Source organism: Clostridium vitabionis, from assembly GCF_015351765.1.
Classification (GTDB): domain Bacteria; phylum Bacillota; class Clostridia; order Lachnospirales; family Lachnospiraceae; genus Clostridium_R; species Clostridium_R vitabionis.
In genome coordinates this window covers 230,687-288,357 of the sequence record NZ_JADKQA010000001.1, presented here as the reverse complement: position 1 = coordinate 288,357, position 57,671 = coordinate 230,687, and the positions used below count along the sequence as shown (strand labels likewise).

Here is a 57,671-nt window from a genome sequence, read left to right as displayed (position 1 = left end):
TATGCGCGATCGCGCCTGCCGGCGCGCTGTTCACAATCAGGCGGGCCAACGCCCCGAGTTCTCCGGTTCCATTATTGATACCGACAAGGACAGCAACGCCGAAAAGCGTAAAGACCATATGGAATACCGTCCCTGACTGCTTCCTGAAGTATTCCCGCTGATCCTTGATATGGGGGTAATTCAAAACCAGAAGGACGGCAAACCCAAGGCCGAAAGCGAGATTCGACGGCAGCCTCCCCGCGAGAAGCAGAACCATCAGGGTCAGGGTGAAAATACCGTCAAACAGCGCGATCTTTCGCCCAAAGGGATATTCAACGCTCTCCCTGATCTCCTCTTTCATCTTCAGAAATTCTTCCCGGGTCAGCCCCGCCCCGTTTTTCTTTTCATACAGGGCAACAGGGACGCAGAAGAGAAGCATCAGGACAATCATAAAAATCAGCGCCGGGCGGACAAAGCGGAATACGTCGAATGCTTCTGCCCCCACGTAGGAACTACCTTCCACCAGGCCAGGAGCCCAGGGAAGAAGGCAGAGCGTGCCTGATGCCAGGCTTTCCATCAGCAGAAGCGCCTGTGGTCGGATCTTCATCCTCTCATAGATCGGCTTCATCGGGGGAATGGTACAAAGCGCTGTCGTCGCGCCGGAACCATCGAGCTGCGTTCCCATGCCGACCAGGCAGGTGATCACCAGGACGCCGAGCACGCTATTTCCCAGGAAACGCATGATGAACTGCACAAGTGCCTTGAATACTCCGGCATCATGCAGGAGGCCGAAGTACAGGATCGCGAAAGCCATCAGAAAAATCGTATTTCCCAGCGCTTTCATTCCGTCTCCGATAAATCCATTGACTTCTCGGGGCCCGTATCCCATCAACAGGGCAGCAAGAATCGGGACTGCCGAGAAAATCACTCCGGGAGGCGCCACCTCCCGGAACAGCAGCACAATAATCAATACCATCATGGCGACGGCCACGGCTATGGAAAAAGTCATTTTTTACTCCTTAAACTACAATTTGACAAATGCAATATGTTATCTCTATCTGAAAGCATCGGATTGCTTGCTGATTTGCTTATACAAATCGTAACAGAAACAGCAATAATGCAAAACGGCCAACCTGCACATCGAAAATCGCAAAAAATGTGCAGACTGACCGTTTACCAATCCGTTTTCTCCCCATATTCTATTCGATAAGATATTGAAAAATACCCCGGCTTACCTCGCGGCTTCTGCCCAAAGGTAGGAAAGCTCGAGGGGATCTTTTCCCAGGTATTTCTCAATATATGTGGCCACCGCTGCGGAAAATGCGCAGGTCATCCGGAGATTATCGTCGTCCAGGCTCCCGCCCAGCAATTCTTCTATCCTGTTGAGCCGCCCGAGCAGGGTATTTCGGTGAACATACAGCGCCTTAGCAGTCCTGGTTGCGTTGCAACTATTTTGAAGATAGGCTGCTAGCGTCCTGGACAGCTCCCCGCTGTTCCGCTGGTCATAGCGGAGAAGCTCTGCATAGCGCGGTGAACAGAGAAAAAGCAGGTTGCCTTCGTGATATCCGCCGGAGTTTCTGAAACACAGATCAATGATGTGATAGATCTGGTACCGCTCGCCCAGGATGACCCGCTGTTCCGGACGAAGCTTGGCTGCGATGTTCAGCTCTGCGCAAGATTGCAGATAGGCCTGCCGGATGAAAAATAGGTCTCTCGAGAAACTCCCGATACAGAAACGGGCATCATACTCCTGCGCCAGAGGAACGAGCTTGTCCTCTTCTGCCCGGATTTCCCGGTAACTCTCCCGGCTGTTGAGGATCAGGATGCGGTTCTCTCTCGCGGAGACCTTAGCCCCGGGAAAAACAACCCGTATAGCCTGCATCAGGGCGGTATCCATCGTGATATCATTTCCTGGATCCATCGGGACAGCCAGGAGCCACTGATACCACTGCCCCGGCTTGAGGCCAGCTTTTTCCGCCCTCCGGTTTAATTCCTCCTCACTGTGCAAACGGCGCTCAAAGATGTCATCCAAAAGCAGGGAAAAACCGCTGTCCTCAGGATGCCGCCCGGCCTTCTGGAGGGAAGCGTACTGGCGGAACAGGGGAAGGAGGGATTGAAAATTATCAAGAAGCAGATGATCAACTTCACCGGACTCTGACAGGATCAGGATGCGTCCGACCTTCATCCTCTGCTTTCGCATCTCGCAGAGGATGCCATAGGTCAGATGATCCAGGACAAAATGCATGGCGCTGATCTCAGGCTGCGGCTTTCCCTCAATGCGGGTGGCATGCCGGCGAATCTGTGCCACGAGTTCTTCCGGCATTTCCCCATGAATCAACAAGTCCATGATATACCGGTTTTCAAAAGCGTATTCCACCTCGGAGGCAAGAACCCGGCCTTCCGCATCCAGCCAGAACATCGGTTTCTGCAGAAGAGCCGAAAAAAGCTTCAAAATCTGCGCGATCCCGTCTCCCCGGACAATGGCATCGTTAATCTCCGACACCTGTCTCTCCCATTGAAAATAGTACGACATGAGCCGGTTCCCAATCTCCATGGTGGACAGGCTGGAGACAGCCCAGAGGCTGTTCCCCTTGGCTGCCAGCGGTTCGAGAGGCCCGATATCGCTTCCCTCCGATTGGATAAACATCAGCGGAAAGTTTCCCTTCCATCTCTCAAGCAGCGGCAGAAGCCTCTCCTCATTGCCAATATAGAGGCATCCCTCCTCCGGTTCCGTGTCGGGAAGGGCCATCACGATATTACGGACAGTGCTGTCCTTCACATGATCGATCCACTGGCTTTGCAGTGAAGTGTGCAGCTGATTTAACATCATGTGAAAGGAAATCATTTTCTCCATCCATCCGCCGGTAACCGGCCTTAAGCACATCCGCTCCTTCCGCCTGGCGCGGAAAACGCGGAAATTTTCAAGAAGCAGCCGGGATGTATTGCACTCCCAATGAATCTAATGATACAGTAATAAGGTTAGAAATTCAATCTGGCGCCCAGGCAGCGGATCCTTCCGCCCAACCAGCCCAGGTTTACTGCCCGCAGGAAGGAATCAATTATGTACGCTCATGTCAATGATGCAGATCTCTACTACGAAGAGGCTGGAACAGGGGAAAAATACATTTTATGCATGTCACAAATCCCGGATCCTGACCAGAAGGGATGGCCATATGACCTCGCTCCCGACGGGTATCACGTCTATATTATCCAGATGCGCGGGTATGGGAAATCTACGCATATCTCCGATCATTTTGAGAATGACTGGTACGACATCTGGGCTGATGATGTGGATGCCTTCGCCAGGCAGTTCGGGATTGAACGCTATGTCTACACCGGATTATCGGACGGCGCGGGGATTGGCTGGCACCTGTGCCTCCGCCACCCCGGCTCTCTGATCGGATTCGTCTCCCTGTCCGGCGGCCCGCACTCCCGGAAAATTGGCTCCATCAACCCATTCCGAAAGAATCATATCAGCCAGACCGCCCAGCCGGACATGGTACTCAAGTGGGCCACCTATCAGAAGCAGTGCATGCTCTCTTATGCCAAACGCTATCCGGAGGGAAGTGCACTGAATCAGGAATTCAGGGAAAAAGCAGAAAAGCTCTACGCCGACCAGCAGCACCGAAGCATAGAAGAGTTCCTCATCAACCCGTCCATTCCATTTCCCCATGTGCATACCGACGAGGAGCTTCTGTCGATTCTCTCAGAGATCCGGATCCCCATGCTGCTGATTAACGGAAAAAAGGATGCTATTCTCCCTCCATCGAAGGTTCTGGATGTGTCCGCCGTCATCCCAGGCGTCAAGGTTGTCTCCTACCAGGACGGGACAAACCGCGTCCAATATGACCACCGCCAGGATGTCCACGATGAAATTCTTCTTTTCCTGAAAAAGTATTGTCCTTAAGCTCACGGATCATCCAGCAGAGGAGTATCGTTTACTTCCTGCCATCCGCGATCCATCCCAGCGCGAAACCGAGCAGTGCAGGAACCATCCATCCGAACCCGAAGGAAGCCAGCGGCAGGCTGTTGGCCATGCGGCTCAGGATCCCCAGCGGAAAGGCGGCGAGGATGCTCTGCACTGCCGTAAATCCGACACAGAGACGGGGCAGGACACGCTGCTGCTTCTGCCTGGGAAGATAGAATAACAGGATCAGCACGATGGCAATGGGATAAACCGCATTCAGCACCGGCGTGGACAGCTGAATGATCTGGGCAAGACCGATGTTCGAGATCAGCATGCTGGCAAATGCAAAAAATCCCATCATCGCGGGATAAGGGATGCGGGGAAGCAGCTCATGGAAATACTGCCCCACGCAGGCGAGAAGGCCGACGCAGGTATTGAAGCAGGCGATCAGGAAAATCGCCGCGACCAGCGAAAGCCCTGCTGTGCCGAATAAGGCATTTGCCAGCGCGGTAAGAACCTCTGCGCCCGTATCCAGCCCGGAAAAAGCTCCGCCCACCTGAGTCCCTGCATAGCCCAGCATCGCGTAGACCGCGAGGAGCAGGCAACCGGCGATCCAGCCGGCACGCACGGCACTCCGCTCCTGCTCCTGTCTCTCCGTGATTCCAAGCGCCGCGATATTCAGCAGAATAACCGCCCCGAAATTCAGCGCGGCAAGGGTATCCATCGTCTGATAGCCGTACAGGATTCCCCGGGCAGCCGGCAGGGTGGCATATTCTGTTGCGGGAACGCCCGGAGCCGCCGACAGGGGGTGGAACAGGCAGCCCGCAAATAGCACCAGAATCAAGACGAGCAGGCATGGGCAAAGAATTTTCCCCAGTCGGTCGGTCAGCTTTTCCGGGCGCAACGCCAGAAGAAATGCCGCCGCAAAGAACACGGCCGAATAGGCCGCCTGAAAATTCCTGCCGTCCTGAACTAGCGGAACCAGCATTTCAAAGGATGTGCTCGCTGTCCGCGGAATGGCCAGGCAGGGGCCGATCGCGAGATACACCGCGATCGTGAGAATCAGGGCGAATTTCGGGTGGACAGAGGAGGCCAGATTCATCAGCCCCCCCCGCGTGCGCCGCCGCGATGACCCCCGCAATCGGAAGCGCGACCGCGCTGACCGAAAGTCCAAGAAAGGCAAGCCAGAAATTGGTACCGGCCTGCATGCCGAGATAGGGCGGGAATATCAGGTTCCCCGCGCCAAAGAACATCGAAAACAGTGTAAATCCGACCAGCAGCTGCTTTTTCCGGGAAAATGTCTTCATGGTAATAACTCCGTTTCCTTTTCTTGCTGACGAACATTATAGCGCATGATTCCCCCATCTGTGAACAGCCGTCCTCAAAAATATCACCTGCGCGCATATTCCCTGCGATATCATATCCATCTCCCGGCGCAGCAAATGATTCCTCTGAGAATGCCGCAACAGCGGCTGAAGATGCTCCGTTTTTCTTCCTGATCCGATCGAACGTTTTGCGCAACCGTTTCATAGGCGAGCATGGTCATGACATTTGCGGATCATCCTATTCCAGGAAGAGGCCGGATTATGGGACAGATCTCTGTGTAAGATATAGTCGTAGGAACAACGGCGGCGAATTCTACCGGACAATTTTTCGGCCTTTAGAATAATTGTCCAGTAGGTGATCCTATTTTCATCATTTGTAATCGGATGAATGCATTTGTTGTCTTTCTGTGATATGCCACAGGTGGTTAAGATATGACCATAAACCAATATCAGTCAGGAGGATAATACGATGGCAAGCACATTAGTTCAATTCAGAACAGAAGATACAGAAAAGCTTCGTGCCGTTCAGATCCTTGATCGTCTCGGGCTCTCTCTTCCCGCATATCTGAGGATGTGTATTTCAAGGCTGAACCAGGAAAACGGTATTCCTTTCAGCATGAAAATAGAGGAAGAAACCAATCCCGGCATCCGTGCTCTTCAAAGGGCCAGTCGGATTGCAGAGGAATATGGCATCTCAGATATGACTCTCGAGGAGATCAATGCCGAAATCGCAGAGGCAAGGAAGTAAAAACCTGTGAAGTATTATGTGGTTATCGATACGGATGTCCTCGTCTCAGCAGTTCTGAAAGCACACTCTGTTCCGGGTAGCATCGTAGAACTTGCCTTTGACGGGCCAATCATACCCATTCTGAATGAGGTGATAGAAAAGGAATATCGGGAAGTACTTTCCCGTCCAAAGTTTCATCTTCCCGAAGATCTCATAGAAGCCATTATGAGCACTTTTCATAAACGTGCCCTTTATGTCGATGCCGAGCATCTCGACGTAGAACTGCCGGATCCCAAAGATCTCGTATTTTATGAAGTGGTTATGAAAGAACGAAAAGAGGAAGATGCTTATCTTGTGACCGGAAATATCAGGCATTTCCCAAACAGACCTTTCATCGTGACCCCTCGGAAGATGCTGGACATTATCCTCAGGGATCAGGATTTCCGAGATGAGTAATCCCTGACCAGAACAGAGGCCGCCATGCCCAACACTTACCTTCCCGGCGATACCCGGCAGCGTGTCCAGGACCTTATCAAAAACAGGAAGATCACCCAGGCCGAACTTGCTGAAAAAGTCGGTCTTTCCAACAGTGCTCTCAGCCGGTATCTCCAGGGGCGGACAACGAACCTGGGAGATGGCTTCATCATCCGGATCGTCAAATACTTTAATGTGTCGACGGACTTCCTCATCCATATCGACCTTCACACTGATATGGTTCTTTATTCAGAAAGTTTGGACAAGAGGCATACCGTCTCGACGTTGTTCCACGTGAGCAGCAAAAACTCCATGGCGGTATTGCTCCTGATCAAGCATTCACAAGTTTCAGAAACTTTTTATCGTTCATCTGCTCATTCGTAATATATTCTCCGTCATGAAACAACGCATAGTTTGTAATCGGAGTCGGAGCATTCTGTGCTTTCTCTCTGCTTTCGATATGGATCGCATGGAATGGTATATCATTTTCTCTGGCAGTCTGCTCCAGCACTGGAATATACTTCGCATTGAACGGACACTGGCTGATGTAATACAGTACATAACCTTTTTCTTCTATGCGCGGATGCTTTGCACATTCCCTGAAATGAGGCTTGTCTGCATCCGTCACAAATGGCAAGTACCACAACTGAATGCCATTGTCCGCCTCGTCGCATACGGTAAAGCCCTTATATTTCAGAAACTTAGGGTCGGCAAGGAACGGCTTCTTCTTAGCTGCTGCCAATATACACAGTCCTTTCTTCCCCTTTTCTTTACTGTCCTCAATACAGGCGTTCAGCAAGTCTGCAGAATAGCCATGACCTTTGAAGGAACCGGACACCCACAGGCAATCGATATACATATAGCCGTCAGCCTGGATTGGAACCCACGCGTTCTCAGCCGGGATATATTCTATAAAGCACTTTCCCCGCTCCACACTCTTCAGAAAGACAAGTCCCTCTTCAAACCTGTCGGCCAGCCACGCCTTCTTCGATGACACCTGAACATCCTTATTATTGGAAATGGCACAGCAGATATGCTCCTTTTCAAGATTTTCCTTTGTAACTCTGATATACTCCATAGGATCAATTCTCCTTCACTTTTATCGGATGACGGATCACGGTCCTCAGCTTCTCCGGTGCTGCTTTCCGCGCATCGCTCAGATAAATCTCATGGTGCATGCGTTCGTCCGTAATATCAAGAGCATATCCCTGCTCTTCCATAAATCTGTGCATCGCCGCTACCGTGGCAGGCTCATCATCATAAGCCCCGATATGCATACACTGAACACACAGCCCTTCTTCATAGGTAAAGAACTCAACTTTCGAAAAATCCTGTTTCTTCTTTGCCGCAGCTTCTTTGACAGCCCAGTCAAAATCATCTTTCGTCACAAAATCCGGCAGACGGATGACGGAGATCCACCGGAAAGAATCCTTATGGGTATAATCGACACCGATCACTCCATCCTGCCACCAGAATCCTTCCAAAGGCGGCACCACATAATCAAAATATCCATCGATCTGATAGCTGCCTTTCTTACTCATCTTGATCGTAAAAGTAATACCGTACAGAAGACCTATCGCCTGTTTGTACTCGCCTTCCTCATCATTGGGATCCCCGCTGCCGCGTACCGCGATAAAATTCATTTCCGGCACAGTTACTATTGAAGGTGTTCCTTTCGGCATATAGAATTCTTGGTATTCTTTTTTGAAATCAAATGCCATAAATGTTAATCCTCCTCATAAAGCTGTAATGTCTCCTCTGCATTCCTGCGGATAATATCCCGCGCTTCTGCCGGCTCCAGCACTTCAGCCTTCGCTCCGAAAGTCATGAGCCAGGTCACAAGGTTTTCCATATCCGTGTAGTCCGCTGTAAAGAGCAGTCTTCCATCATCCGCTTCTGTAAAGCAATCAGGTCCGAAGTCTTCGATCAGGCGCCATTTCATATCCGGTGAAAATAACGCCTTAACCTTAATCTCACCCGGAAATATTTTTTCAGCTGAAAGATCCGGCATAGGTGCATCTCGGCAGACAAATTCTTTATCCGTTTCTGTAACGCGATCCATGCGATTCAGCTTAAACAATCTGTAATCCTTACGATCCATACACCAGCCCCAAAGGTACCAGCTTGACCATCGAAATACCAGATAATAAGGTTCAACCGTCCGCTCGCTGTCACCGGACGGAGCATAATACCGAAACCGGACCATGTGCCTGTCTCCGATCGCATCCTGTATCGTTTCTATCTTCGGCGCCAGCGAATCCCGATACCACGATGACAGATCGATCAAAATGGAATCCCGTCCGCTGATGAACTCAGAAGATCCTGCCTGTATTTTTTCCATCAGCTGACCGTAATAACTGCTCCCGCTCACGCTGTCCAGGCTTCTCAGTCCTGCAAGGATCATCTGCATGTCCCTGGATGTCAGGATTGTCCTGTCCATCCGGTATCCGTCCATAATACTGATCCCGCCGCCAGTGCCCTGAACTGTACGAACAGGAATACCGGCCTTGCAAAGGTCCTCAATATCTCGGTTAATCGTCCTGCGAGACACTTCAAACCTTTCTGCCAGTTCAGGAGCTGTTGTCTTGTCTTCCTGCAATAAGATTGACAATATTCCTATCAGCCTGTCTATCTTCATATTCTCTTACGCTCCATTTATATACTAACGCATATAACACGACATCTGTATGTCATGTTTATTATATCAGGGCAATGCAATTTCAGCAAAAGGAAAACCTGTGGAAATCCCATATCACGGTTCATTCCACAGGTTTTTTCACATACTCTTCAAACTTTAGTAGTCTGTCAAATGTCTTTCTCTGAACTCTTGATCCTGTAATAATCCTCAGCATCAACGCTAATCTCAACACAGTCCTTCGGCTTCGCATTTTTCTTGCTCAAGAGGCACACCGTCTCCACGTTCGCCGTCCCCGGGAACATATCGACGCAGCAGCACCGCGTCGTCCGGTATCCAGCCTGCCGGAAGATCTGGAGGTCGCGCTGCAGGCTCGTCGGCTTGCAGGAGACGTAGATGATGTGCGGCACGCCGAAGCCAATCAGCTTGCTGATGGCCTTCGGATGGATGCCGTCGCGCGGCGGGTCGAGGATCATCAGGTCAGGCTTCTCTGTGAGCTCATCGACAACCTTCAGGACATCCCCGGCGATAAAGGTGCAATTGTCAAGGCCGTTCAGCGCTGCGTTTTCCCGCGCGGCCCGCACCGCCTCAGCGACGATCTCCACCCCGACCACATGTTCCGCGACCGGGGCAAGGATCTGTGCGATCGTCCCGGTGCCGCTGTAGAGGTCATAGATCGTCCGCACGCGGGCAGCTTTTCCGCCTAACGCCTCCAGGGCGTACTCACGGACCTTCCCGTAGAGCACCTCAGCGCCGCCGGAGTTGGTCTGGAAAAAGGAAAATGGCGTAATCCGGAATGCCAGCCCGAGAAGGCACTCTGTAATGTAATCCCTGCCGAACAGGACTTCGGTTCCCTCGTCCTTCACGGCGTCCGCGAGGCTGTCGTTCCGCGTGTGGAGTACCGAGGCCAGGGAGCCGGAAAGCGGCAGCTCCCTGAGAACACGGACAAATCCGCCGAGAAGCTCCCTCTCCCGTTCCGGGTCAAGCTGTGTCGTGGTTACAAGGTCAACCAGCATTTCCCCTGTGGCGCGGGAGCGGCGGACGAGGAGATGGCGGAGATAGCCGGTATGCTGCATTTTCCGGTAGAAAGGCACCCCGCTCGCGGCAAAGTACTCCTTCGAAGCCCGGAGGACGGCACAAAAGTCCGGATGGACCAGCTGGCACCGGTCCGTGGTCACGATGTCATAGAAGCTGGCCGCCCGATGGAGGCCGAGGGCAAATGCACCGTCCTTCGTCTCATCACCGAACGAATATTCCATCTTGTTCCGGTAACCCCGGTCGTCCGGCCCCGGAAAAATGCCCTCGAACACTTTCGCGATCTCCGGGCTCACCTGCGTGAGCAGCCGGAGAACCTGGTCCTTTTTGATTTCCCGCTGGGAACTGGCGGGAACGGTCTGGTAGAGGCAGCCGCCGCAGATGCCATAGTGCGGGCACGGATTTTCCTCTGTTTCCAGTGGAGAGCGCATGGTCACCTCACGCAGCCGGCCTTCCATCCTTTCCCCGCGCCGCTTCGACACCACGAAACGGACTCTCTGTCCGGGGATTGCCCCCTTGACCGTCACAAGGCCGCCATCGCCGTCGGTGTCATCGTCGCTCTCCACGCGCACAATTCCCCGGTTCGGAAAATCCATCCGGAGCACATTTCCCTCATATTCCAGCCCTTTTTTCATATCAATTCTCCAAGCAAATTTGCTAAGTTCGAACTGCGCTGACGCTTGTTCTCACTAAGCAAATTCGCATAGCTCGCACTAAACTCGCACTTCGCCCGCTGGGCTCGCGCCCCGCTCCGCGGATAGCCACTCCACTAAACTCGTACTGCGCTTTTGCTTGTCCTCGTTAAGTGGCTGGTTATTGTTAAGTGCTCTGCTAAGAAAAAAGCGTGATGGAGCCGAAGCAGCATCACGCCCGCACAGACACTTCGCAGTTCTCAGTTACTGGTCTTCCTTCTTGCTGTCATCCTTATCGTCAGCATCTGTATCATCATCGTCATAATCGAACTCATCGTCGGCGTCATCATCATAATCCTCATCGTAGTCGTCGAGATAGTCCGGCTCGAGAAAACGATACACCGCATAAGCGATTGCCGCTACCGCCGCGGCAGCGCCGACAAGCGCGAAGATCCAGAGAATCCGGTTCTTCTGCTTCTCTTCCTCCTCCTGACGGTGAATCAGGTCACTGAGTCTCGTGGCATTGGCAATCTCCTCAAATTTTGCCATTGCGTCCTTGCTGATGTTGCTGAATCTATCCATCCCAGATACCCCTTTCCGCACAATCTTGCGTATCTGTCCAGCGCATGTCGGGTATGGCCAAGCGCCGTAACTTTTGCTTTATTATAGCACGCGGAATGACCGCGTGTCCATGCCGGCGGCATACCCGGGAGGCATTTTTTTCCTTCCGCTCCGGCATCACGCGAAACGGCGGCCTCGCCTCAGAAGCCGTTTTTTCCATCTGTCCCGGTTCCGGAGAAATCAGGCCTTCTCCAGCCGCGCGAGGGAGACGAACATCTTCTTCACCCCGAAGCGGTCGAATTCCACGGTGATCTCGAAGTCCTTTCCGCCGTCCTCGACACTGCGTACCGTGCCCTCGCCGAACCGTTTGTGCTTCACGCGGTCCCCCGGCGCGAAATCCACAGAGGCTGCCTTTTCCACCCGGAATTCTTTTCCGAAGGTCGGCGCGGCGGGCTTCCGCGGCCGGCTTGTCCTGCCTGCGCCGGGACCCGCTGTCCCGGAACTCCCCGGGAAACTGTTCCTGCCGCCGGAGAACTGGCTCCCGCCGGAGAAGGACAGATCTGATGGCTCTTCCCCGAAATCCGGCGCATTTTCCCGCGACCTCGCGCGGGCAAGAGCCGACCAGGAATCCTGCATATCCCTTTCCAAAAGCTTATCCGGAATTTCACTCACGAACCGGCTCTCCGCCTCAGTCTGCCACTCGCCGTGGATCATGCGCCGGCGCGCCGCTGTCATTCTGAGTTCTTTCCTTGCGCGAGTGATCCCGACGTAGCAGAGGCGCCGCTCTTCCTCCATATCCGCCCCGTCGCCGCTCATGATGGATTGCATGCCCGGGAAGAGGCCATCCTCCATTCCCGCCATATAGACGTAGGGGAATTCCAGACCCTTGGCGGCATGAAGGGTCATCAGCACAACCCGGTTTTCCGAATCGTCCAGGTTATCGATATCCGCGACCAGGGCAACATCCGCAAGAAAGCCGTCCAGCGTTGGCTCATCAGCGTTCTCGGCGTAGAGTACCGCCTTGTTGGCCAGCTCATCGATATTGTCGAGGCGGGCCTGGGCCTCCTCCTCAGTCTTCTCCTGCGCGCGGATCTCCTCCCGGTAGCCGGTGTCCTGGAGAACCGCCTCGATGAGCTCGCGCACAGACAGCGTCTTGGCCTTTTCCCTGAGCGAACTGATCTCGTCCGTGAAGGACTGAATTTTCGCCCCCGCCCTGCCGAGCGACGGGATATTGTCCGCGTGCTCCAGCGCTTCATAAAAGCTCATCTGGTTGGCGGCGGCAAAGACCGCGGCTTTCCCGATCGTGGTCTGCCCGATGCCGCGCTTCGGCACATTGATGATGCGCTGGGCGGCGACATCGTCCGCGCCGTTGGCGATGGTTTTCAGATAGCACAGAACATCCTTGATCTCTTTTCTCTGGTAGAAGTTTACCCCGCCGACGAGACGGTAAGGAATATTATACGCGAGAAATTTTTCCTCCAATACCCGGGACTGGGCATTCGTCCGGTACAGCACAGCAAAATCCCGGTACGCGGCGCCTTTTTTGAGCTTGACGAGGACATCCCTGGCAATCCCCTCCGCCTCATCGTAGGCGGAATCGTACATGGAGAAGCGGATCTTATCGCCCTCCGGGTTGGCCGTCCAGAGCGTCTTGTCCTTCCTGCCCCGGTTGTGATGGATCACTTCATTTGCCGCCGCCAGGATATTCTTCGTCGAGCGGTAATTCTGTTCCAGCTTGATGACCCTGGCGCCGGGGAATTTCTTCTCGAAACTCAGGATATTCCGGATGTCCGCCCCGCGGAAGCGGTAGATCGACTGGTCATCATCGCCAACGACGCAGAGGTTCCGGTATTTGCCCGCCAGCTGGCTGACCAGCCGGAATTGGACCGTATTCGTATCCTGGTACTCATCCACCATGATGTAACGGAACCGCTCCTGATAGTAGGCCAGAATATCCGGAAACTGGTCGAACAGCTCTACCGTCTTGAGCAGCAGGTCGTCGAAATCCAGGGCGTTGTTCTTCTTCAGAAGCTTCTGGTACTCCATGTAGCAGGCAGCGTAGACCTTCTCCGGATAGCGGCTCCCGTAATCCGCCTGGTAGGCATCCTCGTCCTCCATGGCATTTTTCGCCGCGGAGATGTGGCCGAGAACCTGCTTTTCCCGGAATTTTTTCGGATCCACCCGGCAGTTCTTGAAGACCTCCTTCATCAGGGTTTTCTGGTCGTCCGTGTCATAGATGGAAAAACTGTTGCTGAAGCCGAGATTGTCGATGAATCGCCGGAGGATCCGGACACACATGGAGTGGAAGGTGGATACCCAGACCTGGTCCGCGCCAAAACCGACAATGTTATCCACGCGCTCACGCATTTCCCCGGCGGCTTTGTTGGTAAATGTGATTGCCAGGATATGCCACGGCTCAACGTGTTTTTCCTCGATCAGGTAGGCGATCCGGTGCGTCAGCACCCTTGTCTTTCCGGAACCCGCGCCGGCAAGGACCAGCAGCGGCCCCTCGGTGGCAAATACCGCTTCCCTCTGTTCCGGATTCAGCGTGTCATACTTTCCCATGGTGCTATCCCTTCCTCAGACTGCTTGTCATCTGGTTTTTGATACTATATAATCAAAATAAGGTGGTGATTGCTGATGGTTTCCAATCAGGATATTCTGAATGAACTCATGAACTATGTGGACGGTCTCTCCCACATCCGCTCAGATGAGGTACCGGACATTGATCTCTATATGGATCAGGTGACAACCTTCATGAATGAGCGGCTTGCCGGCACGCGGGCAGACAGAGACGGCGCGGTGATCACGAAAACCATGATCAATAATTACGCGAAAAACCGTCTTCTCCCCGCGCCGGTGCGGAAGAAATACTCCCGCAGCCATGTCCTCCTGCTGATTCTGATCTATTACTTTAAAAATGTCCTCTCCTTCACGGACATTGAGACGATCCTCCATCCTCTCTGTGAGGGGCATTTTTCCCGTGAGGCGGATCCGGCTCTCGCGGAGATCTACGACCGGGTATTCACCCTGGAGGACAGTGCCCGGAAAAATCTCCGAAAGGACGTCGAGGAGAAATTCGCGCAGTGCGAGGATACCTTCGCGGATGCCCCGGAGGAAGACCGGGAGTACCTGCGCCTATTCGCCTTCCTCTGCTCCCTCTCCTTCGATGTGTACGTCAAGAAGGAGATGGTGAACCAGATCGCGGGGATTCTCCGGGAGGAAGGTGTTCCTTCCGCGCAGGGCGCCCATGAGCGGGTTCCCGGAGAAAATTAGAAATGTTTCCGGCAAATACAAGATTGCCCGGCGTCAGCCGCCGCTCATCGGCGGCACCGGCACCGGCCTTCTGCGGTCAAAGACCTCGCTGACATCGAAGAGGTCGCTCAGATGGTCCTTGGACGGGTGGTTCTCCGGAAGGTCATAGTACATCCGGTAGCCGTCCAGGTTCCGCCTCCCCTGGCGGAAGTAATCGTCCCCGAGCTGCACATAGTACTGGCTCCCGTCCACGTTGCAGAAATAACGAAAACCCGCCTGGTACAGATACTGGTAGCGCTCGGAGGAGGTGTCATAGGGATGCCAGTCCCCGATATCGCTGCCAAACGGGAACAAGATAATATCCGTCTGCCCGGTCAGCGGCTCTACCCGCTGCTCCCATTTATCCGTATCGGTCCGGAAAGCATCCATGCTGATGGCTCCCATATTCCGGTGCCCCCAGCTGTGGGATGCCAGCTCATAGCCGTCGTCGCGCAGCGCCTGGCAGACCGCCTTCGCCTGCGCCCTCTCCTCATCAATATTGAAATCCGGATGTTTCGCCAGAAAGTCAAGGTTTGTCGCGTAGTCGTCGTCGGTCCGGTAACCCAGGATGCCGTTATAACCGGTGAAGGCAAGGCAGGCCTTGGCGCCCTTGTAGGAAAAATCCGGATGTTTGTCAATAAAGTGGTCCAGAATCGGCACCAGGTCATAATCCCCTGTGGAAATGCTGCCGTCGTCGTTCTTGTATTCGCAGGTTGGCCTTCCATCCTCCCCGATCACCATCTTGGTCGCAAAGCCGTCGCCTTCCATGTATTCATAGTAGCAGACGTCATCCTGAGACATGACGAGCGCCTGTTTTCCCGGAGGAAGCTCGATATCCCCAGCGACCATGTGCATCTTGCCGTCCTCGCCCTGCTCCTCATGAGCACAGTCGTGAAGGCGCACCAGCACAAACCCCTTTGCGTAGAGGGAGTCCAGGATTTTCTCAAATTCCAGCTTCGTGGTCATCACCTGATTGTAGCCATCCTGCTTTTTGTCCCCGTCAAATGCCTTTTCTGTGTCAATGATCAGGGTATGAAAAAAGACATGGGTGATTTTATTCACATCCTGTTTCTGCAGGGTGGATTTTGTCTGCTGGTACTCCGCGATTTTCGCTGTCACGGCGCTGTCTTCCGCATACTCGCTGCCCTGGAGCTTCTCAATCGCCCCATCGTAATCGTAGCCCGCCGCGAGGCGGCCAGCGTCGGCGAGAACCGCTTCCGCGCCGGTGAGTGTCTCCGCCTCCGTACTCTCCTCCCCGCCGGACGGCCCGGCACCGGAAGAGCTGTTCCCGTCTTCGGGAGATCCTACGGATTCCGCCACCGCCAGGCTGGCTTCACTGCCGCTTCCTGGAATCAGCCTTCCGGGGGCGAGGATTCCCCGCCGCCAGGCAAGGACTCCGGCGATGACCATCAGGACAGCCAGCACCGGAATCAGAACCTGGTAAGAATAAATGCCGCCGAAAAACCCTCTCCTGCGGCGGCTTCTTCTCTTTCTCATGATTCTTTCCTCCTTGCTCCATGCATGCTTTCGCTTGCGCGTCTATCTTACCCGAATCCCCTGCCAGCGTCAAGAATGCGAGCTTTCCTTATGGATTTTATGACATTAACGTGATAAAATAGCATTGCTGTACCATTTTACTTGATGACTGTCGGGCAAATGTCAAGATGATTCGCTATTTTGCTCTTTTGGGGGTATTCATGAACGACAAAATTCATTCCGAGGAAGTTGACCGCCTGTTCCAGGGAATCCTGACCCTCCGGAATACGGAGGAATGTTATCAGTTCTTTGAGGACGTCTGCACGGTAAACGAAATCCTCTCTCTCTCCCAGCGCTTTGAAGTCGCCGCCATGCTCAGGGAGAAGCGCACCTACCTCGATATCGCGGACAAGACCGGCGCCTCGACGGCGACCATCAGCCGGGTCAACCGCTCCCTGAATTACGGCCGTGACGGCTATGACATGGTGCTGGGGCGTCTTTCGGAACAGGAAAAAAAGTGAGCTCCGCGCGTAACAGCAAAATCCGGAATACCGGGAGAGCTTTCTCTCCCCGTATCCCGGATTTCATGATTTCTAAGGACGTCACGATTTCTCAGAACGTCACGATATCCTTGATCGGCTCCGCCGGCTCGACGGACTCCGCGTAGAGCATCGGCGCGTCGCTCTCATATTCAGGGCGGTATTCATAGCGGATCGTTGCGCGGACGCGCACCCAGTCCCGGTTGTTCAGCTTCCGCCCGCCCTTCGCGCGGCACATAAAGCCCAGGAAGGACATGTCCGCCTCGCAGCAGGTCATCGCCATGCGCCCCGGGACGAAATCATTTGACGCAAATTCCGGGCGTTTCAGCACCATGCCAGTGAACTCCACGGTTTTCCCGTCGTAGCGCTCCTTATTGTCGAACGCGTCGATGTACCAGACGCCGTAATCCTCCGGCTTGATCTCAATCACATCAGCGTTCACATCGAAGGGCAGGGCGTCCTCCACCGTGCCGGAGACCTCGCCGTCCTTATCCTCGAAAATGATCTCGACCCTGGCATTCATCCCCTTCAGGATCCGGTGGAAATCATTCAGCCGGTCATAGACACCGTCGCACCGGTTGACGATCAGCATTTCCGTGTTCCGGACCATGATCCCGAGCAGGGATTTCATGCCGAGGTTGTTCAGGTACATGTCCAGCGTAGACCCGTCGATGATCGTGATCTGCTGGTAGAGCGTCCACGTGTCCGGAAGGACTAGCTTGGACACATCCCACATACCGTTCCACTCCATCAGCACCCGCTCGGGCGCGAAGGTTTTCTCCAGGCCTGCCAGATATTCCGGCGTCAGCGTCTCCATGTCGTCGATGACAATCTTCTGGGTGTTCGTGCGCCGGAGAAGGTCATCGTCATACTCCTCCTCGCCCTCCTCGCAGACCAGAAGCAGGGTCAGCCCTTCGGTCTGGAAATAATCCTGCTCCATGGTAAAGCGGATGAACTGTGTTTTTCCGGCTTCCAGGAAGCCGTTGATGAGAAACAGGGGGAGTTTTTCTTCCTCGTCGCTCCCCGTGTCCTGCGTATATTCTTCGTCAGCCATTCGGTACCTCCGTGATCTTGTCCCTCCGGCGGGCTGCCATTCATTATCCGACAAATGCCTTCTTCAGGGCATCCTCGCGGAGATCCGCCCCGATCACTACAACCTTGCCGGTGTAGTCCGCCGCGCCGTCCCGGATTTCAAACTGCTCCGGAACCATGTCAAAGTACATCCATTTTCCGGCTTCCGCGGTCGGCAGCATGCCCTTGCAGCGGATGATCGTCCCGAACTCGTCACTCGAGCTCATGCGCTGTAGGATGCTGTCCAGCTTCTCGCGGGTAAATGCGTGCGGCGTCTCCAGCCCCCAGCTGGTGAAGATTTCGTCCGCGTCGTGGTCTTCGCCGTGGTGGTGATGATTGTGGATGTGCACGCCGTCATCCCCGTCCTCATCATGATCGTGGTGGTGATGCTCCTCATCCTCCTCCTCGTCGTGATGATGGTGGTGGTGCTCCTCATCCTCCTCCTCGTCGTGATGATGGTGGTGGTGCTCCTCATCCTCATGATGATGTCCGTCCTCATCGTGGTGATGGTGATGCTCGTCCTCATCATCGTCATCGTCGTGCTCATGCTCGTGCTCCCGCACGCGCTCCATGACCTCGCGCATCATGTCCTCCTCCATGGTGTCCGGACGGGAAATGATGTCCAGGAGCTGTTCGCCGCTGAGCTCGTCCTCCGGCGTCGTGATGATCACCGCCTTCGGGTTGATGCCGCGGACAATCTCCACCGCCTCCTCGATCTTCTTCTCATCAGCGATATCGGTGCGGGAGAGGACCACCGCCCCGGCATACTGGATCTGGTTGTTGAAAAATTCGCCGAAGTTCCGGGCGTACATCTTCGCCTTCTTGGCATCGACGATGGTCACCGCCGCGTTCAGCTCCACATCAAGATTCTCGGAAACCGATTTCACGGCGCCGATGATATCGGAGAGCTTTCCGACACCGCTGGGCTCGATGATGATGCGGTCCGGCGTGTATTTCTCGATCACCTCGCGGAGAGAGGTCTCAAAATCGCCGACCAGGGAGCAGCAGATGCAGCCCTGGTTCATTTCCCGGATCTCGATGCCGGCATCCTTGAGGAATCCGCCGTCGATGCCGATCTCGCCGAATTCGTTCTCAATCAGGACAACCTTCTGCCCCTTCAGCGCCTCCCGGATGAGTTTCTGGATAAATGTCGTCTTCCCCGCGCCGAGGAAGCCGGATATAATATCAATCTCTGTCATCAGATTTAACCTCCGTAAAACTGCTTTTTCCCATCAGCAACCTTCATTTTTACATTTTCCTGTATCCGATGTCAAGTAGGCGGCAACATCCGCCGGCTTTCCGGCGAGCAGGCAGGGATGAAAGGCGGCAAGCTCCGCTTTATCCCGGTAGCCCCAGAGGACGCCGATGGTCTTCATCCCGGCGCTTGTCCCGGTCTTCATGTCCGTATTGGTGTCACCCAGGTAAATGCACTCCTCCGGGGAGACGCCAAACTCCCCAGCAATCGCCAGGGCGCCCGCCGGATCCGGCTTTTTGGGAAATCCGGCGCGCTCGCCGCGGACCGCGTCAAAGTATCCCCTGCCGAAAATCGTCTCGATGTTCTCGACCGCCTGGGCATCCGGCTTGTTGGAAAAGCAGGCAATCTTTACGCTGTTCTTTTTCAGGAATTCCAAAAGCTCCGGGATGCCGTCGTAGGGCCTGACCTCCCGCATGCAGTTCGCCGCGAAGACCGCCATGTAGCGTTTTTTTGCCTCCTCGAGATGCGTGAGCTGGTCATCCCCGCGAAGGCGGAGCGCCCGGGTCATCTGCATGATATAGCCGTCCCCGACGATTTTTCTAGTGTCCTCCTCCCGGATTTCCTTCATGCCGAAGCTTAGGAGCACCTGGTTTGTGCACCAGGTCAGGGCACCCAGCGTGTTGAGGAGCGTGCCATCCAGGTCAAAAACCGCTGCTTTGATCATTTCCGTCCGTCCTTTCTGTACCTGCACTGCCGGCGGCACATCCCGGCTTCCGGAGGAATGCCGGCGCCCCCGGAATATCCCGGCACCCGGAGGAATGCCGGCGCGGCATCTCCGCCGCTGTTCCGGCAGCCGCGGCATCCCGCGCCGCGCGCCGCGCCTCCGCCTCCCTGCGGGAATACACGCAGCCGCAGAAATCCTGCCGGTAGAGGCCGTATTCCCGGGAGAGCTCAATCGACCGGTGATACCCCTCCCGCTTCTTGAAATCCGAGTTCAGGAAGGCCACCCCGTACTTTTTCCCCATCGCCTCCCCGATCGTGTTCAGGCGGGCCGCGTTTTTCAGCGGGCTGATGGTCAGGGAGGTGGTGAAATAGTCAAAACCGCCGGCCTTTGCGGCCTTCGCCGCCTCCTCAAGGCGCAGGGAAAAGCAGATCCCGCAGCGGTTCCCGCCCTCCGGGTCGTCCTCGTGGCCGCGGACAAGCTTCCGGTAGCGCTCCGGATCGTACGTCCCCTCGAGGAAATGCACCGGATACTTCACCGGCATTTCCCGGATCAGGCGCATTTCCTCCCGGACGCGCTTCTCATATTCCTCCCGGGGAGAAATGTTCGGGTTATAGTAAAACACCGTGATCGCAAAGTGGCTGGACAGATACTCCAGCACATAACTGCTGCACGGGGCGCAGCAGGCGTGGAGAAGAAGGGTCTTCGGCTCCCCGCCGCAGGGAAGCCTCTCCAGCACCTGCTCCATCTCCTTCTGATAGTTTCTCTTTGGCATCGCCATCGCCGGTCCTCCCCCTCCCCCGGAAGCCGCACCGCGGCCTCCGGATAGGATGAAGAACGGCAGCTGCCTTCTGGAGCAGCTGCCGAACCACATTTAATACAGGAAATCGTGGATCCGCCTGCTGCGGACCGGATTTCTGAGCTTGCGGAGCGCCTTCGCCTCAATCTGGCGGATCCGCTCACGGGTAACGTTGAATTCCTTGCCGACCTCCTCGAGGGTTCTCGGATGGCCGTCCTCCAGGCCGAACCGCAGGATGATAACCTGGCGCTCCCTCTCCTTGAGATCCTTGAGCAGGGTGTCAATGTGCTCGCGCAGCATGACCGACTCCACATTCTCCTCTGGGGTCGTGATGTTGTTGTCCGCCACAAAATCACCCAGGTTGGAATCGTCCTCCTCGCCGATCGGCGTTTCGAGCGATGCCGGCTCACGGGCGATCTGCATGATCTCCATGACCTTCTCCTCGGTCATGTCGAGCGCCTTCGCGAGCTCCGGAACCGACGGCTCACAGCCGAGCTCCAGGGTCAGCTTCCGCTGCATCTTGGACATCTTGTTGATCGTCTCTACCATGTGGACGGGCACGCGGATGGTTCTCGCCTGGTCCGCGAGCGCCCTCGTCACCGATTGGCGGATCCACCAGGTCGCGTACGTCGAGAGCTTATAGCCCTTCGTGTAGTCGAACTTTTCCACGCCCTTAATGAGGCCGAGATTGCCCTCCTGCACCAGGTCAAGGAAGCTCATCCCGCGGCCGGTATAGCGCTTGGCGATACTCACGACAAGGCGCAGGTTCGCCTCGATCAGGCGGTCCTTTGCCCGCTGGTCGCCCTCACTCTTGCGCTTCGCGAGAGCCTGCTCCTCCTCGGCGGAGAGCAGCGGGACAGTGCCGATTTCCTTGAGGTACATGCGGACCGGATCCTCCGTCCCGATGCCGTCCAGGAGGTTCACCGCACTCAGGTCGATCTCCTCGCTCTCATCTTCCTCGTTCTTCAGAAAATCATCATCGGGATCGGCTGTCGCCTCAACTCCGGCCTCGGCTTCCGCCTCGATCTCCGACTCGTTCAGCTCCGAATTGCCGGAACCAGCGCTGTCCGCGTCGTCCCCGGCAGACATATCCACCCGGATCCCGCTCTGGTCCAGATAATTGTAAATCTCCTCCATCTGGTCCGGATTCAGGTCATCTTCCTCAAACGCGTTATTGATCTCGTTGACATCCAGAGAATCATTCTTCTTGTGGCCGAGTTCTGCGAGCTGCTGCATTTTCCGTAAAAACTCTTTTTTGTTCACAGTAACATCCTTTCACCTTAGATGCCTAGCCCCATTCCATCTCCGTGCGAAATTTCATTATACATCAAGATTAGTATTGTGTCAATGAGGTATTTTCTGTCAGACGTAACCGTAAATCCCACGCACCGACACCTCGCCGGAAAGGACATTTTCCATCGTCCCGTCCTCCCGGCGGACCATCAGCTCTCCCCGGTCGTTGATGCCAAGCGCCGTTCCTGTGTAGCTGCCCTCCTGGCGGAGCACCTGGACCTTGTTGTCCCGGTTGGCCAGGCGCGCGTTATAGTCCTCCATGAGCTGGCTCATGTCCCCGGTTTCCATAAAACGGCCGTAAACCTCCTCAAACGCCTTCATGACGGCGCCGATCACCGGCCCGCGGCGGATCCTCCGTCCGGTCTCCAGATAGAGCGATGTCGCCGTGGCACGGATGTCCTCGGGAAATGTCTCGGTGTTCACGTTGATGCCGATGCCGGGAACGATGTAATTGATCGCGTCGAGCTCCGCGCTCATCTCGGTCAGAATCCCGCAGACCTTCTTTCCGTTAACGACCACATCATTCGGCCATTTGATCTTTGTGTCCAGGCCGCAGGCCGCGCGGATGCCCTCCGCCACGGCCATCGCCGCCGGAAGCGTCATCATGGGCGCAGACGACGGGGTAAGCTCCGGCCGGAGCAGGATGCTCATCCAGATTCCCACGCCGTGGGGGGATTTCCAGACGCGCCCGCGCCGCCCTTTCCCGCCGGACTGGTAGTCCGCCACGGCCAGGGTGCCGTGGGGGGCACCGTTCTCCGCCTCCCTCTTGATGACATTGTTCGTGGAGTCCACCTCATCAAAATAGAGGAGGTTTTTCCCGGCCCAGCGGGTCTCAAGGGAGCTCGCGATCTCCTCATAGCTCAGGATGTCACCGGCCATCTTCAGATGATATCCGCGGTTTCTGACAGCCTCGATCTCATAGCCTTCCTCCCCGAGCTGGCGGATGGCCTTCCACACGGCGGTCCGGGATACCTGGAGCTTCTCGCAGATATCCTGCCCGGAAACGTACCCTTCCGTCTCCTTCAGCATTCTGAGAATTTCCGTTTTCAACACAAGCACCTCCTAAAGGGCAGTGACGGCGGCAAGCACCGCCATTCCCAGAAGGAACGCCCCCGCCGGCAGAAGGAACAGCACCGCGCGGGACTCGGTCCTTTTCGCTCTCCACTCCCGGAGATTTTCCAATCCGTCCGCAAGGCAGACAATGGCGGAGAGAAGAAATATCCCCGGGAAACACAGCGCAAGCCTGACCGGTTCAAGAAAGGCCAGAACCGAGAGGACGCTGATGACAAGCCCCGCCGCCGTATGGAACAGGAGCGGCGTCATCAGGTTCCGCTTTCCGGCCTTTATCTTCCTGCTGTTTTTCATGCCAGACCCTTATTTGCGCCCGCTAAGCCCCGCATTGATCCGGGCTGTCGTCTCCGCCGCCTCCCGGCCGCCCTCGCCGGTCTCGTCATCGATGCAGGGATCCGGTGCCGGCGCTTTTTCCGGCCTTGCGGCCTTATCCACCGGTGTCGCGTCGCCGATCCCCAGCGCCTCCCCGGCGACGCCGAGCGTGCCGACGATGCCGGCGACATCGGTGGGCATATAGATCTTCGTCGCCCTGCCGTCCGCCACATCCTTCAGCGCCTGGATCCCCTTGAGGCGCAGCACCGACTCGGAAGCATTGGCTTCATTCAGCTTCCGGATACCGTCCGCCTCTGCCTCATAGACCAGGCGGATCGACTGGGCGCGGCCTTCCGCCATCGCGATCTGGGCATCCCTCTCCGCCTCGGCGGCAAGGATCTTCGCCTTCTTGTCGCCCTCGGCGCGGGAGACCACAGCCTCCTGGTGCGCCTGCGCTTCCAGGACGGTCTGACGGCGCTCGCGCTCCGCGCGCATCTGCTTCGTCATGACCTCCTCGATTTCCTTCGGCGGCTTGATATTCTTGATCTCCACGCGGGTCACCTTGATGCCCCACGCATCGGTCGCCTCATCCAGGATCGCCTGCATCTTCGCGTTGATCGCGTCGCGGCTGGTCAGCGTCTGGTCCAGCTCCATATCGCCAATAATATTTCTCAGCGTCGTCGCCGAGAGATTCTGCAGGCCAATGATCGGATTTTCCACCCCGTAGGTGTAGAGGCGGGGATCAAAGCAGCGGCAGTAGGTGACGCTGTCCACCATCATGGTGACGTTATCCTTCGTGATGACGGGCTGCGGCGGGAAATCCAGAACCTGCTCCTTCAGGGAGACTTTCTTGACGATTTTCTCGAGGAACGGGATTTTCAGGTGAAGGCCGGCGACCCAGGTCGCCTTGTACTGCCCGAGGTACTCAACCACGTAGGCCTGTGCCTGTGGCACGATGCGGACATTGGTGATCACCAGGTAAATTGCAATAATCAAGAGAGCCAGCACGAGAATCATAGGGTTGTCCTCCTTTGTCAATCAGACGCGGTTTCGATTGTCATATCTCCGTTCATTTCCGGCAAAAATTCAGCCGTCCTTCCTGTCCCTCCTCTGCCGTGCCGCCTCAAAGAGGAGCACCGACGCGGCGATCGCCGCATTCAGGGATTCTACCCTGCCTGCCATCGGGATGATCACCCGCGCATCCGCAAGGGCAGCGGTCTCCTCCGTGAGGCCGGCAGCTTCATTGCCGATCAAAAAACCGGACGGCTCCCGGTAATCCATCTCCTCATAGGCAGCTGTGCCATGGAGATGGGCGGCATAAACGCGAATGCCCATCTCCCGGATCTCCCGGATGGTTTCCCGAAGATCCGGCGTGACCAGAAAGGGAACCCGGAAAATGGCGCCCATCGTGGAGCGGATCACCTTCGGGTTATAGATATCCGCGCTCTCCTCATTCATGATGACCCCGGTGACCCCGGCTCCCTCGCCGGCGCGGAGAATCGTGCCCAGGTTCCCCGGATCCTGCAGTGTTTCCAGGATCACCAGCAGCGGGGGACGGTGGATCATCCCGCCCCGGGCACCCGGACGTTCGGCTTCCCGCCCGCCGCTTTTCCCAAGCACATCCGCCAGTGTCCAGGCCTTTTGCCTGGCGACAGCGAGGATTCCCTGCGGATTCTGGGTATCGGACATAGCGCGAAATACCTCGCCGGACACTTCCTCATACATTTTTCCCCGGAGCAGCTGTTCCGCCTCCGCTTCATGCTGGCGCATGTACTCCGAGGAAACATAAACCTCCCGCAAGTCCTCCGGAGGGAGCTCGGCGAACATCCGCGGCCCCTCGACGATGAACAGCCCCTGCTTTTTTCTCTCCCGGGCTTTCCCGCGCAGGGCGAGCACCGCCTTCACCCTGCTGTTCTGGGTACTTGTAATCATAGTTTTTCCAGCTCCTCCTGCCATATCCTCACGCAGGCATCGCTCGGCATCCGGAGATCGCCGCGCGGCGAGACGGCAGCCGAACCCACCTTCGGCCCGTCCGGAAGGCAGGATCTCTTGAACTGCTGGGAGAAGAACCGGCGGTAAAAGGTTTTCAGCCACTTCAAGATCACCGCGTCCTCATATTTTCCCCGGAAGGCGGCCTTCGCCAAGCGGTAGATCTTCCCGGGCCGGAAGCCGGCGCGGAGCACATAGTAGAGAAAGAAATCGTGAAGCTCATACGGCCCCACCAGATCCTCCGTCTTCTGGGAAATCTTTCCGTCCTCCGGCGGGAGAAGCTCCGGGCTCACCGGCGTATCCAGGACATCGAGAAGGACGGCCGAGAGAGCCGGATCCCCGCAGGTGTCCGCATAATAGCGGACCAGATGGCGCACCAGCGTCTTGGGTACCCCGGCGTTAACGCCGTACATGGACATATGGTCGCCGTTGTAGGTCGCCCAGCCGAGCGCGAGCTCAGACATATCGCCCGTCCCGATGACCAGGCCATTTTCCTTATTGGCCACATCCATCAGGATCTGCGTGCGCTCCCTCGCCTGGCCGTTCTCATACGTCACATCGTGGGTTTCCATGCTCTGGCCGATATCCCGGAAATGCACCGTCACGGCATCCCGGATCGGGATCTCCCGGAGCTCTGCGCCGAGGCGCCTCGTCAGCTCACAGGCGTTCGTATAGGTCCGGTCTGTCGTGCCAAAGCCCGGCATCGTGACGGAGATGATGTTCTTCCGGGGAATGCCCGCCGCGTCAAAGGCACGGGCAGTGACAATCAGGGCGAGCGTGGAATCCAGGCCGCCGGAAATCCCCACGACCGCGTGCTGGCAGCAGGTGTGCAGGAGACGCTTCCTGAGCCCCATGGTCTGGATCGACAGGATTTCCTCGCACCGCTTCTCCCGGTCAGCCTGCACTGAGGGGACAAAAGGCGCGGGATCGATCACTCTCTCCAGCGGCTCCCCGGTTTCCCTGAGGGTAAATGGCACGAAGAGATAGCGGTCTCTCCCCTTCTCCCGGTAGGTCGTCATTCTTCTCCGCTCGCCCTCCAGGCGCTCGAGATCCACGTCGGCCGTGATCATCCCGTTCTGAAACCGCCCGGATTCCGCGAGGAGATTCCCGTTCTCGGCGATCAGGTTGTGGCCGCCGAAGACCAGGTCCTGGGTGGACTCCCCGATGCCGGCATTGGCGTAGACATAGGCGGCGAGGAGCCGCGCCGACTGCCCCTCGACCAGCGTCCGCCGGTAATCCGCCTTCCCGGTCACCTCATCGCTCGCGGAGCAGTTGACGATCACCGTCGCTCCCGCCTCGGCGTGGGAGATGCTGGGCGGATCCAGCACCCAGAGATCCTCACAGATCTCGGCGCCCACAATCAGGTTCGGCTGATTCTCGCAGGCAAAGAGAAGGTGCGAGCCCATCGGCACTGCATATCCGTCGAAGGAGACCGTCACCGGTTTTCCGAAACCCCGCGTGAAATAACGCATTTCATAGAATTCGCTGTAATTGGGCAGCCACTTTTTTGGGATAAAGCCGAGAACCCGGCCGTCCTGGACTGCCGCCGCACAGTTGAACAGCTTTCCGCTGTACATCACCGGAACACCGATAAAGGCCAGCAGATCCGTCCCCCGCGTATGCGCGGCTATAGCCTTGAGCCCGTCCAGCGCGGCATCCAGAAGGGATCGCTGGTTGAACAGCTCGCCACAGGTATAGGCCGTCACACAGAGCTCCGGAAAGACGGCGATCTTTGCGCCCCTCTCCGCCGCCCGGTCAATCCCGGCCATGATCTGCTCGCAGTTGTACGGGACATCCGCCACCCGGACGTCCGGCGTCACCGCCGCGACACGGACAAATCCATCTCTCATGTTCGTCTCCTCACCGTCTGATGATCAATTGATGCCGGACAGCGCCGGCTTCTCCTTTATTGTACACCATCCCGCAAAATCGCAGCCCGCAGGGCAGCAATTCCCTCCGGAAATTTTCCGCTCTCCATCGCGGCAAAGGAGAACAGCACAGTTCCCCCTTCACCCGGGCGCACCGCGATCCCCTGCTCCGCCGCCCTCCGGCAGATCATCGCCGCGTCCGCGCCCGGCCCGAAATCCACACCGGTCAAAAATCCGGATTCCGCGCGGTGGATGGCCACCGTGTCCCCGAAAACGTCCCGGATGGCGGCGATCAGCGCCTCCTGCTTGGCCACGCAGACCTTCTTCGTCTTTCGGATCTGGCTCTCCAGATTGCCGTCCCGGATAAACTGGCAGAGCGCGATCTGCTCGGCCTTGGAGGCGGTCTGGTTGTAGAATGTCCCCACCTCCCGATACTTGTCCAGGAGTTTTTCCGGGAGCACCATAAAGCTCAGGCGGATGGACGGGAGCAGCATCCGGGAAAATGTCCCGAGATACACGGTATTGCCCGCCTCGTCGAGCCCCTGGATCGACGGCACCGGCCTGCTGTAATAGCAGAATTCGCTGTCGTAATCGTCCTCCAGGATCAGGACGTCCTTCTCCTCCGCGGCGCGGATCAGCTTCACCCGGTCCCGGACAGGGAGGACATCCCCCCAGGCAGTCATCCGGGAAGGCGCGATGTAGGCGATGCTCCCCGGCTCCGGCTCCCCGCCGCCGGGGAGCACCGGGATGTCAAAATCCTGGAAAATGCGGCCGCCCTGGCGGAATACCGCGCCGCGGAAGTACACCTGCTTCCTGTCCCGGATCATCGGACAGAGAAGCTGGAGCAGGTTCTGGGTGCCTGCGCCGACGACGATGCTGTCCGGGCGGCAGAGGACACCGCGGTTCTTTCCCAGATAACCGGCCAGCGCCTCGCGGAGATCCGGCTCGCCCTGGGAATCGCCGTAGGTCAGGAGCCGCTCATCCTGCCGGAGCGCGTTCCGCATATAGCGCCGCCAGACATCAAAGCGGAAAATGCCCGGATCCATGCCGGCAGAGGCGAAATCATAGCGGATCGCTTCCCTGCGGCGCTCCCTTGGCCTTGTGCCGCCCTTCTCTCCGCTCCGGTGGGACAGGAAATCCGTAACATAAAAGCCGCTCTGCGGCTTTGAGATAATATAGCCATCCGCGGCCAGCATCATGTACGCCTGCTCCACGGTTGTCCGGGAATAGCCGAGCTCGGCGGCCCGCCGCCGGATCGACGGAAGCCGGGCGCCGGGCGCAAGGCTCCCGGAGCGGATCACGTTGCGGTAGTAGTCATAGACCTTCAGATATTTTTTATCCTGTTCTGCCATTTTCCTTCTCCCGGTCGGCGAGAGCCTTCATCTCCCTCGCATTCTGGAGGACCGCCGGTGTAATCTCAGCACCGCCGAGAAGTCTTGCCAGCTCTATGCTCATCTCTTCATGGGAGAGCCCGCGGATCCTCGTAACCGTCCGGCCGCCGGCGATCTCCTTTCGGATCTCAAAATGGCGGTCAGCCATCGCCGCGATCTGCGGAAGGTGGGTGATGCAGATGACCTGGTGCTTCCGGGAGATGATTCCCAGCTGCTCCGACACTTTCTGTGCGGTTCTTCCGCTGATCCCGGTGTCGATCTCGTCAAAGATCAGGGTAGGGATATCGTCCGTCTCGGCGAGGACCGTCTTGATCGCCAGCATGATCCGGGAGAGCTCACCGCCGGAAGCGGCCTGCCCGAGCGGCCTGAGCGGCTCGCCGGGGTTTGAGGAGATCACAAACTCCGGGTCGTCGAAGCCGTTCGCCGTGTAGTCCCCCAGGCGCCGGAACTCCATGGTAAACCTGGTGTCCAGGAAATTCAGGTCCGCAAGTTTGCCACTGATCTTCGCCGTGAGCTCCTTTGCCGTCTCCCGGCGCGCCGCGCTGAGCGCCTCCGAGAGCTTGCGGAGGTGTCCCTCCTCCCCGACAAGCGCCCTCTCCGTCTCCTCCCTGCGGAGGTCAAAATTGGCCAGCTCGTCAAGGCGCTGCTTTCTCTCTTTCAGGCCTTCCAGCACCTCCGGGATTGTCTTCCCGTATTTCTGCTCCAGATGGCGGATCTGGTCAAGCCTCTCCTCCGTCTCCCGGAACGCCTCCTCGTCGAAGTCATCCCCATCCAGCCGCTCGTCCAGCGCCCGCATGAGGTCGGAGGAGAGCGAATCCAGGTCGTAGGCCATGTCGTGGAGATCCTTCAGTTCCTCATCGTAGCGGTAGGCCTCGTCGACCGCCGGGACGATACCGGAGAGGCCGCTTCCCTCCAGAAGCTTTTTTGCCTGCATCAGGCTCGCGAGAATATTCCTCGCGTTGCTGAAACGGCGGTAGCGCTTCTCCAGCTCCTCCTCCTCGCCGTCCGAAAGTCCTGCCTCCTCGATCTCGTTCACCTCGAAATTCAGGAAATCCGCCTCACGGGTGCGCTGGTCCTCGTCCGCGCTGAAGCTCTCCATCTTCTTTTTCAGTTCCTGATAACGGCGGAAACTTGCAGCAACCTCTTTCCGGAGGCTGCTGGTCCGTTTTGCGCCGTACTCGTCCAGAATAGCCAGGTGGCGGCTCCTGATGAGCAGCGACTGGTGCTCATGCTGCCCGTGGATATCAATCAGAAGCCCGGTCACCGCCTTCATCCGCTGGGCAGAGACGGCCTCATCATTGATCCGGCTGACGCTCCGCCGCTCGGTGATCTTCCTGGTGATGACCACCGTTCCGTACTCATCCGGCTCCACATCGAGGGCCGCCAGCGCATTTTTCAACTTCTCCGTCTCCACCGTGAAGACGAGCTCGATATAGGCCGACTCCGCGCCGGACCGGATCATCTCCTTCGTGACCCGCCCGCCGAGCGCCGCGTTCACCGAGCCGATGAGCACGGACTTGCCGGCGCCTGTCTCCCCGGTCAGGATATTTAAGCCCGGGCCGAACTCGATCTCCGCCTGGTCGATCAGTGCCAGATTTTTTACCAGTAAATGCTTCAGCATGATGCCTCCCCGCCGGAGATCAGCCTCCGGAGCTTGCCCATGAGCACGATCGTGTCATCCGCCGACCGGATCGCGCACATGACGGTATCGTCGCCGGCAATGCAGCCGACAACCTCCGGGAAATGCAGGGAGTCCATGGCCGCGGCTGCCGCCATGGCCATTCCCGAGACCGTCTTGATCACCAGGATGTTCTGCGCCATATCCATGGAGAGAAAACTGTCGTGAAGAATGCGGATATATTTATCATCCGCCGGCCGTTCCGCGTGAAGAACCGTGTATTTTGACCCGCCCTTTCCGGCAGGCACCTTGGTAAGCCCGAGCTCCCGGATGTCCCTGGACACCGTCGCCTGGGTCACCGGGCAGCCTTCCCGGTTCAGGCACGCGGCCAGTTCCTCCTGCGTATGAATCTCATACTTGCTGACCAGCTCCACAATCTTGCTGTGACGATCAAGTTTATTCATCTCCTGGTCCTTCCTCCGCCCGATGTTCAGATATGTCCGATTTTCCGGCGGATTCTCTCGAGAAACGGGATCTCATCCAGTTCCACCAGCGGGGCGGTGAGCAATGAGCGCTCCACATCGACCCGGTCCTTCGGGTTCATCTTGACGGCCACGCCGCCGTCAAAGCTGACGCACTGGCGGAATCGGTACTCCGGCCTGAGCCGGATGGAAACTCTGCTGTCCGGCGAGAGGACAATGCTTCTCGCCCCGAGGCTGTGGGCGCAGATCGGGGTCAGGATAATCATGTTCGATCCCGGCTCCACGATCGGGCCGCCCGCCGACAGGTTGTAGGCAGTGGATCCGGTCGGCGTGCAGACGATGATGCCGTCCGCGTCGTACCGCGCGGAGAATTCGTCATTGACGTAGACATCAAAATGCAGGGCATCCATGCCGAACCGGTTGAGAATCACGTCATTGAGCGCGATGTCCTCGGCGTAGATCTTTCCGTCGCAGATGATCCGGCCCACCAGCATCATCCGCCGGTTGATCCGGAATTTTCCCACCAGCAGCCGCTCCAGCGCAGGAGCAATGTCCTCCTGCCGGCTGACCTGGGAGAGATACCCCAGATGGCCGCGGTTAATGCCGAACAGCGGGATGTTCCGGCAGGCGAGATCCCGCGCCGCCTGGAGCATCGTCCCGTCGCCGCCGAGAACAATCGCGCACTCGGTATCCTCCGGCACGTCCGCGATGTCCGTGTAATGGCCGTTCTTCTTCACATCCTCCGGCATATCCTCCGTGAGAGGAAGAAGGTCGCCGCTGCGCCGCTTGCAGGTGCAGCCCCGCTTCTCCAGATAGCGGACGATCTCCCGGGCCACCGGCTCAATATCCTTCTTGCTCGTGTTTGTGATCAGATAAAAATGCTTCATCGCCTGTGTTCTTCCCTGCCGTCCTCTCTCCTGCTGTCTTCCCTGCGCTCTGCCTGCCCTGCTCCGATCTTCCCCGGTCAGCGGTCAAGCGCGGCGTGTGCCGCCGCGACCGTCGAGCGGATCTTCTCCTCCTCATCCGCCATATCCTCCGGCGGTGCCATGGCCGGGACAGGAGCACCGGCCGGCTTTCCGAGATACAGGAGATACTCGATATTGCCTTCCGGGCCGCGGATCGGCGAGAAATCAAGCCCCTTCGGGATAAAGCCGGCTCCGGCGGCGAAATCCCAGATTTTTCTGATCACCTCGCAGTGCACCTCCGGATCGCGGACGACGCCCTTCTTCCCAACTTTCTCCCTGCCTGCCTCAAACTGCGGCTTAATCAGCGCGGTCACTTCCCCGCCGGCACGGAGGATGGAGAAGACCACCGGGAGGACAAGCGTCAGGGAAATGAACGACACATCGATCGAGGAGAAATCCACCGCCTCCCCGATGTCCTCCGGCTTCACAAACCGGATATTCGTCTTTTCCATGCAGACCACCCGGGGATCATTTCTCAGCTTCCAGGCGAGCTGCCCGTGCCCGACGTCGATGGAATACACTTTTTCCGCCCCGTTCTGCAGCATACAGTCCGTAAATCCGCCGGTGCTCGCGCCGACGTCCATGCAGACCGCGCCGTCAAGGGATATGGGGAAGACCTGCATCGCCTTCTCCAGCTTCAGCCCGCCGCGGCTCACATACCGGAGTTTCTCGCCCCGAACCTCGATGGGGGCGTCCGCCGGGAACATGCTGCCGGCTTTATCCTCCTTCTGGTTGTTCACGTAGACAATCCCGGACATGATGATGATCTTTGCCTTTTCCCGGGATTCCGCAAGCCCCCGGCTGACCAGGAGCACATCAAGCCTCTCCTTCATCGGACCTCCTCCTTCTCCGTCCCCAGTTTTCCGTCGAAAATCTCCCGATCAAGCCGCCGGAGGATGGAATCGCTGTCGATGCCGAGCTTTTCGCGGAGCAGGGAGACATTGCCATGTTCAATATATGCGTCCGGCAGGGCGATGTTGACCACCCGGATCTCGGGAAAATGTTTCTGCACATAGTCGGTGATCCTCTCCCCGTATCCCCCGCGGGCGACATTTTCCTCCAACGTAACGATATTCCGGTGAGATGCGGTGAGGCGGTCGATCACCTCCGTATCCACCGGCTTCGCGAAGCGGGCATTGACCAGCGTCGACGGGAACCCGCGGTCACGGAGCTTCCGCTGGATATGCTCGGCGCAGCTGACCATGCTTCCCAGGGCAAGAAGCGCCGTCCCGCTCTCCTCTTTCCCGAGAATCTCGCTCTTCCCGTGGACAATCGCCGCTGCTGAGGTTCCCAGCCCCTGATAGGCGGCGCCTCTCGGGTAGCGGATCGCGCAGGGCTTTTCCAGGGCGAAGGCAAACCGCAGCATATCCTGCAGCTCCCACAGGTTCTTCGGCGCCATCACCGTCATATTGGGGATCATGGAGAGATAGGATAGGTCAAAAATCCCCTGGTGGGTCTCCCCGTCCGCCCCCACGATGCCCGCGCGGTCGACGCAGAAGACCACCGGGAGGTTCTGGAGACAGACATCATGGACAATCTGGTCGTATCCCCGCTGCAGGAACGAGGAGTAGACGCAGACCACCGGCTTGAGGCCTGCCGCCGCCATGCCCGCGGCGCTCGTCACCGCGTGCTGTTCGGCGATCCCCACGTCAAAAAAGCGGTCCGGGAACCTTCGGGAAAATTCCCGGAGGCCGGTTCCGTCCGGCATAGCCGCGGTCAGGGCGACGATCCGCCGGTCCTTCTCCGCAAGGCGGCAGATCTCCCGTGAGAATACGTCTGTGTAGGTCGGCGCCGGATTCGGGTTAAGCTCCTTTCCCGTCTTGATGTCGAACGGGCCGATGCCGTGGAAACGGGTCGGGTTCTCCTCCGCCGGCTCATATCCCCTGCCCTTTTTGGTCACCACATGGACGATCACCGCGTGCCGCACCTTTTTCGCCTCGCGGAAGGTGCGGACCAGCTGCTCCACATTGTGCCCGTCCACAGGGCCGAGGTAGGTGATGCCCATATCCTCGAACAGCATGCCCGGCACAAACAGCGATTTGATGCTGTTTTTCGTGCGCATCAGGGTGTTTACCACATGATCGCCGACGACAGGTATGCTCGAAAGCGAGCTGCTGACCTTCTTCTTAAATTCGTTATACCCTTCATCGGTCCGGAGGCTGTTGAGATAGCGGGACATGCCGCCCACATTTTCCGCGATGGACATGTGGTTGTCATTCAGGACAATGATAAAATTTGTCTTCATCCGCCCCGCATTGTTCAGTGCCTCGTAGGCCATGCCGCCGGTCAGGGCGCCGTCGCCGATGACGGAGATCACCCGGTAGCTCTCCCCCAGGATATCCCGCGCCTGGGCGATGCCGAGCCCCGCCGAGATGGAGGTTGAGCTGTGCCCGGTATCAAAAGCGTCAAATTCGCTCTCGCAGCGCTTCGGAAAGCCGCTCATGCCATGGAACTGGCGCAGATTGGAAAATGCGTCCTTCCGCCCGCTGAGAATCTTGTGTGTATAGGACTGGTGCCCCACATCCCAGATGATTTTGTCCGCGGGCAGGTCAAATGCCCGGAACAGGGCGATCGTCAGCTCCACCACACCGAGATTGGAGGCCAGATGGCCGCCGGTGTGGCTGATGGTTTCGATCAGGAAAGTCCGGATCTCCGCCGCCAGCCGGTCCAGCTGGCGATAATTCAGCCGCTTTACGTCTTCGGGTCCGTGGATATTGTCTAGAATCAAGATTCCCGCCTCACTTTTTCCTGTTCACCAGCTTCCGGATCAATTCCTCCAGGAAGGGATTGCTCCCCGGGAGTTCCCGGAGAATGGCCAAGGCCTCGGCAGAGAGCGCCTCCGCCTCTGCGTAGGAAGCGGTAAGCCCCTTCTCCGTCACCCAGGTGGTCTTCTCATTCCGCTCGTCGCTGCCCGAGGGCTTACCGATCTCCTCCGTCGTCCCGGTCATATCCAGGATATCATCCTCGATCTGGAACGCGAGGCCGACATCCCCGGCCATCTGTTCCACCTTTCGCACATTTTCCTCGGATGCCCCGGCCATCACGGCACCGATCATCATCGATGCCTCGAGAAGCGCGCCGGTTTTCAGCCGGTAGATGAATGACAGCGTATCCATCGGGATCTTCTTCCCGGTCAGCTCGACGTCCGCGGTCTGGCCGCCGATCATGCCGTAGACCCCGGTCTTCCGGGCGAGAATCTCCATGCAGCGCAGAACCTTCTCCGGGCTGTCCGTCATCGGCAGCGCCTTCGCCGCCGTCTCAAAGGCGTAGATCATCAGCCCATCGCCGGCGAGTGTTCCCATATCCTCGCCATAAACCGCCCACGCGGTCAGCTTCCCTCTCCGATACCGGTCATTATCCATGCACGGAAGGTCGTCATGAATCAGGGAGGAGGTGTGGATCATCTCGATGGCCGCCATGAACGGCTCGATCTCCTGCCCAGCTCCGCCGAACAGGCGGTACACCTCCCGCATCATCATCGGGCGCAGCCGCTTTCCTCCCGCCTGGATGCTGTAATTCATCGCCCTGAGCACCGTCTTCTGGGCGCCGTCCTCCTCCGGAAGGTAATGGCAGACGATCCCGTCCACCTCCTCGCGCATTATCTCAAACGACATCCGTTTCTCCATCACGCTTCCTCATCTTCCCCCGCGAGAACGCGGATCTGCTTCTCCACGTGGTCGATACGCTCACCGGCTTCCTTCACGAGCTTCATGCCCACGGCATAGTCGGAAAATGCCTTCTCAAGTGGAAGGCTGCTGTCGTCCATCTCCCCGACGATGGCCTCGATGCGCTGGAACATTTCTTCGATAGACAGTGTGCCCAGGTCTTCCCCGCTCTTTTTTTCCTCACTCATGATCTTCCTCCCTGTCCTTCCCGGCGCCCGCCGGAATTCCCGTAATGCCACGCTTCCCGGCGCCCGCCGCGCTCTCCGCGGTGCCACGCTTCCCGGCGCCCGCCGCGCTCTCCGCGGTGCCGTCCGGCTCGGTGCCGGTAACCCGCGCATCGATCCTGCCGTCGCTGATCCGGATATGGACCGGCTCTCCCGGCAGGGCATCAAAGATGCTGGTCAGCCCCTGTCCGCGGTCATCGGTCACAAAGCCGAAACCGCCGCTGACCTTCTTCAAGGGAGAGCGCCCGTCCAGTTTCCCCGCAAGCACCGCGAGGCGCTGGCGCCGCTCCTTGAAAAGCATCCGGATTCCGCGCGAAAGCGCCGCCCGGCGCTGACCGAGAAGATCCTTCTTCCCGGAAATCTTCCGGTAAAGCCCCGCCTCCATCCGGTCTGCGAGATCCGCGAGGCGCTGCCGGCGGGAATTGAGTTCCCGCGCCGGGCTGTGTCCGTGAAGTGCCAGCGCGTACTGCCGGAGCGCGTGCCGCTTTGCCTTGAGAACCCCGTCGATAGCCAGGTTGAGCCGTTCCCCCGCGCCCGCGATCTGCGATTCCAGGAGATTCACGTCATAGACGGCCAGCTCGGCGGCGTCCGACGGCGTCGCCGCCCGGAGATCCGCCGCAAAATCCGAGATCGGATAATCGACGTCATGCCCTACCGCCGAGATGATCGGCGTTTTTGCCGCATAGACCGCCCGGACAACCGCCTCCTCGCTGAAGCAGAACAGATCCTCGAAGGACCCGCCGCCCCGCCCGACAATGAGGATATCAAGCCCCATGGCATCCAGCCGCCGGATCCCCCGGACGATGCTTTCCGCTGCCCCCTCCCCCTGTACCTTGGCGGGGCAGAGAATCAGCTGGACATAAGGATTCCGCCGGGAGGCAATCCGCATGATGTCGTGGATCGCCGCGCCGGTGTCCGCGGTCACGATACCGACGGTTCTCGCGTACCGGGGAATCGGTTTCTTGTGTGCCCGGTCAAAGAGCCCCTCCGCCTCGAGATCTCTTTTCAGCTTCTCGTATTTCGCATAAAGATCTCCGGCGCCGGCAAGTTCGATGGAACGAGCATAGAGCTGATAGCCGCCGTATTTTTCATAAACTTCCACACTTCCTGAGGCGACAACCTGCTGCCCGTCCTCCATGCGGAAGCCGAGCCCCGCCCTCCAGCTGGCAAACATGACACAGGAGATCTGGGCGCCCCGGTCTTTCAGCGTAAAATAAATATGTCCTGAACTGTGATATTTGAGATTGGAGATTTCTCCCTTCACGGATATACGGTTCAGGGCATAGTCCTGGGCGAACATATTTTTGATGTAGGCGCTGACCTGCGATACGGAGTAGACATTCACCCTGCCCGCCATGTCACACCAGCTTGGCCAGAATGCCGTTCACAAACGGGGCGGAATCCCTCCCGCCGAACTTCTTCGCCAGCTCCACAGCCTCATTGATGGCCACCTTATCCGGAACATCGTCCTCGCAGCGCATCTCATAGAGCGCCAGCCGGAGAATTGTCAGCTCCTCCCGGCCCATCCGGCTGGTCGTCCAGCCCTTGGCGACCTTGTCAATCTCCGCGTCAAGCTCGGGAATCTTTTCGAGGATTTTCTCCACCTTGGCGCGGACGTATCCGCCGTCATAGACATCCATGGCGGGATCATGAACCGTTTCCTCCTGCATGGTTTCCTCATTGTAGTCTTTCTCGGCAGGCTCGGCAAAATACTGCTCAATCTGCTCCGCCCTCTCCTCCTCCGGATAAAACGCGGTGCAGAACAGCAGCTTAAAGCAATGTTCCCTCAATTCTCGTCTAGTCATCTTCCATTCTCCCGTCTCGCGGCAGCACTTACTTTCCTGTAACGATTACTTATCAATTCATTATAGACCAAGAAATTACACTGCGCAAGAAAATGCGCCATCGCGGCACCTGCGCCGGAAATAATCCCCACCCTGTAAAAGAGAACACGGAGCCGCGCCCCCGCAAGAAACGGGAAGCCGCGGCTCCGCGGATATGCCGGAATCCGGTTCCAGCCTTATCGTGTTACAAGCAATTTCACTGTTCTGGCTTTATCCTGTTTTGGGCGATTTCACTGCTCCGGCTTGGCGCTGTCCTGGGCAGCAGCTCCGGCTTCCGGTGCATCCTGCCAGATATCTCCAGGCTTCTGCAGAATCTCCATAAACTCGTCGCCGGTGATGGTCTCCTTCTCGTAGAGGAACTTGGCCAGCTCATCCATCTTGCGGCGGTTCTGGCGCAGGATCTCCTTCGCCTTCTCGTGCTCTCTCCGGACGAGCTCGACCACCCTGGCATCGATATCTTTCTGGGTCTCCGGAGAGCAGGCAAGCGTGGCATCGCCGCCGAGATACTGGTTAGTCACCGTTTCCATGGCGACCATGTCAAAGTCATCCGACATGCCGTAACGGGTGATCATCGCCCGGGCAAGTTTGGTTGCCTGCTCGATATCGTTGCTCGCACCGGTAGTCACAGTGTTGAAGACAACCTCCTCAGCCGCGCGTCCGCCGGTCAGCGTAGCGATCTTATTCTCCAGCTCCACCTTGCTCATCAGGTAGTGATTGCCCTCCTCCACCTGCATGGTGTAGCCGAGCGCGCCGGATGTGCGCGGGATGATTGTAATCTTCTGTACCGGGGCGGAGTTCGTCTGCTTCGCAGCGACGAGGGCGTGGCCGATCTCATGATAAGCGACAATCAGCTTCTCCTTGTTGGTCAGGATCGCGTTCTTCTTCTGGTAGCCGGCAATGACAACCTCAATGCTCTCCTCAAAATCCTGCTCCGTCGCGCACCTTCTGTTGTCGCGGACGGCACGGAGGGCAGCCTCGTTGACGATATTCGCCAGCTCGGCGCCGGATGCGCCGGAGGACATGCGGGCGATTTTCGCGTAATCGACGTTATCCGCCACGCGTATCTTCTTCGCGTGTACCCTGAGGATTGCTTCACGCCCTTTGAGATCGGGCAGCTCCACCGGAACCCTCCGGTCAAACCGGCCCGGGCGCGTGAGCGCCGGATCCAGGGACTCTGGACGGTTGGTCGCGGCAAGGATAATCACCCCGCTGTTGTCCTCGAAACCGTCCATCTCCGTGAGCAGCTGGTTCAGTGTCTGCTCACGCTCGTCGTTCCCGCCGAAATTGCCACCATCCCTCTTTTTGCCGATCGCATCGATCTCATCGATAAAGACAATGCAGGGAGCCTTCTCCTTGGCCTGCTTGAACAGGTCACGGACCTTGGACGCGCCCATGCCGACGAACATCTCAACGAACTCGGAACCGGACATGCTGAAGAATGGGACATTTGCCTCGCCGGCAACCGCCTTTGCCAGCATGGTCTTGCCGGTACCCGGAGGGCCGACCAGGAGGATGCCCTTCGGCATGCTTGCACCGATTTCCTTGTACCTGCCGGGATCATGCAGGTAATCGACAATCTCCTGAAGGTTCTCCTTCGCCTCATCCTCGCCGGCGACATCGGAGAACCGGATGCCGTTGGACGACTTGACGTAAACCCTCGCGTTGCTCTTGCCCATGCCAAATGACATGGCGTCCGGCCCGCCGAGATTCTTCATCATCCGCTTCGACAAGTACTGCCCGAGCGCCCAGAAAATCGCGATCGGGAGCACCCAGGATACCAGGAAGCTGACGATCGGCGATGTCTGCTCGACGATCTGCCCGGAAAATTCGACATTGTGTTCGTGCAGGCGGTCCGTCAGCTCCGGGTCGCTCACGATGCCGGTCTGGTAAACCTGGCTGTTTTTATCCTCAAAGATAATCTTGTTGGACTCAATCTCTACCTTGCTGATCTCATTATCTTCGGTCATCGTCATGAAAGTGCCGTAATCGACTTCCTTGACACTGCGCTTCGCGTACATCGGGACGAGAAGGCTGTTAAGCAGAAGAACAACAACGATCGCAATCAGATAGTAGTAGATGAGAGGCCGTTTGTCCGGCTGTTTGATTTCATTCATGCATGATCCTCCATCTCTCCTACGAATACTTTACTGGAAAATGCTGCCACAGGCGATATTACTCACCTTTGTGTCCGGCTGCTAATCTTATTTATAGCACAGGGAAAGCCTGTTGTCACCCCTGGAAATGCTGAAAAAAAGATAAACTTTGTCAACTACCCACGACCTAAAGGTCATGGGCTTGTAACTGCCCAGTCGTACTAACGACTTGCGTCTCCGACCTTTAACCTCAATAGATATTGCTATCTAAAGTGGCGTTACATCATGGGGTGGCTGACAGCACCCCTTGCAGCAAAGTTTACTCTGCTGCAACTGTATCAGGTACTTGACTATCAGCAAGATAGCTTATTCCCATACGATACAGATTCATAGCTCCAATGCGGTCATCGTTTGATTTATAGCCACAGTTTTTGCAAGTAAACAAATGTATCTTCTTGTTACGGTTAGCCTTTTCAGTATGTCCACACAAAGGACAGCACTGACTCGTATAACGAGGGTCAACCTTTATTACAGAAGATTGATTCTGTTTTGCCTTGTAAATTAATTTTTGTTTGAGGTCATAAAACGCCCACGATACAGAAACATAGCGATTTTTTGTTCTCACACGTTCTGTGGCATTACGAACACCTGTCAAATCTTCAAGTACGAAAAGAGTATGCTTTGGGTTAGATTCAACGAGTGCCTTTGATACACAATGGTTCACATCCTGCATCCAACGGTTTTCTCGCTGACCAATAGCTTTCAGTCTTCTTCTTGCTGAAGGTGTCTGTCGCATTTGGAGTTCTTTGCGAAGCTTGGAATAGCTAGCACGTCTCTGCTTGATAGCTTTCCCGCTTACAAATCCAGACTTGTGCTTACTGTCGTAGGTTGCAACAACAAAGTTAATACCTCTGTCAATGCCTACAACATTACAGATGTCAGAAATATTACTTTCTTCAACATCAAAAGTGACTGGTATGTGAAGATAATATTTGCCATGCTTTTTTGTGAGCTTAGCTGTACCAAACTTATAGATTGTGTGGTCAAAATATTTAGACATGCCTTCAGTGAAATATGGCAGTTTAACACGACCATTAAGCGTATTCACAGAAAAACAGTTTTTCGATAAAGAATAGTCTCTGTTCCAAACTAAATCATACTGAGGTTTCTTGAAGCCTGGCTGTATCCACTCCTTTTGATTTTCGAGAATAGTTTTATATCTTGCAATGACCGTTTTCAAAACGGACTGAGCCATTTGAGATTTAAGACCAAATTTTTCTCTCAAGGTAGAATACAAAGCCTTATTAAGTGAAAACTGCTTTAAATCATGAGTCTGGAATACATAGTCTGAAACATAATTACAGGCATCACGATAAACAGACATAGTTTCATCAAGCAAAACTTTATCTGTATCAGTGGCGACTATTTGAACTTTTGCTGTTATGGTCATCTGTTCCATAGATGTACTCCTTTCATTGATATTTCACTAAATACAGTATATAATGGCAATTAGTGAAAGTCAATAATTATCAGAGGAAAACTATAGACAATAGAGATAATCGTCACAACAGACGAAAATACAGCCTAAAAGTACATATAGTTCTTGTCATTGAATATCTTAAGCAACTACTAAAAGGTTCTATTTCTGACGATGTTAAACAAAAGATTTTTGATATAGCCAATACTCGGGGCTACGAAATAATTGCTATGGAAACAGACAAAGACCACATACATTTCTTGATAAGTTATGATACGACTGATAGGGTTTGCGACATTGTTAAGATTGTAAAACAAGAAACAACATATTACCTATGGCAAAAGTATGGTTCGTTTCTGTCTAAACAGTATTGGAAGAAAAAGGATACTTTGGTCAGACGGATACTTTGCTTGCAGTATTGGAGAAGTATCGGCAGCGACTATAAAAAAGTATATTGAGAGTCAGGGCTAATGGCTAAAGATTTACAAGGCTCCTCCCACCACCTGAAGGTAGTGGGTTTCCGCCTATGGCAAACGAAAGGATTTAATTTATGAAACTTCGCCGTCATTTTTTCCGTCCGGCGACGCGGCTTCCGGTGTCCCGGCTTCCCTCTTTTTTCTCTCCCGGATCACCTCCGGCAGGCAGCCCGTGCCAAAATTCAGCATACGGTTCACCCGGCTGATCGTCGCGCTGCTCGCGCTGGTTTTCTTCGCGATCTCTGTGTACACCTCGTCATCCAGAAGCAGCTCCGCGACATCGAACCTCTGCTCCATGGTTTCGAGCTCTGTTGCCGCGCAGAGATCTTCAAAAAATCTCCTGCACTGGTCGAGGTCCTTGAGCTCAAGGATCGCTTCGTACAAGGCCATGCTGTGCTCTCTTCTCCGGTTTCTCGGCATAATTCTCTCCTCTTTCCGAAATCGCTCCGCGCGTTCAGGGCGCAGGCAGAAGCGATTTGTGTTTTAAAAGTGTAAAGTGTAAATGTTTAAAGTGTTATCCATTATACCATACCTGGCCGGAAACACAACCGCAGAGCATGGTTGCGATTCCATCTTATCCGGGAAAATCTTCCGTACCGGCGCTGAATAACTTACGCGAAAAAAAGACAGCGGTACGAAAACCACTGTCCAAGATTACTGTCCAAGATTGCGGAAGATCCGTAGAAAATGATTTCAGCCAGCCCCAGTTAATGCGAATCCACCCATTTTACTGCCAATCTGTAGGGGGCAACAAAACTTCCTACAAGTATCGCCAGGACACTCTTGAAAGTAAAATAAAATATCCAGCCGACCATTGGCATCCAGAGGAACATAACCGGCTGGATCCGATTAATCATCCGCCAACCGATAACTAATACACAAATTGCAGCAATCGCACAGGGCACAAACAATGCGCGGATGATCAGATTGTCCGGGCCGAGATGATACTCGGCCAAGCTTAAAATGAGTGCGATGCCATCCATAAGAAAGTAAAATACAATACTCCATATCGCAATACGAAGCCCGCGGCTCATCGTATGGCTTCTCCCCGCCCCCTGGACTTCATAAAAATCGTTCTCCGAATAATCCGGAGACGGAGCAGCAGCATATTCCTCCCCTTCAGTTCCTCGAGAGTCACCTGCATCTTGCGGAATACTGGCTGGCACAGCCATAGTACATTCCTGGATTTCGATAAATATCCTAAGCCTGAGCTGTCCCAGGACAATAATATCCTTGTTGTTCAGCATTGTCTTTTCCCGGACTTCACGACCCTGTACAAAGGTATGATTCGTGCTGTGCAGATCTTCAATATATACCCCTCCACGGCCATGATTGCCTGCCTTATCATAAAATATTCGGCAATGCCGCCTGGAAACGCTTGGCTCATCGGAAAAGCTCAGATTGACATCCTGATCCTGAATCCTTCCAATAATCATATCCGGAGGGATCATCCGCTCAAATCCGCGTTCTGGATGATCAATATCGACCAGGACGATTCGCACTGAACTGTTCCGAGATACTTCGCCCATTGCACCCATAATCTCATCTCCTTGTCATCTTCCATTGGCTTCTGAATATACAGTTACCCATCAGTTTTCCCCGTCCCCCTTGCTCCATAATCTGGAAACAACCTGCTGGCTCGTTTGATATTTTCCGATCCTGTGCGAACCGATATGATAGCCAAATAAAAGATCAATGTCGTAGCTCGCAGTAATGACAAGATCCTGATTCTCCACTTTCGAATCTTTGAATTCCAGGTTATGTACATGAAGGACGTTCAGAATTTCTTTCGTTCTCTCCGGGCCGCCGGCAAAATACGCTTCAAAGCGCTTCTCTACAATCTTGGGAACCCTGCCGCTTTCTTTCTTGTCAAACCAGCGTGCCTTCGTAGAAAATTCTCCGGTATCCGTGCCATCTGCACCCTGATGATCAGCGCCGGATTCCAATTTTTCCACAATAGCGACGGCCAGGTCTCCGATTTCTATGGTTTTATCATGATTCTTCTCAATCCCATAAGACTCCAGCGCGAGGCTGTCCGCGGTCTGGATCATCGCGTGCCCGATCATGTTTTGTGCCATGAACAGGACCATGTAGCTGAACATCGTGAGCATGAAGAACATAAAAAACATAATGCCAAACAGCGCCTCTATGGCAATGATGCCGCTGCGGCTTTTGTCCGGCGGGCTGGAAAAATACATCATCCCATCAATACCCCCGATAAATAATCTGATGAATCGAAAATGGCGACTGGTTCGGCAGAATGGATGACGGAACAGGGAGGATTGGCCGAACCGTGCCAGTAACGTCTGCCCGTACCATCGTATAAGCACAATCAATATCGAATGATGGATAGGAACCGGTCACCCTGGTCTCAGAACTTGCCTCCTGATGATTGTACTGGGTATGTTCCATGGTGATAATATCCTGAAATCTTTTCAGATACGTCTTTTTCGATCCAAAAAGCAGCATATAAAACAAAAGGTGCTCCTGATAATCTTTCTTGAGAAACCCTTCCCCATATTCATTCATCACAGTTTCCCTGGGTACAGCTGCAGATTCACCTTCACCTTGATGATAGCTGGGCTTATCCTCCATGCTCTCCGCCTGAGTTCTCAGGAAGTCAGCGATATTTTCCTCTCCCTTGGTCGGGCATTTGGCAAGATCAGTGATCAGCTCTGGTAACCCTTCGGGGGTCAAATAAATCGTCTTTTTAAAGAGCATCGGTTCCTCGCCTCCATTGACCAGAATGAAGCAATCCAGCAATGGCTCCGCGAGGATCACTGCAACGACATAAATCACCCCCACGACTGCTAACGCCGCACTGTCAAAAAAAGCGGCTGCCGTATTCATAAAAGATTGGTTCAAAAAAATCGAAAGCAAATCCGTGGATACCAGACGCAAGATATAGAGATCCCAGAATGTGCTTTCCTGGTTTTTTATTTCCTCCGGTTTTCCGCCAATCATGTACTCCAGCTCTGCGCCGGAAAAAGAATAACTGTTTACAGCATAACGATCTGCCAGATCGGGAATAAACCCAAAATCCAGAAGAGAAGTCAAAGATTCACTATTGCCAGGAGCAGTTACCCCGCCCTTAGAACTATATTTCGCATAATTTGTCCGGCAGGGGAGATAATAGTTATAATAGCCCGTCAACAGCAGCCGATTCTGGACAGCGGTCATTCCGGCACTCATTTTGAAGGAACCTGCGAGGTTTGTGATGTCATTTGCTATACTTTTACAGTTTTTTATGATTTTCCGAAAATTATCGGCATAAGTAACAATGTCATCTGCACTGCCCACTTGCCCGATATCATCCATGTCCGTCAAAAAGCGGTGAATATCCGCCTGAAGTTTACTAATCCGGTTAACAGACGGCGCCGTCTCATCGGGAGATGCTTTGATCATGTCATGATACTTTTGAGATAACCGCTGGTCTGATTCTTCATGCGCGTTTTTGATCGATTCCCGGTCTTCCGGCCGCCGGCTCGGAAGCTTCTCATAAAACGCCTGGTCAATGGTAACACGAAGATCTGAATCGTAAAGCCATGTCGTACTCTGCAGCGTCTGCAGTATGGATTTTAACGTGGACAGGAGACCCCAGATTTCCTGAATGGAGCCATCCTCTGAGTGATCATTTAACTGATTCACCACATTCTCGTTTGTGAAGCTGCTCAAATCAATATAACAGGTGCTATCGTCCACGGCCTGTCCTTCAGGATATTTTTGAACATAGCTCTCCACCTGAACAAGATTTGACAGTGTTTTCTCGATCAGATCCGAATCAAAAACTTCTATGCTTTTATTGACCTGCTGCTGCCAGTCGTCCATACTCGATGTCGACCCTTTTATTGCTGAAGAAGTAACGTTATACTTTCTTTCCTGCTCCTTCTTGTCCTGCTCCAGTTTCTCCAGCTTGTCTTTCTTTTCCGCCTGAAGTTTTTCCAACGCGCTGCTATAATCCTGCTGACCAATCTTGCCCTGCTTTTTTTCCTGATTCAGCTTGTCAACTGAGCCCTGATACGTATCGTTTACATGGGTTTTATCGTCTTTATAATTCTTTGCTATTTCATTCTTCTTATATTCTGCGTAGTCTTTTCCCAAATCCAGAATAAAGCTTCCCGCACCATATTTGAAATCGGATTTTGAATTGTCCAGCTTATTGGCTTTATCCTGTAGATCACTGATATCCTCCTTCATTTTCTCTATCTGGATGATGTAGTTTTTCTTTTCCTCTTCCGCGGCCTGCATTTCCGCCGTGTGATCTGCTGAAGGATCATTCCCGATGCTTCCACAAGCTGCTGCCGCATCTTTCCATCGGTTATATGCCTCCCGGTAGGCATCATTATCCTTTTGTAATCTCTCCTCAATCAGTTTCTTTAACTCATCCCTGGCAACCACGATATCGATATAGTTTTCTCCAAGGCTGCAAAAATTAGCAATGGAATCCAAAAAGGCACTCACGGAAATCTTTTCCCCAAGTATTTTCTGAATTTCTTTGACAAAAAAATCCACATCAAGGCCATTTTTCACCATCGCCTCTGGAACTGTGATTTTTGCGGTCTGCTCGATTTCCTGCTCCAACACGTTGATATCACCGAGCGGATAAACCCCTTCCGCGATTCCGGTCAAAGAAGCAGCCCGTGTATCTATGGTCTTCTGCTTGTTCAAATATTCCGAAAAAGTCTTATTGATCATGCCTTCAGCGGAATCCGAACTGTTCTTCCCCTGGCTCACTGCAAGAAGCCCAAACCGGTCATTCAAATAAGCATCATAGTTAGACAATGTGGAGTAAGCGCTGGAAGATCCCGCTTCATAAATGGCTTTGGAGGCAGCCATCTTCCTGCCGCCTTCTTCCAGGGCTGCGGCAAAGGAATAAAAAGGCAGCAAACAGACAACCAGGAGAAGAGAGACAAGTCCTTTTTCCCCATTTATCCATCGATATCTTCGCCGCATACTGATATCCCCCATCAATTCAACCAAAAGTATTTCCGAAAGGCTATGTCACAACAAACAGTTGATAAATAGCCATTTTTATAGGGGAGTATCAGAACTCCCCTACAAACTGTTATTTGCAGTTATCTATACTCATTTGGAATTTCGATATGAAGTGTCTCACACAATAACTTCACATCATGTGCATCATTTTCATCAAACTCGTATCCCAGATGGAACATTACTTGACTATATGGTTCAATACAGGAAACCTCTATTTCCTCAATTCTTCCTTTACCCGAAAAAGTTTCTACCGGAAAACAATCCCCATCATAAAGAATTTCACCTTCGTCCGTATATTCAAAACAATGCAAATCAATAATTCTGTTTTTCAAATCTTCCCATACAGTATGGTTCAATGTTGTATATTCCATCTTAATCTCATAAAAGCCATTAGCTTTCATTATTTCTATAAAGTTCTGATAATCGTTCTTTTCTACAAAAATGTCAATATCATTATGGGCTCTTGACTGATATCCAAGAAGAGCATCTACACCCCAGCCACCATCAAGAAAGACTTTAATCTCCGCATCTATTGCAAATTGAAGAATCTGTTTTACATCTGTTATATTGACCATCTTATCATCTCCACAAATTCTAATTAGGCGACCAGAGGAACTGCTGGTCTGTTTGATAAATCTCTGCATTTAGCAGTTTTCAATGTTGCCAAAACAAAAGTTAAGAAGATGTTCCTTTTCTCCATGTCGCTTTCTTTGGCGTAATTTACAAGGTTATTCCACACAAGATAGTTGTTCAGATACTTGGTAGAAACACCGTTAAAGCCACGCATAAACCTCTTTAGCTGGCTATGGTAGCTATTGATATGTTGGATATTATAAATGCCTTTCTTGGCTTTGCCAGTCTTTAACTGCACAAGGTCAATGCCATTGGCATTTGTAAATCTCACATAGGAGTTCATCTTGTCCGTAACAAGAGTGGAATTGGTCTTAATCCTACCATCATAAATATGATGTAAATCTCTTGTAGAAACTCTACCAGTATTCGTAATCTTGGAGATAGACAAGCCATTCCTATTAACCGCACAAGGAACACATACCTTTTCTTGGGACAAGCCTCTGATATGTGTAGAATGACCACGCTTATGAGCCTTGCGTGGCATAGCAAATGTCTTACTCTTGCTATGATTGCCCTTGTACGAGATGGCGAAAAAAGTTTCGTCAGCCTCAATAATGCCGTCAAGGGTAACATCGTCTGCCATATTCTGAAGTGCATCCAAAATCTTGTGTCTCCAAAGGAATGCGGTGTTTCTGTGAATCCCACAAGCAACAGCAGTCTTACGAATGGATAAGCCATTCATCATACAATCAATGTACTGCTCCCACACGGACAAGTCTTTTCTTGTACCAGACACAATGGAGTTCGTAGCAATCACGAAGGACTTGCCACAATCCTTACATACATATCGCTGTGTGCCATCTTTACGATGACCATTGCGAACTACATGGATACAGCCACAAAGAGGGCATACACGACCATTTGCAAAGCGTTCCTTTGCTACGAAATCTTCAATATTCAAAGACTTTACAAAGGCAGGACTTAAAAGCATTGTTTTAAGGCTTTCCTGCTCTGCGACAGTCAACTTACCGATAATATCTAATGCGTCTTTGATAGTAGGCATATCCAATTACCTCCTTCGGTGGTACTGTTTCTTACTATTATTATACGCTATTTCTCGTCAAAAATCAACCATTTGTTGTGACAGAGCCTTCCGAAACCAATTAATTCTTCCCTGATGCCATTTTCGATATCAAAGATAACACACTGTCAACGGTGCTGTATATTTCTGATCCGAAGCTTTCCGAGGAAAGCTTTTTCAAGGCGTTTTGCGCATCGATATAGTCTCCTGGATCCATGATCATCGCATACGAGGTCGCAGAATACGTCACTGTACCATTTCCTCCAAAATAGGAGAGCGCTCCACCGAAAGGAAGCTTGTATGTTCCCGTTACCGTTACCTTGAGATGCCGTGCAGCCAGTGCGTCATGAATTTCATCGACCTGCACATCCAAATCCCCCTGTTGATATGCGAGGCTGCTCAATGACATCGACCAACGCGCATATTTTTCTGCTCTGTCAGCATTTTGTACCGCCTGCTTCTTCCCCATGTATCGATACGGGCTGATTTCCGCGCGCATTGCCGAACTCACAAATCCCATCACCGGATCCGACTGGGGATAAGCATAAGTCTCGGCAATACGTACAGCTGTATCATTAGCAACATGAATAACTGCCCACCGCTGATAAAAAAAGAATCCATACGAAAACAGATAGAAAAGAATAAACAATGCCAGTGACAGGGTGAAAAGAGCCTCAACCGTTGCCATCCCGCATTGTCCGCCATCATTTCTGCGGCGAATGACTTGTTGCCCCTTTCGACCGTCCAGGACTGAGATTTCCATATTGATTTCGCCCCTTATCCTAAAAAAACTGTCCGAGAAACCGATACACAATACTGAAAAAAACAAGGAGCAGCAAAGCAAGCAGAAAATAATTGGATCCGACAGGAATTTTGTAGTTCTCAGGAACCGCCTTCTCCGGTTTCCCCGGAGGATAATAAAGCGTTATGTTTTCCGGCGGCCTGCAATCCCCTTTCATAGTCACACGAAATGGCGCAAATTCATAATTTACCTCTTGGACAGAGTATCGGTACCGGACTTTCCACAGTCTGTTCCTCGTATGCCCGCCTGACCCCGGCGGATTGGCAGAAAAAGCTGTTTCTCTTTCACAGAAGACGAGAATTCCTTTCGCAACACGCCCGGCGCTTTTTGCTCTTCTCACCATGCGGGCAGACTGTGATTCCAGAAGGTGCCTGGAATTGAGCCAAATCGTCAGCGGTGCAAAAATGATTACCGTCACGATCACCGTGATCACCATCTGCATAGCCGTCACCTGCCAATTGCCCAATGAATCAGCTGATCTCCGGCCGAGCCGGGATAACACACCTCGCAGCTCCCATCCGAATTAAAATAGCCGGCTTTCTCAAATTGTGGTTCGATCACCATCTCTCCCGACGGGCTGATAAACCCCCAGAGGCCATCCTGTTTTACCGCGGCAACGCCGCCGGAATAGCTTCTGACCTCTTCATAGGTATACCGGGGCTCAGCATAGACAGAGCCATCCTGATTGACAAACCCCCACTTGCCATCTTTTTTGTAGGCTACCGGCTGTCCATAATTGGCATCCATATCCTCCGCCTGAAGTGAACTCTTCGGTTTCCCATCGGATCCGCACAGTTCCCAGGAGCCTCCATTTTTGAGGATCAGCGCGTCCGCATTCCCGTAGCAGCCGTTTTCCCACAGCCGGACATCCTCATATTCCTCAGCGGACAAACTTCCGTCGGTTTTCATCTTCCGCCATGTTCCTCCCTGCTCTGGCTGGACAAACGCATATCCGGAGGAAAACATCCCCGCCTGGGCAAGGCCGTCGGCAAGCACCTGGTCTCGATCCGTCAGATACGTCCAGGTATCCTCGCCTGACAATTTCACCGGAAGGATTCCTCCGCCACATCCCAACGCTTCGATGATGTCTTCCTGAAATCTGGCATATTTTATCTGATCTTCACCGTAGAGATATGCCTCTCCCGGCTTTCCCACAAGCTGCGGGCGGGTACCTTCGCTGTCCGTCTCCCCTGCATCCCCCGTCTCGTCATCCAGCTGGTCAATGCATACCGCCTTCCCATCTTCGCCGACAGCTCCCACATAGGATTTGGACGCCGTGATGATCTCGCTGCCAAGTGTCGACATGGTTCCCCAGCCGTCAGAACCCAGGACGCGGTAATATCCCTCATACGCGGTTCCGGATATCCAGGAATACACATCGCTCGCGGGAGCAAAGAGGTAATACAGCTTTTTCCTGGTGTCTTCAAGAAAATCGCTGTTCAATCCATTTGCCAGAGCCTGGTTGACCGTGTCGGCTGCTTCCTGGCTGTTGCCGCGGTCCAGATCGTATTGGATAAATTCCTCATAGATGGATTCATCCCCGGGAAACGCTGCCAGGTAAGAATGATAAGCCTTCTCCAGCATCATGTCTCCTCGATTCGGTTCTTCCTGATAGAATGCCTTAGCAGAAGCCAGCTCCCCCTGAAAGAATTCCTTTTTTGGATTTTGGGCCGCCGCGCTCTGATATGCCATATAGGCGAGCTGATACAAGCCGCGCTCGTAATAGTCCGCGGCTCTCGAAGCGTTTCTCCTCTGTGTAAGGGCTTCGGTATAGGCCGAGCCGGCAATGTCGGCTCCGGCATAGAGAATACCGGCTGCCAAAGCGCCTACGGTGAGCAGACGAATTTTTTTCATCGCAAATCCCCCAGATCTCCATACGTATCGAATATGTTTCTCCGTGTTGTTGATTTGACCGCGATTTTGTTCTCAGAATAGGCCGAATCCAACTGTTGCCAGAAAACCCAGCAGAAAATATGGCGCAAAAGGCAGTGCATCGTGAAGAGTCATTTTTTTACGGACCAGCAGGAAAATTACCTGGCATACCGCGATCAGTTCACTGAAAAACAGCAGGCTGAACATTCCGCGCATTCCTAGAATCAGCGCCAGCGAAGTGAGAAGTTTGATATCCCCCATTCCCACCCCACCCTTGGAAAAATAGCGGCACAGCAGCAGAAACAGCAGAATCATCAATGCCGCCAGAAAACCGCCCGCCATACCGGCAAGGAAATCAGCACGGTTAACCGCTGCGTTGTAAATCTGCAGGGCGGCAAACACCATCAGCAGGCTGAGGGATAGAAAATTGGGAATCGTCTTTGTCCGTATATCGGACAGGGCAGCAAACAGCAGTACAAAAAATACGGAAAGGAAAATGATCTGCCATACGGCCTGCGAAAGATGAAGCGGCAGGAGAACGCCGCAGAGTGTGCCGGAACCCAGCCCGGCGCACAGCTGTATGCGTTCCCTCCTGTCCCTTACCTCTTTGCCTGCCAGATGACTATTCAGCACGCTGGCGCATACGCCGACAAGCGCGCCGATAAAAACCAGCAAGAACCTCATGGAGCTCCCCTGACCAGACAGAAACAGTCTTCTTGGTTATCGGATTTCTTAACTACCCAATGTCTGTTCAAACTTTGTAATTTCAGTATTAGCAGTGTCTATCAGATGAGTAGCCATCCCCCTGACAGCGATTGCAACCACAAGCGCTATCGCGATGATGATCACCACCTGGACAATTTCAAAGCCTGCGGTCTCCTCCATAAAACGGTCTTTCGCCGCCTGCAGGCGTAACTTCGCCGATAGATACAGGGAATCCAGCCTGTCCCTTGCTGCCCCGGCATACTGCATCATGCTTTCCATACTCATTTCCTCCTTAAAGTTATTCTTGTATGATTAACTGCTTATGCAGTTAATGTCAAAATGAAGAATCCAGCCCGCTGAAGGCACTGCCAAGAATCACCAGCATAACCCCGGCAAGAACGAGCGCTGTCGGCATCAGAAGCTTCATCGCAGCCTCATCGCCACGGCGAAGAAGGATCTGCCGCTTCTGCCCGCCGAGCTCCCTCGCCTCATTCCGGATGAATTCCGTGACATCGCTCCCGCCGCGGGCAATGCTCTGATTCAGGACATTCGCAAATTTCCGAATCTCCTGGGAACTGCTCCGGACGCCGAAGTTATAGAGAGCCTGCGTGATATCCAAACCATTATTCATCTCGTCGCAGGCACCGCGCATCAGCCGGTAGATTTCTCCCTTCCCGCTCTGCGCGACCATATACCAGGAATCCTTGAGCGTCAGGCTGCAGTTCATGAGCAGGGCAAGTTTGGAAACCATATTGGAAAATTCATATAAACAGTCATCCGCCCGTTTCTGGAGCGTATCCGCCATACTTTCCACGCCGCTTTTATAGATCAGAATAATAGCTGCCAGTCCAGCGCCCAGAACCATGAGCTGGGTGTGGAGGTCTTTTGCGCAAGCCGCCCCGATGAGAAAGACGGCACTAAGCAGGACAACAGCGCTCAACGTCCGTGCCCAGAAAATTCTCGCCCAGTACTCGGCATACTTTCCGCCATTTTCCGGGTAAAGCAGCCCTGCCTGCGCAATCAATTTTTTGCCACGGGGAGTATTCATGGCAAATGCCTTCGTTTCCTCCAGGGCAAAACCGGCAGAAAACAGTTCCCGGTCACCAAATCCTTTTTCGGGGAGATTTTCAATCATCATATCGTATCGGCTGCCGCGGCGCAGAAGATAGGCGTACCAGGCAGACACCAGGATCCCCAGGATAAGGAGGATCATCCGGACAATCAGCGTCATCTTCATGAAGCATGCACCTTTCTGTTCAGCTGAACGATCTTCTGACCCCAGAAATATGCCACAGCAAAAATCACCAGGGCTGCGGTATTGATCGCGACCCCTGCCGGTGTCGTGAATCCGTCAGCAAAAGAATCACTGGTAAGACGAAGCAGCAGAATAATCAACAGGGGAGAAACGATAATGGCATGAAGTTCCAGACGGTTTGCTGCAATTTTGCTCTGGATCTCATCTTCAATCGCCATCTTTTCACTGATGATTCCGTAGGTATTCTGCATAACCTTTGCCATCGCCGCACCTTCGCGGTAGCTCACCCGGAAAACACTATAGAAGCTCTCGATATCCTCATTGTCACTCCTCGAGGCAAAATCCCCGAGAACTGCTTCAATGGAAATATTATTTTCCTGCCCGATCTTGATTTCTTTCAATTCCCTGCTGATATACGCATCCGCAGTATAAATACTGCACATATCCTGATACGCATTCTGAAATGCCTCGATCGTCGTCTCGCCGGCAGCCAGTGAAGTCGACACTGACTCCAGCATATCCCGGAATTGTGCCCTGAGTACCTTCTGCTGCTTTTCCAGCAGCTGCCCCCTCCGGATCGGCACAGCCAGAGCCGATCCGGCCAGCCCTGCGACGGCAAAGATCATGGTATCAGCAATCAGCGTCATAACTGTGGCTTTCCCATAGATCTTAAAAAAACCACTGTAGAAGGTTATGCCGATGAGCCCGCCCGCGATGAACCCGATGATCATGGCCACCATTCTTTCCGAGACGTTCAACACATAAACATGATAATCCCGGACGCTGTCATTCATCATATTCCGGACATACTGAGATTTCTTCGGTTTACGGACATGTGGCAGCCTGGTCTTCCCCGCCGGTTTATTCATCCTGCTCCTCCCTCTTCTGGCAGCCTTTAAACCTCTGGAATATCCGCCTCGGAAAATCCAGCACTGAGCATTTTCCCCCTGCCAACCATCCGGTACTTCGTGCGGATAAGCCGCCCCGCCACATGGGACAAGGTGGACGCCGCCTCATCTTCCTCAAAAGTATACAGCGGGTTCAGGATGATGCTGCTGGAATCCGAAGTCATACGAAGCACCTCCGGATCCAATTCTTCCAGATCAACAACGCTGCGATCCAGGACTTCCGTAATCATCATCGTCTTTCGTGTATGATCACGGAGTCTTGACAGAAAGATAATGATGTCAAGCGCGCTCGCGATCTGCTGGTCAATCGCCGGAAGCGGAAGTCCCGCCGATCCCTGCAATACCATAGTCTCCAGACGGCTCAGCATATCGCGGGCAGAGTTAGCATGGCCGGTGGAAAGACTTCCGTCATGTCCGGTATTCATGGCCTGAAGCATATCCAGCGCTTCCGGGCCGCGGACCTCGCCCACGATAATCCGATCCGGCCGCATTCGCAGGCTGGCGCGGATCAGATCCTGCATCGTCACCTCGCGTTCTTTGCTGGCAGATGCGGATGCCTGGCGTGTCTGCATCCGCACAATATTCGGAATATTGGTAATCTGCAGTTCAGGCGCGTCTTCAATCGTGATAATCCGCTGATCCTTTGGAATATAATTCGACAGGGCATTCAGGAATGTCGTCTTGCCGCTCCCGGTTCCTCCCGCAATAAAGATGTTATAGCGGGCTTCGACCAGTTTTCTGAGAAATTCGGCAATTTCCGGCGTAAGAGAACCAAATTCGATCAGTTTATCCATCGTCATCGGGTCTCTGGAAAAACGCCGGATGGTTATTGTTGTCCCCCCAAGGGCAATCGGCGGGACAACAATATTCACACGGCTTCCGTCATTCAGGACCAGGTCACAGACCGGGGAGGCCGGCGAGATTTCCTTGTGCGCTTCATTCGCAATCCTGCGGGCGGTATTCGTCAGATCTTCCTCATCCCGGAATTCCCGGTCTATCTTCGTCAGGGTTCCCCCACGTTCTACAAAGATATTCTTCGGCCCGTTCACCATGATTTCTGTGATCGACGGATCGGTCATCACCGAATCGAGAAGGCCGCCGAGACCGCGATACGTATTATAGATCGCGGTGACAATCTCCAGGCGCTCGGTAATGCTGAGAAACTGTCCGGCGGTGTAAGCAGTAACCATCCCCTCTATCGTGCGGCGAAGCTCTTCATCGCTGAGCTTTCCGACATCCATCTCCAGATTGATATGTTTTCTTGCCTTCTCTACAATGTCCTGCTTTTCCGTCTTATTCAAATCAAAACCTCCGGGAGAGAAAAGCCCCTGATGGTTTAGCTGAAGTACTTCTCATTGAAGTAGTCATAACCAAACGCCTCGGTTAAACCATCATCATCAATGGTCGTACTGTCACCAAAATCGATGTCGGGTCTGCTGTAATGGGAAACAAAATCAATATAATCCTCGATTTCCTCCGGGCTGAGGTAACCGCTCATAGCATATCGTACCCTGCTCTGCCAGCGCTCCAGCGCCTTCGGATACTTTCTGCTGTCCTTGCCGCGCACATTATCATCAAAATCCGATTTGTAGCGGATCATGAGATCCTGGCGCTCCGACTTGACAAGATTGGCATCCTGCCTCGTCTCCTGGTCAATATCGCTGATATTGTAAATGTAACGCCATGCCGAAAGATCGTTTGCGTCGCCGGCAAGCGTGGAATTTCCTGTCTTGTACTGGATAATACCGTCCTTGTCATAATGGACCTTGCGGGTTCCGTCACTTTCCGTAAGCCCCCGCTTGAGAGAGCCATCAGCGTATGCCTGATACAGATATTCCGATTTGGGAAGTTCAGAGGAGATATGGAAGAACCCGGTTTTCATCGCGCCATTATTGTCCAGGTAATATCGCTCTCCATCCACATCCAGCCATCCTGTATGCATAGCCCCGTTTGCGTCGAGGTAGTACCACGTGTTGCCAATGTTCCGCCATCCGGTTGCCATATAACCATTGCCATCAAAGTAGTACCATGTGCCGCCAACCCGCAGCCAGCTATCCCTGGGATAGCTGCCGTCATCATTCTGATACCACCACCCGGCAGCATCCTGCTGCCATCCGGCAGCAAAGGATGGAAATGCCGCTGCGAGGGCAAATCCTGCCGCAAACAAGATCCCTGTCAACTGTTTTTTCATACTTGCCTCTCCCTTCTCCGATCCGCTGCTCCATGCTCGTTTCACTGCCATGATTATCCTGTCAGTACCCCATATGATCAAAAAGCGGATTATGCTGTTCCTGGGCTGCCGGCGTCTCGGGCTGTGCCGGTTTTTCGGCCTGTGCCGGCTTTCCGGCCTGTGCTGGCTTTCCAGCCTGTGCCGGTTTTCCGGCTTGTGCCGGCTGCTGTGTGTTCCCAGACGGTTGTCCGGAACTCTTCGTGCGATTGGAATGGCTGCCATTCGCGCTGCCGGAGGAATTGCCTGCCGCAGGGGCGCCTTGCTGAGGCTGCGGCCCCTGGCTGACCGTGAGGACAATCTGCGTTCCCGCAGCGGCCTGTGTGCCAGCCGCCACACTCTGCGTCACAACGTTTCCTGCCTGAACCGCCGCGTCATAGGCCGGCACGGCGCTGACACTGGTGAATCCGGCATCGGCGAGGATCTGAATTGCCTCATCCTGCGTCTTATACTGGACGTCCGGAATGGTGAACAGCTCCGGTCCGCGGCTTACCACAACAGGAATATTCGTGTTCTGCTTCACTGTCGTCCCCGCTGCCGTTTCCTGACGGATAATTGTTCCCTGGGCATAGGTATCACTGTATTCCGTGCCTGCCGACACTAGATAAATAAATTTATCCGCTTCCTGTGCTGCCGCGTCAGTAAATACGGCACCGGTAAGGTCGTCCACCTGTTCATCCTTCGTCTCATCCGCCCCCGGGAGGCCGTCCGAGATGACGACAGAAACTTCCGTGCCAGTCACGGTCTGGGTTCCCACTGCCGGTGTGACCTCCGCGATCGTACCTGGTGCCATCGCGTAGTTCTTGCGTTCACTAGTGACCTTAAGCCCCGCGTCATCCAGCGCCTTGAGCGCTTCCTCCTCCTCCATTCCGATAATATAAGGGATGGATGTCGGCTCAATACCGGCGCTAATGACAATGTTTAATGCTGACCCAGACGTAACCTCTTCCCCCGCATCCGGAACCTGGCTCAGCACCCGCCCTTCCGGGATCTCATCCGAATACTGCTTGTCTGTGATCTGGAGCAGGATTCCCGACGCGGCGGCAATGTTCTCCGCTTCCCCTCTCTCCTGATTGATGACATTCGGAACCTGCACCACTCCCTCCTCATGAACCTGCTGCCCCGGAAGGACACGGGCGAACCGGATTCGGCCGCTTCCAAGAAGCACCGCAAATGCAATCACAGCAACCGACGCGGCTGGAACCAGAATTTTCACCCACAATGGGATAGCCAGGACGGCTTTCTGTTTCTGATCGACCTTTCGAACAACGGTAAGAGAGCGAAGCTCTTCTTCGAATGCCTCCGCCGATGGCGTGCGATCCTCGATATTCAAGTTCATCGCATTGAGCAGTGCGGTCTCGGTATATTTGCCAATCCGGACGCCGAGCTTCGATGGAGGTTTTAAGCCATCCCGAACTTTTCGTTCAAGAGCATCCTGAGGGTAGACACCTGTAATCATATAATAGAAAGTCGACGCCAGGGAATAGACATCCGTCCACGGACCCTGATCACCCCTCGACCGGTACTGCTCCGGCGGGGCAAATCCCTGCTTGACAAGAACCGTGAGGCTCCGGCTGTGCGTCGTCGTTGCATAGCGGGCTGCGGCAAAGTCAATGAGCTTGGTTCGATATTTCCCTGTTTCAGGGTCATTCACCAGGAAAATGTTGTCCGGCGCGATGTCGCGGTGGATCATCCCCTCCCTGTGAACCGCTTCCAGCGCATGAAGCACGTCAAAGACGATCAAAACCGCCTCCTCAACAGGCATTTTTCCATCGCGCTCGAGCTTCCTGCGCAGGGATTCTCCCTCCAGATATTCCATGACCATATAGGCGGTATTGTTCTCTTCAAAGCAGCCATAGACATGAATGATCTCCGGGGTATTCTCAAACTTTGTGAGCCTGCCGGCTTCCTCCAGAAACTTTTCTTTCCCCGCCTGGAACTGTTCTGCCTTATCACCTGAGTAGATCATTACCTGTGTGCTTCCGGCTGTCCTGGTGGCAAATTCTCCCGGCAGATACTCCTTGACTCCGACCCGCCGGCTGAGCATCGTATCATAGCCGATATACGTCACGCCGAACCCGCCAGATCCGAGAACTTTCCCGAGAAGATATCGTC

Annotated in this window: 54 protein-coding genes and 2 pseudogenes (2 of these 56 running past the window's edge); 8 read left to right on the top strand and 48 right to left on the bottom strand. The window is 54.4% G+C overall.

Annotated features, from left to right (window positions below):
* Positions 1-988: the 5' portion of an SLC13 family permease gene (locus ISF27_RS01270; RefSeq protein WP_194608382.1), read on the bottom strand. The gene continues 314 nt to the left of window position 1, outside the view; the window shows 988 of its 1,302 coding nt (coding positions 1-988); it begins with the start codon at positions 986-988; its stop codon lies beyond the left edge, outside the window.
* A gap of 222 nt (positions 989-1,210) precedes the next feature.
* Complete coding sequence (locus ISF27_RS01265; RefSeq protein WP_194608381.1) at positions 1,211-2,809, bottom strand: PucR family transcriptional regulator; 1,599 nt, start codon at positions 2,807-2,809, stop codon at positions 1,211-1,213.
* A gap of 231 nt (positions 2,810-3,040) precedes the next feature.
* Here ISF27_RS01265 and ISF27_RS01260 point away from each other — a divergent pair, with 231 nt between their 5' ends.
* The gene (locus ISF27_RS01260) at positions 3,041-3,886 is read left to right on the top strand and encodes an alpha/beta fold hydrolase (RefSeq protein WP_194608379.1); all 846 of its coding nucleotides are present in this window, start codon (positions 3,041-3,043) and stop codon (positions 3,884-3,886) included.
* 31 nt (positions 3,887-3,917) lie between these two features.
* Here ISF27_RS01260 and brnQ read toward each other — a convergent pair.
* Positions 3,918-5,139, bottom strand: a pseudogene (gene brnQ, locus ISF27_RS01255) (branched-chain amino acid transport system II carrier protein).
* 541 nt (positions 5,140-5,680) lie between these two features.
* Between brnQ and ISF27_RS01250 the strand changes: the two are divergent.
* The 3 genes from ISF27_RS01250 to ISF27_RS01240 are packed head-to-tail and all read left to right on the top strand — an operon-like array spanning position 5,681 to position 6,796.
* Positions 5,681-5,959 carry a type II toxin-antitoxin system RelB/DinJ family antitoxin gene (locus ISF27_RS01250; protein WP_194608377.1) on the top strand — a complete coding sequence of 93 codons (279 nt, stop codon included), beginning with the start codon at positions 5,681-5,683 and terminating at the stop codon, positions 5,957-5,959.
* A 6-nt stretch (positions 5,960-5,965) separates the two neighbouring features.
* The gene (locus tag ISF27_RS01245) at positions 5,966-6,394 is read left to right on the top strand and encodes a putative toxin-antitoxin system toxin component, PIN family (RefSeq protein WP_194608375.1); all 429 of its coding nucleotides are present in this window, start codon (positions 5,966-5,968) and stop codon (positions 6,392-6,394) included.
* 24 nt (positions 6,395-6,418) lie between these two features.
* Entirely contained in the window at positions 6,419-6,796 is a 378-nt protein-coding gene (locus ISF27_RS01240; RefSeq protein ID WP_194608373.1) for a helix-turn-helix domain-containing protein, read from the top strand.
* On the opposite strand, the gene ISF27_RS01235 is transcribed toward ISF27_RS01240, so the two are convergent.
* From ISF27_RS01235 to pcrA, 6 genes are all read right to left on the bottom strand, one after another.
* On the bottom strand, positions 6,744-7,490 hold the full coding sequence (locus ISF27_RS01235; protein ID WP_194608371.1) for an N-acetyltransferase: 747 nt from the start codon (positions 7,488-7,490) through the stop codon (positions 6,744-6,746). The genes ISF27_RS01240 and ISF27_RS01235 overlap by 53 nt on opposite strands.
* 4 nt (positions 7,491-7,494) lie before the next feature.
* A complete protein-coding gene (locus ISF27_RS01230; RefSeq protein WP_194608369.1) occupies positions 7,495-8,133 on the bottom strand; it encodes a GyrI-like domain-containing protein in 639 nt (212 codons plus the stop codon).
* A gap of 5 nt (positions 8,134-8,138) precedes the next feature.
* Positions 8,139-9,050: a helix-turn-helix transcriptional regulator gene (locus tag ISF27_RS01225; protein WP_194608367.1), complete on the bottom strand. Its 912-nt coding sequence runs from the start codon at positions 9,048-9,050 to the stop codon at positions 8,139-8,141.
* Positions 9,051-9,217: 167 nt separating this feature from the next.
* Positions 9,218-10,717 carry a 23S rRNA (uracil(1939)-C(5))-methyltransferase RlmD gene (rlmD, locus tag ISF27_RS01220; protein WP_194608366.1) on the bottom strand — a complete coding sequence of 500 codons (1,500 nt, stop codon included), beginning with the start codon at positions 10,715-10,717 and terminating at the stop codon, positions 9,218-9,220.
* A gap of 261 nt (positions 10,718-10,978) precedes the next feature.
* A complete protein-coding gene (locus tag ISF27_RS01215) occupies positions 10,979-11,296 on the bottom strand; it encodes a DUF4366 domain-containing protein (protein WP_194608364.1) in 318 nt (105 codons plus the stop codon).
* Positions 11,297-11,515: 219 nt separating this feature from the next.
* Positions 11,516-13,840: a DNA helicase PcrA gene (pcrA, locus tag ISF27_RS01210; RefSeq protein ID WP_194608362.1), complete on the bottom strand. Its 2,325-nt coding sequence runs from the start codon at positions 13,838-13,840 to the stop codon at positions 11,516-11,518.
* A gap of 75 nt (positions 13,841-13,915) precedes the next feature.
* Here pcrA and ISF27_RS01205 point away from each other — a divergent pair, with 75 nt between their 5' ends.
* Positions 13,916-14,551: a DUF1836 domain-containing protein gene (locus tag ISF27_RS01205; protein ID WP_194608360.1), complete on the top strand. Its 636-nt coding sequence runs from the start codon at positions 13,916-13,918 to the stop codon at positions 14,549-14,551.
* A 33-nt stretch (positions 14,552-14,584) separates the two neighbouring features.
* On the opposite strand, the gene ISF27_RS01200 is transcribed toward ISF27_RS01205, so the two are convergent.
* Positions 14,585-16,066 carry a polysaccharide deacetylase family protein gene (locus ISF27_RS01200; protein ID WP_194608358.1) on the bottom strand — a complete coding sequence of 494 codons (1,482 nt, stop codon included), beginning with the start codon at positions 16,064-16,066 and terminating at the stop codon, positions 14,585-14,587.
* A gap of 200 nt (positions 16,067-16,266) precedes the next feature.
* Between ISF27_RS01200 and ISF27_RS01195 the strand changes: the two genes are divergently transcribed.
* The gene (locus ISF27_RS01195; RefSeq protein ID WP_194608356.1) at positions 16,267-16,566 is read left to right on the top strand and encodes a YerC/YecD family TrpR-related protein; all 300 of its coding nucleotides are present in this window, start codon (positions 16,267-16,269) and stop codon (positions 16,564-16,566) included.
* A 91-nt stretch (positions 16,567-16,657) separates the two neighbouring features.
* Here ISF27_RS01195 and ISF27_RS01190 read toward each other — a convergent pair whose 3' ends face one another.
* The 22 genes from ISF27_RS01190 to ISF27_RS01085 all read right to left on the bottom strand — a co-directional run bounded on the left by ISF27_RS01190 (position 16,658) and on the right by ISF27_RS01085 (position 40,644).
* Positions 16,658-17,638: a TIGR03943 family putative permease subunit gene (locus tag ISF27_RS01190; RefSeq protein WP_194608354.1), complete on the bottom strand. Its 981-nt coding sequence runs from the start codon at positions 17,636-17,638 to the stop codon at positions 16,658-16,660.
* Positions 17,639-17,681: 43 nt separating this feature from the next.
* Positions 17,682-18,854, bottom strand: coding sequence for a CobW family GTP-binding protein (locus tag ISF27_RS01185; protein WP_194608353.1), 1,173 nt, complete (start codon positions 18,852-18,854; stop codon positions 17,682-17,684).
* A gap of 33 nt (positions 18,855-18,887) precedes the next feature.
* Complete coding sequence (locus tag ISF27_RS01180) at positions 18,888-19,574, bottom strand: HAD family hydrolase (protein WP_194608351.1); 687 nt, start codon at positions 19,572-19,574, stop codon at positions 18,888-18,890.
* On the bottom strand, positions 19,552-20,352 hold the full coding sequence (locus ISF27_RS01175; protein ID WP_407926034.1) for an epoxyqueuosine reductase QueH: 801 nt from the start codon (positions 20,350-20,352) through the stop codon (positions 19,552-19,554). Before ISF27_RS01175 ends, ISF27_RS01180 begins: the two co-directional genes overlap by 23 nt.
* Positions 20,353-20,445: 93 nt before the next feature.
* Positions 20,446-21,606, bottom strand: a complete 1,161-nt coding sequence (rpoD, locus tag ISF27_RS01170; RefSeq protein WP_207727361.1) for an RNA polymerase sigma factor RpoD — start codon at positions 21,604-21,606, stop codon at positions 20,446-20,448.
* 126 nt (positions 21,607-21,732) lie between these two features.
* Complete coding sequence (locus ISF27_RS01165; RefSeq protein WP_407926033.1) at positions 21,733-22,716, bottom strand: biotin--[acetyl-CoA-carboxylase] ligase; 984 nt, start codon at positions 22,714-22,716, stop codon at positions 21,733-21,735.
* 9 nt (positions 22,717-22,725) lie between these two features.
* On the bottom strand, positions 22,726-23,028 hold the full coding sequence (locus tag ISF27_RS01160) for a DUF6637 family protein (RefSeq protein ID WP_194608346.1): 303 nt from the start codon (positions 23,026-23,028) through the stop codon (positions 22,726-22,728).
* Positions 23,029-23,037: 9 nt separating this feature from the next.
* Positions 23,038-24,063 (bottom strand): SPFH domain-containing protein, encoded by a 1,026-nt coding sequence (locus ISF27_RS01155; protein ID WP_194608345.1) that lies wholly within the window; start codon positions 24,061-24,063, stop codon positions 23,038-23,040.
* 69 nt (positions 24,064-24,132) lie between these two features.
* A complete protein-coding gene (locus ISF27_RS01150) occupies positions 24,133-24,978 on the bottom strand; it encodes a TrmH family RNA methyltransferase (protein WP_194608344.1) in 846 nt (281 codons plus the stop codon).
* Entirely contained in the window at positions 24,975-26,885 is a 1,911-nt protein-coding gene (locus tag ISF27_RS01145; protein ID WP_194608343.1) for an NAD(+) synthase, read from the bottom strand. The genes ISF27_RS01150 and ISF27_RS01145 overlap by 4 nt, the downstream gene beginning before the upstream one ends.
* Positions 26,886-26,941: 56 nt before the next feature.
* The gene (gene pdxR / locus ISF27_RS01140) at positions 26,942-28,255 is read right to left on the bottom strand and encodes a MocR-like pyridoxine biosynthesis transcription factor PdxR (RefSeq protein WP_194608342.1); all 1,314 of its coding nucleotides are present in this window, start codon (positions 28,253-28,255) and stop codon (positions 26,942-26,944) included.
* Entirely contained in the window at positions 28,239-29,915 is a 1,677-nt protein-coding gene (recN, locus tag ISF27_RS01135; RefSeq protein ID WP_194608341.1) for a DNA repair protein RecN, read from the bottom strand. Before recN ends, pdxR begins: the two co-directional genes overlap by 17 nt.
* Positions 29,909-30,376, bottom strand: a complete 468-nt coding sequence (locus ISF27_RS01130; protein ID WP_194608340.1) for an arginine repressor — start codon at positions 30,374-30,376, stop codon at positions 29,909-29,911. The genes recN and ISF27_RS01130 overlap by 7 nt, the downstream gene beginning before the upstream one ends.
* Positions 30,377-30,402: 26 nt before the next feature.
* On the bottom strand, positions 30,403-31,281 hold the full coding sequence (locus ISF27_RS01125; RefSeq protein WP_194608338.1) for an NAD(+)/NADH kinase: 879 nt from the start codon (positions 31,279-31,281) through the stop codon (positions 30,403-30,405).
* A 77-nt stretch (positions 31,282-31,358) separates the two neighbouring features.
* The gene (locus ISF27_RS01120; RefSeq protein WP_194608336.1) at positions 31,359-32,192 is read right to left on the bottom strand and encodes a TlyA family RNA methyltransferase; all 834 of its coding nucleotides are present in this window, start codon (positions 32,190-32,192) and stop codon (positions 31,359-31,361) included.
* Entirely contained in the window at positions 32,189-34,087 is a 1,899-nt protein-coding gene (gene dxs, locus ISF27_RS01115) for a 1-deoxy-D-xylulose-5-phosphate synthase (RefSeq protein WP_194608334.1), read from the bottom strand. The genes ISF27_RS01120 and dxs overlap by 4 nt, the downstream gene beginning before the upstream one ends.
* Before the next feature lie 10 nt (positions 34,088-34,097).
* Positions 34,098-34,985, bottom strand: coding sequence for a polyprenyl synthetase family protein (locus ISF27_RS01110; protein ID WP_407926032.1), 888 nt, complete (start codon positions 34,983-34,985; stop codon positions 34,098-34,100).
* The gene (xseB, locus tag ISF27_RS01105) at positions 34,985-35,212 is read right to left on the bottom strand and encodes an exodeoxyribonuclease VII small subunit (protein ID WP_194608330.1); all 228 of its coding nucleotides are present in this window, start codon (positions 35,210-35,212) and stop codon (positions 34,985-34,987) included. The genes ISF27_RS01110 and xseB overlap by 1 nt, the downstream gene beginning before the upstream one ends.
* Positions 35,205-36,605 carry an exodeoxyribonuclease VII large subunit gene (xseA, locus tag ISF27_RS01100; RefSeq protein WP_194608328.1) on the bottom strand — a complete coding sequence of 467 codons (1,401 nt, stop codon included), beginning with the start codon at positions 36,603-36,605 and terminating at the stop codon, positions 35,205-35,207. The genes xseB and xseA overlap by 8 nt, the downstream gene beginning before the upstream one ends.
* A gap of 1 nt (position 36,606) precedes the next feature.
* Entirely contained in the window at positions 36,607-37,053 is a 447-nt protein-coding gene (gene nusB, locus ISF27_RS01095) for a transcription antitermination factor NusB (RefSeq protein WP_194608326.1), read from the bottom strand.
* Positions 37,054-37,322: 269 nt separating this feature from the next.
* Positions 37,323-39,206: an ATP-dependent zinc metalloprotease FtsH gene (gene ftsH / locus ISF27_RS01090; RefSeq protein WP_194608323.1), complete on the bottom strand. Its 1,884-nt coding sequence runs from the start codon at positions 39,204-39,206 to the stop codon at positions 37,323-37,325.
* 298 nt (positions 39,207-39,504) lie between these two features.
* Positions 39,505-40,644 carry an RNA-guided endonuclease TnpB family protein gene (locus tag ISF27_RS01085; RefSeq protein WP_194608321.1) on the bottom strand — a complete coding sequence of 380 codons (1,140 nt, stop codon included), beginning with the start codon at positions 40,642-40,644 and terminating at the stop codon, positions 39,505-39,507.
* A 53-nt stretch (positions 40,645-40,697) separates the two neighbouring features.
* Here ISF27_RS01085 and tnpA point away from each other — a divergent pair.
* Positions 40,698-41,030 (top strand): annotated as a pseudogene (gene tnpA, locus ISF27_RS13475) (IS200/IS605 family transposase); the annotation flags it as partial.
* A complete protein-coding gene (locus ISF27_RS13190; protein WP_235985980.1) occupies positions 41,008-41,133 on the top strand; it encodes a transposase in 126 nt (41 codons plus the stop codon). The pseudogene tnpA and the gene ISF27_RS13190, both read left to right, overlap by 23 nt.
* Positions 41,134-41,210: 77 nt before the next feature.
* Here ISF27_RS13190 and ISF27_RS01075 read toward each other — a convergent pair whose 3' ends face one another.
* From ISF27_RS01075 to ISF27_RS01000, 16 genes are all read right to left on the bottom strand, one after another.
* A complete protein-coding gene (locus tag ISF27_RS01075; protein WP_194608319.1) occupies positions 41,211-41,558 on the bottom strand; it encodes a YerC/YecD family TrpR-related protein in 348 nt (115 codons plus the stop codon).
* A 287-nt stretch (positions 41,559-41,845) separates the two neighbouring features.
* The gene (locus tag ISF27_RS01070; protein WP_194608317.1) at positions 41,846-42,676 is read right to left on the bottom strand and encodes an FHA domain-containing protein; all 831 of its coding nucleotides are present in this window, start codon (positions 42,674-42,676) and stop codon (positions 41,846-41,848) included.
* A gap of 51 nt (positions 42,677-42,727) precedes the next feature.
* Positions 42,728-43,339 (bottom strand): hypothetical protein, encoded by a 612-nt coding sequence (locus ISF27_RS01065; RefSeq protein ID WP_194608315.1) that lies wholly within the window; start codon positions 43,337-43,339, stop codon positions 42,728-42,730.
* Between the two features lie 4 nt (positions 43,340-43,343).
* Positions 43,344-46,118, bottom strand: coding sequence for a hypothetical protein (locus tag ISF27_RS01060; protein WP_194608313.1), 2,775 nt, complete (start codon positions 46,116-46,118; stop codon positions 43,344-43,346).
* Positions 46,119-46,213: 95 nt separating this feature from the next.
* On the bottom strand, positions 46,214-46,708 hold the full coding sequence (gene lnu(C) / locus ISF27_RS01055) for a lincosamide nucleotidyltransferase Lnu(C) (RefSeq protein ID WP_019543803.1): 495 nt from the start codon (positions 46,706-46,708) through the stop codon (positions 46,214-46,216).
* 23 nt (positions 46,709-46,731) lie between these two features.
* A complete protein-coding gene (locus ISF27_RS01050; RefSeq protein ID WP_002837184.1) occupies positions 46,732-47,769 on the bottom strand; it encodes an IS1595-like element ISSag10 family transposase in 1,038 nt (345 codons plus the stop codon).
* 100 nt (positions 47,770-47,869) lie between these two features.
* The gene (locus tag ISF27_RS01045; protein WP_207727360.1) at positions 47,870-48,475 is read right to left on the bottom strand and encodes a hypothetical protein; all 606 of its coding nucleotides are present in this window, start codon (positions 48,473-48,475) and stop codon (positions 47,870-47,872) included.
* A 94-nt stretch (positions 48,476-48,569) separates the two neighbouring features.
* Positions 48,570-49,031: a hypothetical protein gene (locus ISF27_RS01040; RefSeq protein WP_194608309.1), complete on the bottom strand. Its 462-nt coding sequence runs from the start codon at positions 49,029-49,031 to the stop codon at positions 48,570-48,572.
* A gap of 5 nt (positions 49,032-49,036) precedes the next feature.
* Entirely contained in the window at positions 49,037-50,443 is a 1,407-nt protein-coding gene (locus ISF27_RS01035; RefSeq protein WP_194608307.1) for a WG repeat-containing protein, read from the bottom strand.
* A 72-nt stretch (positions 50,444-50,515) separates the two neighbouring features.
* A complete protein-coding gene (locus tag ISF27_RS01030) occupies positions 50,516-51,145 on the bottom strand; it encodes a prepilin peptidase (protein WP_194608305.1) in 630 nt (209 codons plus the stop codon).
* A 48-nt stretch (positions 51,146-51,193) separates the two neighbouring features.
* The gene (locus tag ISF27_RS01025) at positions 51,194-51,445 is read right to left on the bottom strand and encodes a hypothetical protein (RefSeq protein WP_194608303.1); all 252 of its coding nucleotides are present in this window, start codon (positions 51,443-51,445) and stop codon (positions 51,194-51,196) included.
* Positions 51,446-51,500: 55 nt separating this feature from the next.
* Positions 51,501-52,403, bottom strand: a complete 903-nt coding sequence (locus ISF27_RS01020; protein WP_194608301.1) for a type II secretion system F family protein — start codon at positions 52,401-52,403, stop codon at positions 51,501-51,503.
* Complete coding sequence (locus ISF27_RS01015) at positions 52,400-53,290, bottom strand: type II secretion system F family protein (RefSeq protein ID WP_194608299.1); 891 nt, start codon at positions 53,288-53,290, stop codon at positions 52,400-52,402. Before ISF27_RS01015 ends, ISF27_RS01020 begins: the two co-directional genes overlap by 4 nt.
* Before the next feature lie 26 nt (positions 53,291-53,316).
* Positions 53,317-54,630, bottom strand: coding sequence for a CpaF family protein (locus tag ISF27_RS01010; RefSeq protein ID WP_194608297.1), 1,314 nt, complete (start codon positions 54,628-54,630; stop codon positions 53,317-53,319).
* A gap of 35 nt (positions 54,631-54,665) precedes the next feature.
* Positions 54,666-55,520: a hypothetical protein gene (locus ISF27_RS01005; protein ID WP_194608295.1), complete on the bottom strand. Its 855-nt coding sequence runs from the start codon at positions 55,518-55,520 to the stop codon at positions 54,666-54,668.
* Between the two features lie 61 nt (positions 55,521-55,581).
* Positions 55,582-57,671 carry the 3' portion of a PASTA domain-containing protein gene (locus tag ISF27_RS01000; protein ID WP_194608293.1) on the bottom strand. It continues 130 nt past the right edge of the window, so 2,090 of the gene's 2,220 nt are visible here — the last part of the coding sequence; the start codon falls outside the window, past its right edge; it ends in the stop codon at positions 55,582-55,584.

Excerpts from the sequence above, each read along its gene's own strand:
- ISF27_RS01265 (WP_194608381.1), bottom strand. The coding sequence starts at position 2,809 with ATGATGTTAAATCAGCTGCACACTTCACTGCAAAGCCAGTGGATCGAT.
- ISF27_RS01260 (WP_194608379.1), top strand. The coding sequence starts at position 3,041 with ATGTACGCTCATGTCAATGATGCAGATCTCTACTACGAAGAGGCTGGA.
- ISF27_RS01250 (WP_194608377.1), top strand. The coding sequence starts at position 5,681 with ATGGCAAGCACATTAGTTCAATTCAGAACAGAAGATACAGAAAAGCTT.
- ISF27_RS01240 (WP_194608373.1), top strand. The coding sequence starts at position 6,419 with ATGCCCAACACTTACCTTCCCGGCGATACCCGGCAGCGTGTCCAGGAC.
- ISF27_RS01235 (WP_194608371.1), bottom strand. The coding sequence starts at position 7,490 with ATGGAGTATATCAGAGTTACAAAGGAAAATCTTGAAAAGGAGCATATC.
- ISF27_RS01230 (WP_194608369.1), bottom strand. The coding sequence starts at position 8,133 with ATGGCATTTGATTTCAAAAAAGAATACCAAGAATTCTATATGCCGAAA.
- ISF27_RS01225 (WP_194608367.1), bottom strand. The coding sequence starts at position 9,050 with ATGAAGATAGACAGGCTGATAGGAATATTGTCAATCTTATTGCAGGAA.
- rlmD (WP_194608366.1), bottom strand. The coding sequence starts at position 10,717 with ATGAAAAAAGGGCTGGAATATGAGGGAAATGTGCTCCGGATGGATTTT.
- ISF27_RS01215 (WP_194608364.1), bottom strand. The coding sequence starts at position 11,296 with ATGGATAGATTCAGCAACATCAGCAAGGACGCAATGGCAAAATTTGAG.
- pcrA (WP_194608362.1), bottom strand. The coding sequence starts at position 13,840 with ATGGGAAAGTATGACACGCTGAATCCGGAACAGAGGGAAGCGGTATTT.
- ISF27_RS01205 (WP_194608360.1), top strand. The coding sequence starts at position 13,916 with ATGGTTTCCAATCAGGATATTCTGAATGAACTCATGAACTATGTGGAC.
- ISF27_RS01200 (WP_194608358.1), bottom strand. The coding sequence starts at position 16,066 with ATGAGAAAGAGAAGAAGCCGCCGCAGGAGAGGGTTTTTCGGCGGCATT.
- ISF27_RS01195 (WP_194608356.1), top strand. The coding sequence starts at position 16,267 with ATGAACGACAAAATTCATTCCGAGGAAGTTGACCGCCTGTTCCAGGGA.
- ISF27_RS01190 (WP_194608354.1), bottom strand. The coding sequence starts at position 17,638 with ATGGCTGACGAAGAATATACGCAGGACACGGGGAGCGACGAGGAAGAA.
- ISF27_RS01185 (WP_194608353.1), bottom strand. The coding sequence starts at position 18,854 with ATGACAGAGATTGATATTATATCCGGCTTCCTCGGCGCGGGGAAGACG.
- ISF27_RS01180 (WP_194608351.1), bottom strand. The coding sequence starts at position 19,574 with ATGATCAAAGCAGCGGTTTTTGACCTGGATGGCACGCTCCTCAACACG.
- ISF27_RS01175 (WP_407926034.1), bottom strand. The coding sequence starts at position 20,352 with ATGGCGATGCCAAAGAGAAACTATCAGAAGGAGATGGAGCAGGTGCTG.
- rpoD (WP_207727361.1), bottom strand. The coding sequence starts at position 21,606 with ATGCAGCAGCTCGCAGAACTCGGCCACAAGAAGAATGATTCTCTGGAT.
- ISF27_RS01160 (WP_194608346.1), bottom strand. The coding sequence starts at position 23,028 with ATGAAAAACAGCAGGAAGATAAAGGCCGGAAAGCGGAACCTGATGACG.
- ISF27_RS01155 (WP_194608345.1), bottom strand. The coding sequence starts at position 24,063 with ATGATTCTCGTGCTGGCTCTCTTGATTATTGCAATTTACCTGGTGATC.
- ISF27_RS01150 (WP_194608344.1), bottom strand. The coding sequence starts at position 24,978 with ATGATTACAAGTACCCAGAACAGCAGGGTGAAGGCGGTGCTCGCCCTG.
- ISF27_RS01145 (WP_194608343.1), bottom strand. The coding sequence starts at position 26,885 with ATGAGAGATGGATTTGTCCGTGTCGCGGCGGTGACGCCGGACGTCCGG.
- pdxR (WP_194608342.1), bottom strand. The coding sequence starts at position 28,255 with ATGGCAGAACAGGATAAAAAATATCTGAAGGTCTATGACTACTACCGC.
- recN (WP_194608341.1), bottom strand. The coding sequence starts at position 29,915 with ATGCTGAAGCATTTACTGGTAAAAAATCTGGCACTGATCGACCAGGCG.
- ISF27_RS01130 (WP_194608340.1), bottom strand. The coding sequence starts at position 30,376 with ATGAATAAACTTGATCGTCACAGCAAGATTGTGGAGCTGGTCAGCAAG.
- ISF27_RS01125 (WP_194608338.1), bottom strand. The coding sequence starts at position 31,281 with ATGAAGCATTTTTATCTGATCACAAACACGAGCAAGAAGGATATTGAG.
- ISF27_RS01120 (WP_194608336.1), bottom strand. The coding sequence starts at position 32,192 with ATGAAGGAGAGGCTTGATGTGCTCCTGGTCAGCCGGGGGCTTGCGGAA.
- ISF27_RS01110 (WP_407926032.1), bottom strand. The coding sequence starts at position 34,985 with ATGGAGAAACGGATGTCGTTTGAGATAATGCGCGAGGAGGTGGACGGG.
- xseB (WP_194608330.1), bottom strand. The coding sequence starts at position 35,212 with ATGAGTGAGGAAAAAAAGAGCGGGGAAGACCTGGGCACACTGTCTATC.
- xseA (WP_194608328.1), bottom strand. The coding sequence starts at position 36,605 with ATGGCGGGCAGGGTGAATGTCTACTCCGTATCGCAGGTCAGCGCCTAC.
- nusB (WP_194608326.1), bottom strand. The coding sequence starts at position 37,053 with ATGACTAGACGAGAATTGAGGGAACATTGCTTTAAGCTGCTGTTCTGC.
- ftsH (WP_194608323.1), bottom strand. The coding sequence starts at position 39,206 with ATGAATGAAATCAAACAGCCGGACAAACGGCCTCTCATCTACTACTAT.
- ISF27_RS01085 (WP_194608321.1), bottom strand. The coding sequence starts at position 40,644 with ATGGAACAGATGACCATAACAGCAAAAGTTCAAATAGTCGCCACTGAT.
- ISF27_RS13190 (WP_235985980.1), top strand. The coding sequence starts at position 41,008 with ATGGTTCGTTTCTGTCTAAACAGTATTGGAAGAAAAAGGATACTTTGG.
- ISF27_RS01075 (WP_194608319.1), bottom strand. The coding sequence starts at position 41,558 with ATGCCGAGAAACCGGAGAAGAGAGCACAGCATGGCCTTGTACGAAGCG.
- ISF27_RS01070 (WP_194608317.1), bottom strand. The coding sequence starts at position 42,676 with ATGGGTGCAATGGGCGAAGTATCTCGGAACAGTTCAGTGCGAATCGTC.
- ISF27_RS01065 (WP_194608315.1), bottom strand. The coding sequence starts at position 43,339 with ATGATGTATTTTTCCAGCCCGCCGGACAAAAGCCGCAGCGGCATCATT.
- ISF27_RS01050 (WP_002837184.1), bottom strand. The coding sequence starts at position 47,769 with ATGCCTACTATCAAAGACGCATTAGATATTATCGGTAAGTTGACTGTC.
- ISF27_RS01045 (WP_207727360.1), bottom strand. The coding sequence starts at position 48,475 with ATGGCAACGGTTGAGGCTCTTTTCACCCTGTCACTGGCATTGTTTATT.
- ISF27_RS01040 (WP_194608309.1), bottom strand. The coding sequence starts at position 49,031 with ATGCAGATGGTGATCACGGTGATCGTGACGGTAATCATTTTTGCACCG.
- ISF27_RS01035 (WP_194608307.1), bottom strand. The coding sequence starts at position 50,443 with ATGAAAAAAATTCGTCTGCTCACCGTAGGCGCTTTGGCAGCCGGTATT.
- ISF27_RS01030 (WP_194608305.1), bottom strand. The coding sequence starts at position 51,145 with ATGAGGTTCTTGCTGGTTTTTATCGGCGCGCTTGTCGGCGTATGCGCC.
- ISF27_RS01025 (WP_194608303.1), bottom strand. The coding sequence starts at position 51,445 with ATGGAAAGCATGATGCAGTATGCCGGGGCAGCAAGGGACAGGCTGGAT.
- ISF27_RS01020 (WP_194608301.1), bottom strand. The coding sequence starts at position 52,403 with ATGAAGATGACGCTGATTGTCCGGATGATCCTCCTTATCCTGGGGATC.
- ISF27_RS01015 (WP_194608299.1), bottom strand. The coding sequence starts at position 53,290 with ATGAATAAACCGGCGGGGAAGACCAGGCTGCCACATGTCCGTAAACCG.
- ISF27_RS01005 (WP_194608295.1), bottom strand. The coding sequence starts at position 55,520 with ATGAAAAAACAGTTGACAGGGATCTTGTTTGCGGCAGGATTTGCCCTC.